The organism is Rheinheimera muenzenbergensis (assembly GCF_036984005.1).
Lineage (GTDB): Bacteria > Pseudomonadota > Gammaproteobacteria > Enterobacterales > Alteromonadaceae > Alishewanella > Alishewanella muenzenbergensis.
The window spans coordinates 288,358-346,028 of record NZ_JALAAR010000001.1; the positions used below are offsets into that span (position 1 = coordinate 288,358).

A 57,671-nucleotide genomic window follows, 5' to 3' on the forward strand; every position below is an offset into this window, starting at 1 on the left:
AGGCTTCATCAAACAATGACATTGTTACAGTATCTTTGGCAACAGGCAGCAATTTATGTTTGCGGCCAACCAAAACCAACAACTCAAATAACTGCACGAAGAACTGATAATAAAAATAGAATTCAACATCGATTTGCCAATAAACGATAAGTGGCACTACCAATAGAAAACGTAAGGTCGCGACGACAGTGGTGAATTTAGCTAACCAGATAATATCTTCATAGCCAAACAATACCGAACGAAAAAATGTGGCTAACCAGCGACAAAAAATTGTCAGAGCACTAATCTGAAGCAGATAGGTGACTAAGTTTAAATCCATTTCATTGACTTCAAGCCATTGGGTAGCCAGAAACAAAGCGGCAAAGAAGATGCTAAACGCCAGCACAATTCCACTACACAGAAACACTCGTAAGATAATAGTCAAAAAAGAATGGAAAAAACGAAGCTCGCTCGCTCCTGCGCGGTATCGGCTGGCCTCTCTTGATAACGATGCCGAAAAACCCACGTCTAATAATGACATCAGCATTTGTAATGTCAGCATAAATGCTATCAGCCCGTATACTTCGGCACCAAAATACTTAATGTAAACCGGTATTACCGCAATTCCGGCAATTGCAATATAAAGCTGGCTAAACCAGTTCCAACCGGCCGATTTAAACATTGATATCACTTATCAGAGTTACTTGAATTGAGGGTATTGACGTAACGATGTTCCATATTCAGCACATTGTTACTGCGTTCCGTGATAAACCTGGCAGGTGCGCCGGCATAGATACCAAAAGATGGGCAACTTTTGGTTACCAAACTAAGCGCACCAACAGCCACGCCTTCATGCAAGGTAACACCAGGTAAAATAACGCTACCACAACCGACAATAACGTGTTTCTCTACTACTACATCTGCATGCGTAACGTTTTTATATTCTTCTGGCACACAAGGGTTTGTCATTGACTCGCCAGAATAATCATCTGAAGAGCTGTAAACCGAAACTCTTGACGATAAATTAGCAAAGTCTCCGATGGTAATTGCGCCTGCGCCGATCAGGCTGGTGTAGACCGCGATGTGAATGTGACTGCCCAGTGTTATGCCACCACTGCCGGCGGAAAGCACAACAAAGTCATCAATACGGACATTGTCACCAATGCTAATATTGCTAGCATTATAAATGCTGGCTTTATCTGAGATACGCACTTTGCGCCCCAGGGCTTTAAAACCCAAGGCCTGCAGTTGCTGTTCAGTTAGCAGAGCCATACAACGCCTGTTTAACTGCATCGGTTATTGTGGTGACGTCTGTAGCAGACAAATCGTAATACAGCGGCAAACACAAAGTACGGCTGGCGAGCGATTCAGATACCGGACATGGATCAGTAAACCGTTGAGTATATTGCGGTAACTGATTTAACGACGGCGAGAAATAGCGTCGAGCGATAATGCCTTGACGAGCCAGGCCATCCAGTACAATGCTGCTTTGCGTCGCATCGTCAAAGGTAACCGGCATATAGGCGCCGTTGGTTGTTGCTTGCTGGTGCCACGCAGGCTGCACTACAACATCTTTTAACTGATGGCAGTATTGCTCAAACAACGCCACTCTGTGCTGCATGATAGCGTCTATATTATCCAATACAGCAAGCCCCATAGCAGCATGCACTTCGCTAAGCTTAGTATTGATACCACTGTCAGTAATCTGTCCGGTTTTGGTATCTATACCAAAATTGGTCATTAGCACGGCGCGTTCGTAATCGTCGCTACTATTAAAAATAACTGCACCGCCCTCAACACTATGAAACACCTTGGTCGCATGAAAACTTAATGTCGCGGCATCACCGAAATTTAGCACGCTTTGCCCGCCAACCTTAATACCAAATGCATGGGCGGCATCATAGATAACTTTTAGTTTGTGTTGCTGTCCAAGCTCCGCAAAAGCATGAACATCACACGGGTTACCATAAACATGCACCGGTACTATAGCCGATGTGCGATCCGATATAGCCCTGGCTGTCGCCAACGGACACAGGTTATAGCTTTGTGTATCAACATCAGCAAACCGAGGCGTAATACCTTCCCAGGCTAAACTGCTGCTGCTGGCAATAAAGGTAAACGGCGTTGTTACTGCTTCGCCTTGCAAGTCAAACACTTTATAGGCCAGCTGCATTGCCAGGGTTCCATTTGCCACCGGCAACAGATTTTTTACGCCCAGATACTCTTCTAAACGCAATTTTAGCTCTTGCACCATAGGGCCATTGTTTGTAAGCCAGGCTTTTGCATAAACCCGTTCAAGATATTGCGTGTATTTGCTAAACGCTGGTAAATAGGGTTTGTTTACTGGGATCATGTCGTTTTAACCAACTCTGCCAGATACTGGCCATAACTGTTTTTCGCCATAGTGCCGGCGATACGTGCGATATCATCTGCCGTTAGCCAGCCATTGAGGTAGGCAATTTCTTCTAACACCGCCACCTTAAATCCTTGCCGATGCTCGATAGTTTGTACAAATGATGATGCTTCAAGCAAGCTGTCGTAGGTACCGGTATCCAGCCAGGCAAAACCCCGGCCGAGCATTTCAACCTGTAATTGGCCACGCTTCAGATACTCGCGATTAACACAGGTGATTTCCAATTCGCCGCGATGCGATGGTTGGATGCTTTTGGCGACATTAATTACGTCATTGTCATAAAAGTAAAGGCCGGTGACAGCATAATTTGATTTTGGCCGGTGCGGTTTCTCTTCAATTGAGATGGCTTTGCGGTTTTCATCAAACTCTACCACGCCAAATCGTTCAGGATCACGCACCTGATAGCCAAATACTGTCGCACCGGTTGTCCTGGCCGCAGCTTGTTTTAGCTTAGGGCTAAAGCCCTGGCCGTAAAATATATTGTCGCCAAGCACCAGACAAACACTGTCTTTACCAATAAATTCTTCACCAATAATAAACGCCTGTGCCAAACCATCCGGGGTGTGCTGGATGGCATAGCTTAGGTGAATACCAAAGTCAGTACCATCGCCGAGCAAACGCTGAAACGCTGGCTGATCTTCCGGTGTGGTAATAATTAAAATATCGCGGATACCGGCCAGCATTAATACCGACAACGGATAGTAAATCATTGGCTTGTCATACACAGGTAACAGTTGCTTAGACACTCCGCGGGTGATCGGATACAAACGGGTACCAGAACCGCCGGCTAATATTATGCCTTTCATTTGTCTGAGCTCCCCTGCCCTAAACGCTCCATGGTGTAACTACCATCCAGTACGGCCTGCCACCAGGCCTTATTTGCTAAAAACCACTGCACCGTTTTACGCAGGCCGCTGTCGAAGTTTTCTTGCGGTTTCCAGCCCAGTTCGCGCTCTATTTTACTGGCGTCTATAGCATAGCGTAAGTCGTGGCCTGGACGGTCTTTGACGTAAGTGATAAGTGCTGAGTGTTTAGTGTTGAGTGGGTAGCCACGCTGATGCATTGGGGTCAGCTCGTCCATCAGCTCACAAATGGCGTGCACCACTTCAATATTTTGTTTTTCGTTATGGCCGCCGATATTGTAGGTCTCGCCTACCTTGCCCTCGGTTACCACCTTGTATAACGCCCGGGCATGATCTTCTACGTAAAGCCAGTCACGGATCTGATTGCCTTTACCATATACCGGCAGGGGTTTACCGGCCAATGCGTTTAGTATCATCAGCGGGATCAGCTTTTCCGGGAAATGATAGGGACCGTAATTATTAGAGCAATTAGTTACCAGCACGGGTAAGCCATAAGTACGGTGCCAGGCCCGCACTAAATGATCTGAACTGGCCTTACTGGCCGAGTAAGGGCTACTGGGTGCATAGGGCGTGGTTTCTGTAAATAAGTCATCAGTGCCATGCAAGTCACCGAATACTTCATCGGTAGAAATATGATGAAAACGAAACGCGGCTTTGCGAGCAGTATCCAAGCCGTTCCAGTAGCTGCGGGCGACTTCTAAAAGGGTATAGGTGCCAACAATATTGGTTTCGATAAAGGCCGCCGGGCCGTCTATTGAGCGATCAACATGGCTTTCTGCCGCCAGGTGCATCACCACATCGGGCTGATGCGTGGCAAAAACCCGCTCTAATTCTATGCGGTTACAAATATCGACCTGTGCAAAACTGTAGCGTGCATTATCCGCTACCGACGCCACAGAGCCCAGATTGCCGGCGTAGGTTAGTTTATCTACATTGACGACACTGGCCTGGGTTTCGCCAATAATATGCCGCACCACTGCTGAGCCGATAAAGCCGGCCCCACCTGTTAGTAACACTTTCATTGTTCTTTCTTCATTACCAGTCTGATCATCAGAAAGCCGACACCGGCGATAAAAATTACCAGTCCTGCAGCTATTACCATAATGGCACGGCCCGGTTTGTACTTTTTCTCAGGTACCACGGCTGCATCTACGGTTTCCAGAATGTATTCCGGTTTCACATTGGCCAGCATCAGGGTTTTGGTTTGCTCTTCAATTAACTGATACAGCACGGTTTTAATTTCAGTGATCTTAGTATCCGCCACTTGCTGCTCCAGATAACTGATGCTGGACTGGGCTTCGCTGATATCACGCTGGCGCATGTCTTCGTTTAGCTCAGCAACGATGGCGCTGACCCACTGTTGCGATACGGCAGGCGAAACGTGCTGATAAGCAATTTTAATCATACCGCTGGTCTTGTCCTGATTAACGGTAAGGTTATCCAGAAACTCTTCGTGAGCTTCAAGCAAACTAGGCTTAGGCTGTTTAGGCCATTTAACCTCACGCACCCATTCACCGGTGTCGGCATTGTATATATCGGCGTCCAGTACCAGCTTATCGTCTTCAGGCTGCCAGCCTTCCACCGCCATCAGCGGCACCAAAATCTGGTACTTTTCGGCAAACTTAAAAAAGAACTCGCGCGACTTTAGCTTTTCCAGCGCAATTGCAGTTTTATTATTATCACCTTTGCCCAGGCTAACGCCTGCCAACGACGCCAGGCCACCTAACTGGCCAGCCAGGCTGCCAAGCTTACCGCCGGCACCCTCTGTAACCGGGGTAACCAGAGCTTCGGCACGGTAAATATTGGGTAACGTAAGGCTATAAAATGCCATGGCGACGGCTACCAAAAACGAGGCGCCAAACAACCAGATTTTATTGCGCCAGATTTCGCCTATCAGTTCGTTCAGGCCGATTTCATCGGCTGCAGTGCTTAACTCGTTATTCATTGCTGTTCCGTCTGCTAGAAGTTGTTCAGCGCTGCTAACGCAACCGCACTCTGATAGAAAATTTGCGTAACCTGCGCCCACAGACTTAAGTTGTCTTTATATTCTGTGTCTAGTGGCGCCACTATGGTATCGCCAGCCTTAAGGTTGTTTTTGCTGACGCTAAACCAGTTGCTCTCGGGCACCATGACTGAACCATCGGCCCGGATCACATAAACCCGATCTTTATCGGCACGTTTACGAAAGCCACCGGCCAGTTTTAAATAGTCATCCAACATCAGACCAGACGCAAAGCGGTGGCTACTCGGATGCTGCACTTCACCAACAATAGCGATAGTGTTATTAACCCGCGGAATATGCAGCACGTCGCCGTCTTCTACAGCTAAATCAGCAGCCGGATCGCCCGCCATCACCAACGGCAGATTAATAACCAAACGGCCAACCGGTTTGACTTTTTCAATTTCGCTTATCATGGCAATGGCGTCTTCCGGCGAAATACGTACTGTTTCACTGGATAACGATTTGGCCGCTATGTCAGAGCGCAGTTGTTCTGTCAGCTTTTTCAGTTGCTGAGTTTCACGTTCGCGAATTTGCTCACGGGTAAATAAAGGGCCATCAACAAAGGCATTACTGGTAACGCCACCGGCGCGTTTTAACACGTCAGACAGCATTTCACCTTGTTGAATAGTGTAAACACCGGGAAAGCGCACTTCGCCGCTAAGTTCGATGGTGCGGTCCAGATCCCACTGTGGTACCGGGAACACGTTCAGCCGGTCACGGCTGGTCAGCACTAAGCTTTGTTCACCGGCTAATATGGCGGCTAAATCTACCGTTGAGTGCTCAACATGCAGGCCGCGGCTCAGATCGCTGCGGGCCTGAGCGCGTGATAACTCGGCGCGGCGTAAAAATGCCGAGTCTTTCAGGCCACCGGCTGCGTCAATTAAGTCACGTACATCACCGTTTTTAGCCAGCGGGTATTCGCCTTCTACTAATACTTCACCACTGACACTGACCAGCAGGGGTTCAGCACCATTGCGGGCCTGTAAACGCAGTTTTTCTAACACCGGATGCAATAATTCGGTACGGGTAAGGTGTGGTGTTAGTTTTATCAGCTCAGGATCATCCAGTACATTTTGCAACAGGTAACTGAAATTTTCCTTCAACGCTTTTTGCTGATCTGGTTTGGCGATATCTTCCGGGAACAGATGCGAGCCGGTATTTTTTAATGCTTTAATATCTTCAGCTAAGCGCTCTTCCGTCAGCTCATCTTTTTCAGACATTAAACGAAAGCCTTCTTCGGCTAAATCCAGCTGATTTAACCAGCGCAGCTCGACAGCAATATCAAAGCGTTTTTCCAGCGCATCATGTAAGTACTTATTCAGCGCGGAGCGCTGATAGGTTTGCAGCGCCTGATGAAAAACAATTACCGTATCACGCGCTTGCAGCGCTATGTTCTCAGTGCCTTGCGGCGTGTTTATCGCATCTGCCAGACGGAACTGCAGCACCTCCAGCTCGCCAAGGGCATTGACTTCGCGCAGCACTATGCCGTAGTTCAGATCGGCAGTGCGCTGTAAGTCAGACCAGCGTGAACCGAGTAAATCGGTAATGCGCAAGCCCTGGCGCCAGGCGTGAATGCCCGGCCTTGCCACTGCACCGGCCAGCGTGACCGAATTTTTAACCTGCGGAGAAGTCGCGCCCACACGCAATACATCGCCGGCACGGGCCAACTGCTGTTGCTGGGCTTTATCAGTTAAATCAACACTTTGAAAGTCGCGCAGGTTTTGCGCATTAAAGCGCTGTAACACCGCCTGTTGCGGATAAGCCCCCGGTTTAGCACCGCCGGCCATATTAAGTAAATCAAGTAAGGTATCTTGCGCTGTTACTTCGTACAACGCCGGCCGGTGCACTTCACCGGCGACTTCAGCAATGGCACTTACCGGCGCAACAAAAACCACATCACCGTCTTTTAAGTGCAGATTGACTCTGGCATCACCTTTTAACAGCAAGGCATATAAGTCAAAATTAGCAGCATTTTGCCCGCCACGTTGCACCGAGATGTTGCGCAAACTACCTATATCGCTAACACCGCCGGCAGCATAGAGCGCATGGGTAACCGAACTTAACGCTGGCAGGTTATAAGAGCCCGGATACTTCGCCTCACCGGCAATTAACACGTTGATACTGCGCAGCTTGCCCATACTGACAGCTACATCGGTGCCCAGTAACTGCTGGCGAACGCGCTGGATAATAAGTTCACGGGCATCAGCATAGCGCAGACCGGACACGGCTACCGAGCCCATTTCAACGATATTGACATTACCATCGCGGTTTACTTCGGCTTTCAACTCACGGTTGAGTTTGCCAAACAGTTGCAGCAATAAGGTGTCGCCAGGGCCAAGGATATAGTTGTCAGGCACCGGCAAATTTTTCACCGGCGCAAAAACCGAACTGGCTTCGTCAAACATATTCAAACCAAAGCGTTTGGGTTTACCGTCATCTTCTGGTTTTTTCTTGTCTTGTTGCTGCTTTCTGCGCTGTGCGCGGTTGCTCTGCCCGGCGTCAGTATCATCCGTATCAGATTGCGAAGCGCCGTCCAAACCCAGTTCGCTCAGATCAATACCGTATTGCTTTGCCAATTGCTCTTGTTGCGCTTTAGGCAACTGTTTAAATTGTTCCATCATGGCGGGGGTGACGGTTTGCGCAGCCGAATACAGCGGCAAGGCAAAAAACAAGAAAAATGTTAAATATTTAACGATATTAACCACTCGTCGCTCCGGTTCTTATAAATTTATAGTGCTGTGCAATGGGCCTGAAACAGAAAATTTATCCTTATTTCTGTACGCGCTATCAGGCTGGGCCAAGATGTGAATTCTATCGGCTTTGTTGCTGATTATCGAACTTTTTTTACCGGCAATAGTGTCAAGAATTGTTTATTCTGCCAATTTTTTTACAACTGCTGCCAACTCAGCCTGCCAGGGTGGCGCCTTAAAGCTGAATTGCTGCTGAAACAGGCTCATATCCAGGCAGGAATATGCCGGACGCCGGGCTAAGGCTCCCGGAAACGGACTGGCTATTCCCTGCAATTTGTGCAGATGCTGCGGTGCCACCAGCTGGTATATCGCAATGGCAAACTGATACCAGCTACAACAGGGGTAGCCTGCAAAATGATACAGGCCATATCGTAGTTGGCCGTCTTGCACATATTGGTGCGCCAGCTGGCCAATAGCCTGTGCCAGAGCCCGTGCCGGTGTCGGGTTGCCGTATTGATCCTGCACCACCCGGGTTACATCGCCGCTTTGTGCCTGCTGGCAGATCCTGCTGACAAAGTTTGCCCCCAGTTCGCTAAACAGCCAACTGGTGCGCAGCGTAATGTATTTTATCGCCTGCTCTGCTGCCCGTTCGGCCTGTTGTTTTGCTAAACCATATTGATTGAGCGGCGCGGTAAGGTCACGCTCGATGTAAGGACGCCGGCCTGAGCCGTCAAATACATAGTCGGTAGAAATACTGATAAATAAGCTGTCGAAGCGGCGGCACAGTTGCGCCAGTTGCGCAACGGCACTGGCATTAACACTGTGACACTGCAGGCTGTTACGCTCAGCCTGATCTACTGCGGTGTAAGCGGCACAATTAATCACGATGGCCGGCTGGAAAGCGGTAAACAGTTGGCTAACGGCAGCAGTGTTGGTAATGTCCAGCGCCGCCCTGTTACAGGCAAGCAGGTTAAACTGCGGCATAGTGGCAAATTGCTGCTGTACCAGTTGGCCCAACTGGCCGTCGCTGCCGCTAAGCAGCACCTTGATCATGGGAAAACCGTCGAAAAATCAGGCGCGCCGGCATCTTTTGCCGAGCGTATAACGTCTGTGACAGGCCAATCAATATTCAGCGCGGCAGAAAAGCAGCAAAAACTGCCTTCATCGTCAGCCTGATAATACGCCGAGGTTTTATAAATCACATCTGCCACATCCGACAACACCAAAAAACCATGCGCAAAACCGGGCGGCAACCACAGCTGATGGCCATTGTGCTCACTTAGCACTAAGCCCTGCCACTGACCAAAGCTGGCCGAGCCGGGGCGGATATCTACCGCAACATCGTAAATTTCACCACGCAGCACACTCACCATCTTGCCCTGAGGTGCCAGGCGCTGAAAATGCATCCCCCGTAATACCCCTTTTACCGAGCGGGACCAGTTATCCTGTACCAGGGGTTCGCTGATCCCGGCTTTGGCGTAGTCAGCAGCACGAAAGGTTTCCTGAAAAAAACCGCGGTTGTCCTGATAGCGTTGCGGCTGCAGTATCAGACAATCTGGCAATCTGGCTGGGAATATTCTCATTTGTCCGCGTGTCAGGATAAATTGTTTCTGACTAGGCCCCTGTTACCAGGGGCCTCAACACTTTATAAGCGTAAATCGGTATCGGCTTTGTCCAGTACGTATTTTAAATCGTACAGCACGCTGTCTGGTTTACCAAAAGCCCGCACACCCGCTGCGCCAAGCTGGCGGAATTGCTGATGCCCTACCGCCAGAATAATCGCATCGTAACTTGCCAGCTCTGGCTTAGCCGTAAGATTGATGCCGTATTCATGCTGGGCTTCGGTAGCATCGACCCAGGGGTCAAATACGTCGGCGCTGATGCCGTACTCGGTAAATTCGTTGAGGATATCAACGACCTTAGTGTTACGGATATCCGGGCAGTTTTCTTTAAAGGTTAAGCCCATCACCAGCACTTTGGCACCGCTTACCTGAATGCGACGCTTTATCATGGCTTTAACCAGCTCGCTAACCACATAACGGCCCATGCTGTCGTTTATGCGACGGCCTGCCAGAATAACCTCGGGGTTATAACCAATAGACTGGGCTTTATGAGTTAAATAGTAAGGGTCAACACCTATGCAGTGGCCACCGACCAACCCTGGGCGAAAGGGTAAAAAGTTCCACTTGGTGCCGGCAGCCAGCAGCACTTCTTCGGTATCGATACCCAGCTTATTGAATATCACCGCCAGCTCGTTAATCAGCGCGATATTTAAATCGCGCTGGGTGTTTTCGATCACTTTGGCTGCTTCTGCTACGCGAATTGAGCTGGCTTTGTAAGTGCCTGCGGTAATGATACTGGCGTACAGGTTGTCTACCACTTCAGCAATGTCCGGCGTTGAGCCTGAGGTCACCTTCTTAATGGTGGTAACCCGGTGCTCTTTATCGCCCGGATTAATGCGCTCCGGGCTGTAACCGGCATAAAAATCAACATTGTATCTAAGCCCACTGATCCGCTCGATCACCGGAATACAATCATCTTCAGTCGCGCCCGGGTACACGGTCGATTCGTAAATAACGATATCACCTCGTTTAATAACCTTGCCCAGCGTTTCAGAGGCTTTAATTAATGGGGTTAAATCAGGCTGGCGGTGCTGATCGATTGGTGTCGGCACGGTAACAATGTACACATTGGCCTGGCGTAAATCGTCCAGATTGCTGCTGTAGCGCAGTTGTTCGGCTTGTTGCAGCTCTTCTTTACTCACTTCCAGCGTATGGTCCTGGCCTTGCTTTAATTCGCTGATCCGCGCCTGATTAATATCAAAACCCAGCGTTGGATAATGCTTACCAAATTCTACTGCCAGCGGCAGGCCCACATAGCCCAGGCCAATAATGGCGATTTTTGTATCGGTTAACTGTGACATGCTAAATATCCTGTGTAAGTCCTTTTACCCTGATTATTGTTCAATTTTTTGGTGGCCTGAAAGCGCAACTTATTGCTGTTGCAAATACCAAGGCATAGCCAGTACCAACCCATCGCGCAGACGATATTGCGGCGCATAGCCCAAAATCTGCTGCGCTTTGCTGATGTCTGCCTGCGAATGGCGCACATCGCCCTGGCGAAATGGCCCGTACAGCGGCGTTTTGCTGTACTGTACGCCATTGTCACGCAATGACGTGGCAATAGCAGCAAACAGCTCGTTTAATGTTGTGCGATCGCCCAGCGCCACGTTAAATACTTCACTCTGCTTAATATCGGCCAGTGCAGCTTTAATATTGGCTTCGACCGCGTTGGCAACAAAGCAAAAATCACGGCTGGTTTCACCATCACCGTTTATCTGCACATCCTGATTAGCAATCATGGCGGCAGTCCATTTCGGGATCACCGCGGCATAAGCGCCGTTAGGGTCCTGACGTGGGCCAAACACATTAAAATAACGCAAACCTATACTGTGAAAGCCATAGCTGCGGGAAAATACATCAGCATACAGCTCGTTAACGTATTTGGTAATGGCATAAGGTGACAAAGGCTTACCTATAACATCTTCTACTTTAGGTAAGGCCGGGTGGTCACCATAGGTTGAGCTGGACGCTGCATAAACAAAGCGCTTAACACCGGCATCGCGCGCGGCCAGCAGCATATTTAAAAAACCACTGATGTTAGTGGCATTGCTGGTTACCGGGTCGGCGATGGAGCGTGGTACTGAGCCAAGTGCGGCCTGGTGAAGCACAAAATCAACCCCGCTGCAGGCTTGCTGGCATGCGTCAAGGTCACGGATATCAGCATTTATAAAGCGGAAATTGGCCCACTGTTGCGGGCTAACCAGAGCTTTTACTTCGTCCAGATTACGTTGATAGCCGGTAGCAAAGTTATCCAGCCCAACTACCAGTTGGTCGGCCTTTAACAGCGCCTCAACCAGATTAGAACCGATAAAACCGGCACAGCCGGTCACTAACCAGCGTTGCTGAGTTGTCAGTAAAGTTTGTATACTATTCAATTTGTTAAATCTTTTTTATCAGAAACGATGGCAGCGGATTTTATCACGTCAATTATGCGCTGACACGCTTTTCCATCGCCATAAGGGTTATGTGCAAAGCTCATGCTGTCATAATAGTCTTGATCGGTAAGCAGCCGGCTGACTTGTGCCACTATTTTATGCTGATCGGTGCCAACCAGTTTTACTGTACCGGCGGTTACGGCTTCGGGCCGCTCGGTAGTGTCACGCATTACCAATACCGGCTTACCTAAAGACGGTGCTTCTTCCTGAATACCACCAGAGTCCGTTAGCACTAAGGTTGCGCGGCTCATCAAATAAACAAAGGGCAGGTATTCTTGCGGCTCGATAAGATGCACATTAGGGGCGTCGGATAATAAGCGGAACACCGGCTCGCGCACATTCGGATTTAAATGCACCGGATAAACAATATCGCAATCGGCAAATTGCTGCGCAATTTGTTTTAGCGCTGCGCAGATATTCTCAAAACCCCCGCCAAAGCTTTCGCGTCTGTGGCCTGTAACCAAAATTAACCGACGGCCTTGTTGGCCATAGGGAAATTTAGCGGCAAAGCTGTCGCGTAAAGCAGTGTCAGTGTCGATTTTTTCCACCACTTGCAGCAGCGCATCAATAACGGTATTGCCGGTTACAAAAATATGGCTGGCGGGTACCTGCTCCTGCAGTAAATTTTGCTGCGATGTTGTTGTCGGGGCAAAATGGTAGCGGGTTATAGCGCCGGTTAACTTACGGTTAGCTTCTTCCGGCCAGGGACTGTAGATATTGCCGGTACGCAGGCCGGCTTCAACATGGCCAACGGCAATTTTTTCATAATAGCAGGCCAGCGCGGCAGCAAAGGTGGTGCTGGTATCGCCATGCACCAGTACTACGTCGGGTTTAAACTCACGTAGTACCGTTTTGATATTCAGTAAAATACTGGTAGTGACGTCATATAAATCCTGGCCGGCTTTCATAATGGCCAGATCATATTCGGCTTTGATATCGAACAATGTTAACACCTGGTCCAGCATTTCCCTGTGCTGGCCGGTGACGCAAACCCGGCTGTCAATGTCGTTGTGCTGCTTTAGCAGATTAACCAGCGGTGCCATCTTGATGGCCTCCGGCCGGGTACCAAAAACGCTGAGAACTTTAATCATCACAGATCCTTATTGTGCTGTTGCCGTAAAGCTTACCAAAAGCCCTTTTAAAGCGATAGTGACAACCGTTAAACTAGCGCGCTGAAAAGAAGGAAACTACCATGTTATATCTAAACAGCCAGAATATCCCGGAACTTGCCGGGCTAAATTTTGCCCAACGCATGCAAGTAATACGTCAGGCAGCCGACAAGCTGCCGGTACCGACTAAAATTACACTTAACATTATTAAGTTGCTGATCCTGTTTCCGCTGTTTTTATTGCTTGCACGTGCATTTTTAAACGACGACGGCTGGGTTATAGCAGGTTATAGCTTGTTGCTTATTATTGGTTATCCACTGATCACCCGGCCACTTACCTTTGCTTTATGCCGCAAACAGTTGCTGCAGATACGCCAGCAATTGTTCCCGCAGTAAAGTCTGTGCCGGTTATTCTAACCGGCTTTTTGCGCTTTTTAGCGGCTATTACCAGCAAGGCTGATGACAAGGTAGCCGTACATCTGCATAATCGCCTGAGCTTTGCCGGTAAAAAAGGTAAAGCAGATAATTCTAATAATACTGGGGATCCCATGACTGTATCTAGCTCTGTCGCCGCTGCGCCGGCCAATCAGCCACAGTTTCTCGGCCATCCGGTCGGGCTTTATGTGTGCTTTCTCACTGAAATGTGGGAACGCTTTTCCTTCTACGGCATGAAATATCTGCTGTTATTATATTTAACAAAGTACCACTTATTCAGCGATGCCGGTGGTTTGGACGTACTAGGCAGCTATGCCGGTTTAGTGTACGCCATGCCGGTTATCGGCGGCATGTTAGCCGACCGCTATCTGGGTATGCGTAAAGCGGTAACCTTTGGTGCTATTTTACTCTGTATGGGCCACCTGGGTTTAGCCTACGAGGGCTTTCAGGCCTATGTACAGGATGGTGTGGTAGTGCAGGATACCGGCGCTATTCAGGTCTTCTATTTCTCCCTGGCGTTGATCATTATGGGTGTGGGCTTTTTAAAGCCGAACATTTCTACCATAGTCGGTCAGTTATACGGCAAAGAAGATGCACGGCGCGACTCAGGCTTTACCATCTTTTACATGGGAATTAACCTGGGTTCTTTTATTGCTACCATAACCGTAACTTACCTGGGCGAAACCTATGGTTGGGGCTATGGTTTTGGCCTGGCGGGTATTGGCATGGTGCTGGGTTTAATCGTGTTTTTAACCGGCCAAAAATACCTGTTCGGCTATGCTGAACCGGCTGATCCGGCAAAGTTAAAAGAAAAAGTTTTCGCCGGTATTAACCGCGAATGGTTAATTTACCTGGCTACCCTGCCTGCGCTGGCGATAGTCTGGCAGTTAGTGCAATACAACCCTGTGGTACACAGCACCTTACTGGGTATGTCCTTTATTGTACTGGTAGGAATAATTTGGTTTATTACCACCCAGTGTACCCGCGAAGAACGCGATCGGATGATCGTGCTTATTGTACTGACAATGTCTACAGTGGTGTTTTGGGCACTGTTTGAGCAGTCTGCATCATCAATGACCTTATATGCTGACCGGGTAATGGATCGTACAGTATTGGGCTATGAAGCCACTGCCGGTCAGTTTGGCTCGCTGAATGCGTTTTTTATCATAACGCTGGCGCCACTGTTTGCCTGGTTATGGATAGCACTGGCTAAACGCAACCTGGAACCCAGTACGCCGGTTAAATTTGCCCTGGGTATTATTCAGGCCGGTTTAGGTTTTGGCGCTTTAGTTGTCGGTGCCATGTTTCCCAATGAAGCCGGTTATGTTGCCGCCTGGTGGATGATACTGGCCTATGCCCTGCATACTATGGGCGAGTTATGTTTATCCCCGGTAGGTTTGTCAGCGGTTACTAAACTGGCAGTGCCTAAAGTGGTGGGTGTTATGATGGGAGCCTGGTTCCTGGCTACAGCTTACTCAGAGTTATTAGCGACCCAACTGGCTAAACTGGCGGCGATAGATGTGCCTGCCGGCGAAGTGGTTGAAGTAAGTACGGCTTTAGCCGGTTATACCGAGCTGTTTACCTTTTTATGTTATGTCGGTGTCGGTGTGGGTGTGTTTATGCTGTTAATCAGCCCCTGGCTGAAAAAACGCATGCACGGCGTGCACTAGCAGAGTTTAGCGGGGCGCATATTTTGCGCCCCGTTTTTTATTTGCCAGCCTATTTATTGACCCCGCCACTGGGCATGGCACAGTGATTCGTATTTTTCGCGGCTGAGTAAAATCCGCGCCAGCACCATGTCGGCTTCGCCATTTCCACCCGTTAAGCCAATTTGTGCTTCAAAGTGCAGCTCGGGTTCAAGATCCTGCATCATAATCTCTACCCAATCTTCACCCGGCGGCGTTAAGTCAACATAACCACGGTTTTCATAGTGCTGCTGATACAGGGTATAGTCGGCGGCGGACAGGTTTTCAGCTGCCAGTTCTTCAAAAATATCAAAGGCATGGTCACATAGCTCGTCCAGTGTCCACAGTTCTAAATCTTGCATTGGTGCTCCGTAAAATTTTCTGTAAGTAACCGCCGGTTCAGCTGGCCGGTTAGAACCTGCTGCGCACAGCCAGAGATTGTCTGAGCAATCGCATGCGCGAGTGCGTTGCTCCGGCGAGCACAGCAGCGTTGTAACGCAAGGCCAGCGTTCAAGCTGCAGTTAAACTCTGCTTAACCATATTGCCCGCCAGTATAGCAAGCTTTGGCGAAAACACTGCTGTGCTGCTACACTAAGCGCCTTTTTTCCAGCCACAACCCGGCCTTTACTGACTATGTACCTTTGCCCGCTGTGCCAGAAACCGCTAAACCTTAGCGACAGACAATATCAGTGCACTAACCGCCACAGTTTTGATGTCGCCCGCGAAGGCTACGTCAACCTGCTACCAGTGCAACAGAAAAACTCCAAAGACCCCGGCGACAACAAAGACATGATGCAAGCACGGCGTGATTTTTTGCACGCCGGCTGGTACGCCCCTCTGGCGCAAGCAGTCGCAGATACACTAATACCACTGGCACCGGCTAGTTTACTCGATCTGGGCTGCGGCGAAGGCTACTACAGCGGTAAGCTTAAACAGGCCCTGCCTCAGGCACAGTTTTATGGCGTCGATATTTCCAAAGCGGCCATTAAATTTGCCGCTAAAGCCAATCATAATATTAATTTTAGTGTTGCCAGTGCTTACCAGTTGCCGTTTGCTGATAACAGCTTTGATGCCATAGTGCGCATTTATGCGCCGTCTAAAGCGGAAGAGCTTGCAAGATTAGTTAAGGCTGGCGGTCATTTAGTTACCGTCACACCCGGCCCGGCACATTTACTGGAAATAAAACAAGCCATTTATGAGCAGGTACGCTTACACGATGATGCCATAGCCAGTATTACAGGCTTTGTGCATCAGTACCGGCAGCGGCTGCAGTTTAGCCTGCAATTTACCCAACCGGCACAACTGCTGGCACTGGTGCAGATGGTGCCTTTGGCGTGGAAGTTCAGCGCGGCAGAAAAACAGCAGTTTGCTGAGCGCCTGCCGGCCATCAGCATCGATTTTATGCTGGATGTATTTCGTCGATGCTAAAGCGCTCCGCCAACCGTGACTGATTATTCGGCTTGCGGCAACTCCTGCTGTTGCTGGCGGATAGCAGTTAAAAAACTGGACCAAAAATACGTGCCCAGTTCATTAATCAGGTTTGATTCCGCGTTCATCAGCATCACCAGCCCCAGCTGATGCTCACGCGAATAGGCAATCTCAGCACGGTAGCCCTGCACCCAGCCGCCGTGGTACAACAAGGTGTCCTGGCCAAACTGATACACGCGCCAGCCCAGTGCATAATGCGCATCGGTCAGATAGCGACGCCATTCTTTGCGGCGCAGATCACGCCGGGTTTTGACATTTTTATCAGTGATGCGCAGCAGCACTTCGTCTGATAATACCTGCGGCTGATGCCCCAGCTGAGCAATGAGCCAGTAGCCCAAATCTATTGCGCTGGCATTAACGCCGGCGGCCGGACCGAAATGATAGTAGCTTTCAGCAACTTTAACCGGATGCCAGTTGCCGCGCGCCCGCACGTGCGGCATAGCGCGGTTTTCTGTACTAAAAAAGCCATCCAGCCCCACTGAGGCCGTCGGTAACTGTAACGGGGTAAAAATACGCTCTTGCAACTGCTCGGCATAACTTTTACCGGTGCGCTTTTGTATTACCGGTTCAATCAGGCTAAACAGTACATTTTGATAACCGTAGCATTGTCCCGGTGGGCATAAGGGGTCTATTTTACCAAATTGCGGCAAAATGCGTTGTAAAGGTACATTAGCTTCAATCAGGTTATCATAGGCATTTGGCATTACGCCGGTACTTTGCGATAGCAAGTGTTTTAATTTCAGCTGCTTATTGTACTTTTTACTTTTAAAAGAAAACTCGGGTAAATAATCGACCAGTGCATCATCCAGGCTAAAATGGCCTTCGGCCGCCAGCATACCCGCCAGACTGCCGGCAAAGGTTTTGGAGACTGAGGCAATGCGAAATACGGTATAAGGATCAACCGGCGCATCGCTACCCCGTTGGCGTACACCAAAACCGGCGGTGGCGATGATGCGGTTACCCTGCACTATGGCATAAGCGGCACCGGGAATGTCGTGTTCGGCCAACTGACGGGCATAGTGCTGATCAAAATCAATAATGAGCGGAGCCAGTTCTGGCTCGGCAGCAAAGCTGCAAGTTGCTGTCAGGCAGGCAAACGCTAAAATATACTGCTTCAAAATAAACCTTTTACTGTTATAACGGCGCTGATGCCGAAGCCCGGCGCCATTCTATTGGCTTTACATCCGCTTGCCAAGCCGGCGCGTCCACAACAGCAACAAGCCGCACAATGCCACTATCCCTATAGTACCGCCGCCACTTTCACCGCCGGCATTGTTGCCCGGGCCGCCGCTGTTAGCTAAAGGCTGTACTGTTATTTCTACCTCCGCACTGCTGCTGCTTATACCGTCGTTGGCGGTAAAACGAAAACGCAACACAGTGTTGCTGCTTACTGCTGGTGCAGTAAAACGCGGATTTAGCTCATCCTGGCTAGTTAACGTTACCGTAGTGCCGGCAATTTGCTGCCATTGGTAACTCAGTGCATTAAATTCAGCATCGCTGGCGCTGGCCTGCAACTGTACCACTGTACCACTGTTTACGGTTTGGTTGCTGCCGGCTGCCACTGTCGGCGGCGTATTCGGGCAACTGGTGTTAATGTGCAAAGTAGTAAGACCGGCCAGCCAGTTGCCAAAGTCCTGATTGGCTGGCGCACACAGACTGGTATCATTAAAACGAAAATCCTGCATTTGGCTTAAGCCAGTCAGGCTTTGCGGCAAGGTACCGGTTAAATTATTATCAAACAGCCACAGCACCTGCAACTGCGACAACTGACCGAACGTCTGCGGCATTGCGCCTTCAAAAAGATTGTCTTCCAGATAGAGTTGTTGCAGGTTACTCAGGTTGCCAAGCCCTGAGGGCAACGCAGCGCTAAAACGGTTTTCTGACAGATCCAGCAGCTGCAAACTGGTTAGATTACCCAGCGCAGGTGGCAAGACCCCACTAAAGGCGTTTTGCCATAAAACCAGCCGTTGCAACTGGGTTAGTTGCAACAACGCAGCCGGGAAACTGCCGTGTAAATTATTGTCACTGACATCAAATACGGCTAAGGCAGGTAACTGATTTAATGCCGCTGGCAATTGGCCATTAAGATTGTTAGACAGCAGATTAATTTCGCTGACCTGACCATTGTTGCAGGTCACGCCAAACCAGCTACATGGCGTGGCGGTTAACAACCAGTTTTCGTTGTTAAGCCAGTGCTGGCCCAGGGTGTCATAATAAAGCTCAACTAAGGCATCACACTCTGCCAGCGGGATTTCAGTGACAGCATTAACGGCACAAAAGTTATTGTTGCGTAAGCGCAGTTGCACCTGGCCATCAGGAAAATTCAACGTAGTGGCGTTGCCATCAAACTGGAAACGCCCGCTGTAAATGCCGTCAGCAGCCTGCTGATCTTGCTGTTGGCCGTCATCATTTATTGCCACAGCCTGTTGCATAGCCCCGGCACTGACGCTAGCCGGTAAGCTATCGCCAAAACAACTCAGGCTCAGCACTTGTATATCGACCGTATCACCGGCTTCCAGATAAAGTACGTCAGTTAACGGGGTAACCCTACGTTGCAGGGTGCCGCCGTTACAGCCTAAAGCCCCCAGGGTGTCGCCACCGGCAGCCAGCAGCAGCTGACCGGTCATGGTTTGCGTTGCAATATCGCTATCATCAGCGGGTGCCCCCGCGATTAAAATACGGTTGCGCAGTGCTGTCATGCCCAGCGCCGGCTCATAAGCCGCGACCAACGCAGCCACACCGCTAACTACCGGCGCCGCCATAGAGGTACCGCTAGCCGTAGCATAACCTCCGCCGGTCTGCGCCGCAGCAATAGCAACACCGGGTGCCGACAGGTGTACCCAGTCCCGGCCATAGTTAGAAAAACCGGCGATAGCGCCTTGCTGATCATGCGCCGCCACGCTAATGATGTTAGACAGGTTGTAGCCGGCCGGATAAAAGCGGGCAGAATTGCCGTCATTGCCGGCACCGGCAATAAACAAAATACCCGCATCGCGCTGCGCCACTATGGCGTTATACAGCGCCTGCGAAAAGTTGCTGCTACCCCAGGAATTATTGGTAGCGATGATATTTACGCCCTGATTATTTTTTAAATCCAGTACATAGTTCAAACAGGCGATGGCATCACTGACGAAACCCTCGCCATTTTTGTCCATAAAACGACAGGGTAAAATCTTTGTCTGCCAGCTTACACCGGCGATACCCACCGCATTGTCGGTCACGGCAGCCATGATGCTGGCTACCTGAGTGCCGTGGCCATCTTCATCCATAGGGTCGCTGTTACCATCGGCCGGATTAATGCCATAGATGTCATCAACATAGCCATTGTTGTCGTTGTCGATGGCATCGCCGGCGATTTCCTGTGGGTTTTGCCAGATATTGGCAGCCAGATCAGCGTGGTTATAATCAACACCGGTGTCGATAACCGCTATTACCTGTTCGCTGTCGCCAGTACTAAGATCCCAGGCCGCTGCGGCGTTAATGCCAAAACTGCCGTTAAGATGCCATTGCTGGCTCAACTGCGGATCATTAGGTGTGGCTATTTTACGCAGCCGCAAGTCAGGCTCAACGGTTAATACGCCGGGCAATTGGCGCAAACGCTGCATTTCCTGACGCAAATCTGCACCTTGCGCCAGCTCAGCAACCACTATGTCTGGTAGCTGAGAAAAGCGCTGCCAGCCAGTGTGCTGGCCGGTACTGGCGCTGTGTACCCGGTGCAATTGTTCAGCTTGCTCGGGCGCAACGGTAATAAGCAGGCGCTGCTGCGCCGCCAGCGGCGCGTTGCACAGCAGCAACGTAGTTAATATGCTAAGTAGCGGTATAAAGCGCGATTTCATAGTCATGGCTCTTACGCAGATCTTAATACTGTTAATAGTACGGTATTACCTGACAAAAAGAGCAATCTTTTTTAGCTATGCGGGCACAGCAAAGCCTGTGTCGCCGGTTGTATTGCCACCAGTTGCCCGCGCGAATTACTGATAAATTCAACCCATTGCGGTGGCTGTGGCTGACGCACGGCTTTTGGCACCGCCAGCTGAGCCAGCAATTGCGTGTCGATAGTTAGCAGTAAGTCATTACAGACGCTGATTTGCCATTCTTGCTGCTGCTGGCGTAACAGGCCTACCTGGCGATGAAACTGCTCTGTGTGCTGTGTTGAGGCTATATACTGCTGATACTCCGTTGCATTGGTATCGGCTGCCGTCTGAGTACTGACGCTATGTTGCTGCACCTGGCGATACTGCTCATTATGACTTAGCAGCACTTGATAATACTGCGTGGTGGCCGGCTGCGGCAGCTGCAACAAGTAAGCCATTACTAACAACAAGGCACTGCAGACGGCCAGCTGTGCGCTACGCCAGCTAAAGCGCCAATTACGGACTTTGCCGGCTGCACGCTGGCGTGCTGTGGCCTGACGTATTGCCCGGTGTACCTGCTGCGGCAGCGGATGCAGCGCTTGATCATGCTGATACTGCTGGCGCAGTTCGCGGTCAAATTGTTCAGGTGTTGACATAGCTTACTCCTGCCCAGACACAGCATTATGCTGTTGCATAAACTGCCGGGCGTAGCGCAGACGACTTTTAACTGTCTCTGGCGGCTGCGCAGTTATCTGGCTAATTTCTGTTAATGAAAATCCCTCCAGCTGCAGCATTAAGGCTTCACGCTGGGCAAAAGGCAGCGCCGAGATCAGCGTAGCAAATTGCTGATTTTGCCGGCATTGCTGTAATTGCTCGGCCAGACAAGATTGCTGCAGCGCGATATCATCGGCCATCTGCTCGCTTTGCCAGCGTTTTAACCGGCGCAGCTCATCTATCAGACAATGCCGCGCCATGCTAAACAGCCAGGTCTTAAAACTGCTTTGACCGGCAAAAACAGCTTTATGATCGACCAATTTTAACCAACATTGCTGGCTGATATCTTCAGCCAGCGCCCGATCAGACTGGCGCTGCAAAAAATGATACAGCGCATCACCGTACAAGCTAACCAGCTGCTCCAGTGCGCTGACGTCAGCATGATGAACATAACGGCTATACAGTTGCTCTGCGCTCAGATCTGGCGCAATACTGCCCTGCCAAAAAAAGGATAATGCCATACAAAGCTCCTTTTACTGCCGTTGTTACTGATCAGACTAGTTGTTGTCCAGATTAAAATCGAGCTGAACCTGTAAACCAGTTTGTTTTATTGCTACGCCATCCTGGCGTTTTGGCTGGTATTTCCAGCGCTTTAATGCCGCCACAGCTTCTTTGTTGAAGGTCCTGGCCGGTTCTGCCGCCAGTACCTCTATATCGGTAACAGCACCGGTTTCATCGATACTAAAGCCCAGTTTCACCCAGCCGGTAATACCGTCACGTGCGGCAGCAACCGGATACCGCGGTTCAATACGCACCAGTGGCGCTGCGCCGCGCTCTGCCTGTACCATAGTACCCGGCCCGGAGTTTCTGGGCAGCGGTGGAGCCGTAAAGTTAAAACCATTCGGCTCAAGCTGCACCGAGGTGACAGGATCTGGCGTTACAACAGGTAAATCACGCGGTTTAAGCTCTGGCTGCTTTGGCAGCGGCTGCTTTACCAGCGTCTCACTGTCTTTTACCGGCTCATATAACCCCACTACCGGCAAGGTTGCAACCGGCCTTGGCCCGCTGGCTTTTACAGCTATCAGCTGTTGCATCGCTGCAAATAACGCCAGTGTCATCGTCAAAGCACCGGCACCGGCCATCAGCAGAGCGGTACTGCGCTTAGTGTTAGTGTTGTATTGTGGTATTGCTAGCATAGTGTGGCTCCCGTACTTTTTGTTGTTATCAATTCAGACGTCCGGGCTGGATAAAAGGGGTTAATTTTTTTCAGTATTTTTGCCAACTGTTGCCGTGAGGTTATTGCAGCAAATTTTATGGCTGAATATTGGTGGCTGACGGTCAAATTACAGGCTACGACTTTAGTCTCGGGCTGTGATTAACCCATTGACAGTCTTACTGAAAGTTTGAACACTGCTAAATTGGTCATTACTTTTTGCTGTAACCGGAGTTGCTATGTCTCTGCCCTCACCCAGATTTGCCGTGGTTTTACTGGTGTTTATAGCGGCACAATTAGGCCTCTACCTGTTATTCAATTCTGCTATTGCCGCTTTGCTGGCTGGCTGCTTAGTATTTACTGCCTATGCCAGCCGGGTGCGACCGCCGGTGGCGGATCACAGCGCCGAGCAGGATGACAGCCTGGCAAACACTGCGGATAACATTACTGCCGCAACATCAAGCATGGCGATTGGCGCAGCAGAGGTATCGTTTTACATAGATGGTTTAATTAAAGATATTCAGTTAAGCAGTAACGACAGCCGCAATATCAGCGATGTCAGCCAGCAACTTGCCGCAACCGGAGGCCAGTTGACGGCGTCTTTGCAGCATATAAACGCCAACTTACAGCACACAGCCGATGCATCGGGCCAGGCAGATCAGCGCTTGGATAACGCCATGCAAAATATCAGCGCTTTGGTGGCCGATGTGCGCAGTAATGCCGCCGCACTGGAGCAGCTGCGCAGCAGCAGCGACGATATTCAGCGCATTACCGATGTTATCAATACGGTGGCAGAGCAAACAAACTTACTGGCATTGAACGCGGCTATTGAAGCTGCCCGCGCCGGCGAGCAAGGCCGTGGTTTTGCTGTGGTGGCTGAGGAAGTCAGAGCACTGGCCGGCAAAACCGCTACCGCGACTAAGGACATTGCCGGCATGCTTGGCAGTATACGCGCACAAAGCCAGCATACCGCCGAGCGTATGGCGCTGTTACAACAGGCCGGTGAACAGGTGCAACAGGAACTTAGCCAGGTTACAGCAGGCTTTACCGATATAAATCAGCAGATTGGCAGCTCGTCCAGCACGCTAAATCAGCTACAGAGTGTAAGCGCCGACTTACAGCATACCAGTGCGCAATTGGCACAATCGGCTACCAGCATTGGCAGTGCCTTGCAGAATATCAGCCAAAAGGGCCATAGCGTGGCAGAGCAGGCGGTGGCGTTGTCAGAGCAAACTGAAAGCATCTACCGCGAACTTAACAGCTTAAGTCAACACAGCTTTTACCAAGCCATACTGCAAGAAGCCATGGCTGCAGCCGACGCCATCGGCAACTTACTGGCACAGGCGATCAGCAGCGGTAAACTCAGTGCTGAGGCGGTATTTGCTGAAAAGTACCAGCAAATCAGCGGTACTAACCCGGCTAAATATCACACCGGCTATGACAGTTTTTCCGATCAGCAGTTTCCGGCGGTGCAGGAGCCAATATTAAGCCGTCACAGCAAGGTGCTGTATGCCGGAGCTGTCGATCGCCAAGGTTATTTCCCCACCCACAACAAAAAGTTCAGCCAGCCACTGACGGGTAATTACGCCAAAGACTTATTACAAAACCGAACCAAGCGTATTTTTAATGACCGCACCGGCAGCCGCTGCGGCAGCCACACCGAATCAATGCTGCTGCAAACCTACAAACGCGACACGGGTGAAATTTTGCATGACTTGTCCGTGCCAATTTATGTTAATGGCCGGCACTGGGGAGGTTTTCGTATAGGCTTTACCCGCTAAACCGGGCCTGGCCGACACCGGTTGCAGCGGGTTTACATCAGCTGGCGCTTAGTCCAGCTCATCGAATAAGTCTTCCAGTAAGTCTTCATCAACTTCCGGCTCTTGTTGCTGTGGCGGATTGCCGTCATGAATTTTGAACAATTCACGCTGAAAGTAAGACTCTTTAACAAAGGCATAAGGGTCTAGTGACTCATCCAGCATTTGCTCCAGCGACATTAACTGCTCGCGCGCGTCCAAAGCACCGATAGCTGCCCGGGTCAGCGACAACGGGGTATTGAGCAGTCCCAGCGGAAAATACAGATTATCCACGACACCGCCCGCTGTGCCACGCACTGTGCTTGGACCAAGCGCCGGCAACATCAAAAAGGCACCGTGTCCCAGGCCCCATACCGCCATTGTCTGATTAAAGTCTTCCTGCTGCTCGGCTAGGCCAATTTTGCTGGCCACGTCAAACAAGCCGAAAATACCCAGGGTGCTGTTTACCAGAAAGCGGCCGGCACTCACTGCGGCTGAAGATGGTTTAGCTTGCAGGCTGGCATTAACAAAACTGGCTGGCTCGCCCAGGTTATTTACCGCATTAACCAAACCTTTGCGTGCTGGTTTGGGTACTACAGTCATGTATCCTACTGTTGCCGGGCGCAGCAGGTATTTATCCAGAATATCGTAGTTAAAATCCCACAATGGCCGGTTAAGGGTTTCCAGCGGGTCGCGCACATCCTGATACACTGGCGCTGCAGCTTGCTGCTGCGGCGCAGCTTTGTTGGCACAACCCGATAGCAAAGCCAGCGCAGCTACAGGTAACATCAAGGAAAAATAAAAACGCATATCAGGGTTCCAGTTGCAATGATACCGATAACACCGGCTGATTAAACTGCAGGATCTCAGACTCCACCTGCACATCTCCGGCCCGTTGTTCTACCGTACCGGCTAAAGACATTCGCGCTACAACCTGTACCTGCTCAGCATTGGCCAGACTCCAGCCACTTTGCATAGCCATTTGCTCGGTTAGCAGCAATTCAACCTGGCCTTGCGGCAGCGCAATACGCTGCACTGCCAGCGGCAAGGCAGCCCCATCAACGGCACGGGCAAACAAAAACAGCGTGGCATCAGGATGTGCCTGACGCAGCGCCGGTGACACCGTTAAGCTGACTTTAATTTGCCGCCCGCTGGCGGCTACGTCAGCCCCCAGCTGTTGCAGGCGTTGCTGCACGGCTGCGTAACGGGGGTCTTCTGCCGGTAGCTGTTTTAACAACAATTGCCAGGCAGTGGTTGCTTCGGCAAAATCACCACGTTCGTAGGCTATCAGCGCCATCAGTGATAATGCATCAGAGTTGTCCGGTTCGGCGGTCAACACCCGTGCTACAGCGCGGGCTGCCGTTGCAAGACTATTTTCATCACCCAGTACTATCAGCGCCTGGCTGTAACTTAGCAGCAAAGGTGTGCGATTAGGTGTCATGCTTAGTGCACGCTCAAAGGCCGCCACCGCCTCCTGCATTGCGCCCTGCGACATACGAATACGCCCCAGCAGCATCCAGGCAACTGCATCATCGCCTTCGCGGGCTAACTTGGTACGCAGTGCCAGCGCAAACAATTCTATTTGCTGCTCCGACAACGGTTCGCCTTGACCGAGTAAGGCGCGCTCACCAAAGCTTTGCAGGTTTTGCCGGGCATATTGCCAGTCTGCCAGTTGACGGTAATGACCGTTAACAGCATAAATTGCCACAACTATCAGCAAGGTTGCCGCCAGCAAACTAACTGGCAAACGCCAGTTCAGTCGCCCCGTTATCGCCTGAGGCTGCGGTTTATGTAAAAACTGACTTTTTAACTCGGCGGCAGCGTTGTCAAAATCCTGCTCGGCCAGCTCGCCACTGTCGCGCGCTAACGCCAGCAATTGCAAGCGCTCTTCAAATAGCTGCACGGCCGTTTGACCCGCCTGTGGCGTTACCCGGCGTGGCCAGAACAAACACAGTGCCGTCAGTATCAACAACAGCAATATACAAATAACTATCTCGCCGATCATGGTTTTTTACTCCGGTAACGCGCTATCAGCTTATCCAGCTCAGCGCTGTCGGTACCGTCATCTGCAGCTGTATTGGCATTGGCCTGCTGGCTGGCACGCCGATAAACGCCAATACCCAGCAATAACAGCAGCAGCAAAACCGGCGTTAACCAAAGCCAGACAGTGTAACGATTCAGCGGTGGCTGATAATGCACAAAATCACCGTAGCGGTTTATCATATAATCCAGTACTTGTTGCCGGTCCTGGCCCTGGCGCACCAGTTCATAGGTTTTTTGCCGCATATCCACTGCCACTATGGCATTAGAGTCAGCAATATTCTGATTTTGACACTGCGGACAACGCAGCTCTGCCGTCAACTGATGAAACAATTGCCGCTCAGCGTCAGAACGAAATTGCAGCATCTCTTCAGCTGACAGCGCGGCACAAAACAGCATTAATGCAGTTGTGATGGCTTTCATGGCTTACTCCATTGCTGGTATACCGCTGCCAGTTTGCCACGCCAGACCATGGGGTTAATATCGCCAATATGGTGGGCCCGCACTATGCCGTTAGCGTCGACAATAAAGGTTTCCGGCGCGCCGCTGACACCAAGGTCCAGCGACAAGGTACGCTGCAAATCGAGGATATTAAACTGATAAGGATCCCCCTGCTGCGCCAGTTTTTGTGTTACGTCCTGCTGCAGCGTTGCCAGATCAAAAGGCGCATCAAACGCCGGATCGCGCGGTAACTCGTAATACAGGCCAACAATTTTTACTCCCTGGGCGCGAAGCTCTGCCAGATAAGCCAGCTCGGCATTGCAGGTGGGACACCAGGTGCCCCAGACATTAAGTAAAAACACTTCGCCGGCTAATTTTTCAGGTGTCCAGATGTGCTCTGGCTGCATTAAATCGGCCAGCGCAAAAGCAGGTAAAGGCTTGTTAATAACGGCAGAATCGCGCTCTCGGGGATCAGAAAACAAGCCACTGAGTAAAAATAACGTTAGCAGTAAAAACAGGCTTAGCGGAATATAAAACAATACCTTACGCATATTGCTCTCCTGCCTGCGCGGCCCCTGCTAGCTGTTTGCGCCGGTAGCGTTTATCCAGTAACGATAACAAAGCACCTGCTGTCATCAGTAAGCCACCAAGCCAAATCCAGCGTACAAATGGCTTAACCTGAATACGCAAAGCCCAGGCATTGCCGGGTAACTCTTCACCCAGCGATACGTATAAATCACGGCTTAAACGGGCATGCACTGCCGCTTCCGTCATAATAGTGCGCTGAATTCGGTAAAAGCGTTTTTCGGCATGCAGGTGAGTAACGTAGCGGCCATCCTTGCTGACATCCAGCTCAGCCGCCTGGCCACCATAATTGGCACCGTTTAGCGGATAAACTTCAGTTAGCGTAAACTGATAGCCAGCCAACTGCACGCTGTCGCCTGCCTGCATCCGCACATCACGTTCTTCGGTGTAGGTTTTCGTCATCGCAACACCAATAATCAGTACGGCAAAACCGATATGCGCCAGTGTCATACCGTAGTGGCTGGCATTTAGCTTGCTCAGCCCTTGTTTAACTGAACCCAGTTGACGTGCGCGCTGCATCACTTCGGCCAGCGCCGACATGCCTACCCAGGCACCCAGCAATAAGCCCATTAATGCCAGGTTGGCCTGTACGCTTTGCAGCGTGGCCATCACGCCCAGGGCCAACACCAAAGCCGCCACCGCCACCAATGCCAGCGGCGACAACAGTGGGCTTAGCTGTTGCTGTTTCCAGCGCACCCAGGGCCCCAGCCCCAGCAACAGCGCAAAAGGTATGCTCAGGTAGTAAAACATCTGATCAAAAAATGGCGCACCGATAGATACCGAACCCAGGCCTAATTCTTTATGAAACAGCGGAAACAGGGTGCCGAGAAACACAATAAAGCAGGCTGTCAGCAGAAATATATTATTGCCCCACAGCAACATTTCGCGCGAAAACAGTTTGTAGCGTGCCTGAGAGCGGACCGCATGCATACGACTGCCATACAGCAGCAGTGAACCGCCAATAACAAGCAGCAAAAACACCAGCAAATACAAGCCGCGGCCAGGATCTGTGGCAAAAGAATGCACTGACACCAGCACGCCGGAGCGGACTAAAAAAGCACCGACTAAGCTAAGTGCAAAAGCCGCTAAGGCCAGCAACACGGTCCAGGATTTAAACGTGCCGCGCTTTTCCGTCACCGCCAGGCTGTGAATTAGCGCTGTGCCAGCCAGCCAGGGCATAAAAGAAGCGTTTTCGACCGGATCCCAGAACCACCAACCGCCCCAACCCAGTTCGTTGTATGCCCACCAGCTACCAAGCATGATGCCCAGTGTTAAAAACAACCAGGCCGCTAGTGCCCAGGGTCTTACCCAACGCGCCCAGACGCTGTCAAAACGTCCGCCCATTAACGCTGCGATAGCAAAAGCAAAAGCCACCGCAAAACCGACATAGCCCATATACAAGGTTGGCGGGTGTAAAATCATGCCGAAATCCTGCAACAGCGGATTAAGGTCACGCCCTTCTACCGGAAAAAACGGCAAACTACGGGCAAACGGATTAGACATAAATAACGAAAAGGCGATAAAACCGGCATTAATCAACCCCAAAATAGCCAGAATGCGGCCCTGCAACAGCAGCGGTAAAGCTTTAGAGAATATCGCCACCAGTGCAGTCCAGCCAGCCAGCATCAGTACCCATAGCAGCATCGAGCCCTCATGCGAGCCAAAGCTGGCGGTGATCTGATAATACCAGGGTAAAGTTGAACTGGAGTTTTGCGCCACATTGATCACAGTAAAGTCACTGCTGCGAAAGGCATAAATCAGCGCCAGCATTGCCAGCAGACAGCTAATAAACTGGGCAATTGCCAGCGGCTTGGCCATCAGTAGCAGCGGCTGACTGGCACGATAACTACCGTACAACGGCACCAGCGCCAACAGCACCGATAACGCAAAGGCGAAAGTCAGCGCCAGCTGACCAGCTTCAACTATCATCAGTAGCCTCCGTCAGCTTTTTGTTGCTGCGACGGGGGTACATGACGGATGCCCTTTAACGCTTCAGCCACTTCCGGCGGCATATATTCTTCATCATGCTTAGCCAGTACTTCAGAGGCGGCTATGGTGACCGGATCCAGTAACACCCCCTGAGCAACTATGCCCTGCCCCTCGCGGAACAGGTCCGGCAGGATACCATTATAGGTAACAGTGACTATGGGGCCGGTATCGATAAGATCAAAACTGACCTTTAGTGAATTAGGATCACGGCGCACAGAGCCTTCAACTACCATGCCGCCAATCCGTAAACGCTGGCCCACCACTGGCTTTATTTTATCTTTGCCCAGGCCCTCGACCAGTTGTGACGGCGTATAAAATAAATCAATATTTTGCTGCAGCGCATATAACATCGCCGCTACGGCTCCGCCAAGTAAGGTCAGCACCAGTACTACAGCGGATAAACGCTTCTGTCGTCTTGATAGCATTACTCTGACTGCTCCTGATACTGCTTAATACGCTGCTCACGGGCCAGACGCTCGGCCAGTTGGCGGCTAAAGGCGCGTTGCTGATAGTGGCTGTAGCCGATTAAACCGGCAAGCAACAAATACGTTAAACCAAATGACAACCAGACGAATAAGCCATAACCGCCCATCGCCCAGAAATCGCTCCAGGACTGAAAATACATTTAGCGCTCTCCTGCCAGTGCTTTAACCCAGGGCCTGTGCTGCTCGTTAACCAGAATTGCCGTGCGCAGGCGCAAACATAACAGTGCCAGCATCAACACTTTAAAAGCCAGTATGCTGATTAACAATGGCCACAACATACTGGCATCGATAGACGGCCTGGCAAACTTGGTTATAGACGCGCCCTGATGCAAAGTGTTCCACCACTCAACCGAAAAATGAATAATCGGCAGGTTAATAACGCCTACTACCGCCAGTAAACTGGCTGCTTTAGCACCGGTTTGCCGGTCAGAAAAAGCACCACTTAAGGCAATCACACCTAAATATAAAAACAATAAAATAAGTTCAGACGTTAACCGCGCATCCCAAACCCACCAGGTGCCCCACATCGGTTTGCCCCAGGCCATGCCGGTTAGCAACGCTATAGCGGTATACACAGCACCAATTGGCGCCAACGCTAACGCCGCCCACTGCGCCGTTTTGACCTGCCAGACTAAAGCGGTAAAAGCGGCTATTGCCATAGCAGAATAGGTGCCCATCGACATAATGGCTGATGGCACATGCAAATGAATAATGCGGTAGCTGTCGCCCTGCTGATAATCCGGCGGCGTAAAGGCCAGCCCCCAAATGTTTCCCAGCGCCAATAACAATAACGCGGCCGCCATCAACCAGGGATAACACAGCCGGCAAAAATGATATAAGGTTTCAGGTTTAGCTAATGGATGTAACCACTTAAACATATCAGCTCACATTCAGTTTTAATGCACTTTGCACCGCCATAGGCACCAGTGCTAACGCAAATAACAACATAGCCAGCATAATTGCCAACTGTCCCTGATAAGGCATTGCCATACTGGCGGCTTCAACTGCGGCACTGGCAAAAATTAGTAGCGGAATATACAGCGGCAGGATCAGCAACGCCAGCAAAATACCGCCCTTATCAGCCGATACGGTAAGCGCCGCGCCAAGCACACTCAGCAAACTTAACAGCGGCGTACCAAGTAATAATGTCAGAGCTAAGGCAGCAAAGGCAGCACTGTCTACATTTAGCAACAACGCCACCAAAGGTGACAATAGTACCAGGGGTAAACCGGTACTTAGCCAGTTTGTAATAAGCTTGGCCAGCACAAAACTAAGCAATGGCTGGCGTGCTGCTACCAGTTGCTCTATCACGCCATTGCGATAATCATCTTTAAATAAGCGCTCAGCCGCTAATAAAACACTAAGTAAGGCGGCAATCCATACTACGCCTGGTGCCATTAAACGCAATAAGTTAGGCTCTGGCCCAACACCAAGCGGAAACAGGGTTAACACTATGACAAAAAACAGTACCGGATTTAACCAGTCAGCTTTTTGTCGCGCCAGCAGGCGCAGTTCGCGCTGAATAAAACAGCCTAAGGTTACCATCGGTACGCTAACTCCAGACTAATCAGTTGCTCGAACACCAGGGTTAGCCGCTGATGTGTGGTCAGCACTATGGCTCCACCTTGTTGCAAATGCAGCAAAAAATGTTGCTGTAGCATAGTTATCGCCGCTTGATCCAAGGCGGTAAAAGGTTCATCCAGGATCCACAGCTGACGTCTGGTAAACCACAGTCTGGCCAAAGATACACGCCGTTGTTGCCCGGCCGACAACATACGACAGGGTATATCCTCTAACCCGGCTAAACCGAGCTGCCCTAATAAGGCATAATCATCAATCGCTTGTGGCTCGGCGGTTGCTGCATGCCAAAAGCGGATGTTTTCCCGCGCAGTAAGCTGCTCGTGCACGCCACTTTGATGGCCGATATAGCATAAATTGGCAGCAAATTCGGGCATAACCTGACGCAGCGGGGTCGTGCCAAAATACAATTGCCCCTGTTCAGGTTGAGCAAGTCCGGCCAAAATACGCAACAAAGAGCTCTTTCCGGCACCATTCTTGCCTGCTATTTGCAGCAGCTGTCCGGCGGCAACGCTAAGATCTAATTGCTCAAACAGCACCCTATCCTGGCGGATACAGCTGAGTTGACGGGCGCTTAATACAGTCTCACCACCAGGTACGGGAAATAATGCAGCTTTTATCGCAGACCTCGGTTAATAACAGTAAAAATTGCGCGCATATTAGCATAATGCCGTCATAATACGAATGCAGCCAGACTTCAGACCAGCAGAAAACAGGTAAAAACATGAACCAGATCAATCTGGAAAAACTGTTAATCCAAAGCCAAACCGGCAAAGTTGATGCCGGAAGTTTAAAATTGCTGGTGGCGCAGGTGTATCAGGCACAGGTGCAACAACTGTCAGATGGTAGTGTGCGCTTACAGCTGCCACAACCTGGCGGGCCTTTGCAGATAACGCTGGCAGCAGAAGCCGCCGCGCAAATTCAGCCATTATTGGCTTTAGCACAGCCGGCACAATCCGCCAAGGCGACAACAGCCGTATTACTACAGTTTCAGCCGCTGGCTGACGGACGTATACAACTGACTTTACACAACAATAATGCCAGTGTGAGCGTGCCGTTAAACAGCTTGTCTTTGCGTCAGTTACTGCTGGCAGCTTTACCGCAGTTACTGACAGCGCCTGCTGCAGGAGCGGATCTCGCTGGCTCGCCCCTTAGCATAGCGGCCACACTGCAAAAACAACCTGCCGGGCTAACATTGCATATTGCCAATTTACCGAGCCTGACACCAACGAGCCCCGAGCAACAACAATTAACGCGCTTATTAAGCCATGGCCAGAATAAAACTGCAGTGCAGCTATTATTACAGCTGCCTGGCAGTGGCGATAAACTCAGCCTGCAAGTGACGTTACCATCGCACAGTGCAGCACCCGCAACCATGCCGGTACTGTTAAAGCCGGCAAGCCAGCAGGTTATAGTGCAGCAGCTGGTACGGCTGGTTAATCAGCAACAGTTATCGGCTCAGGTTGTAGCGCCTTTACTCAGCGGCGACGCCAAATTAACTACAGTTGCACCCGGCCACACAGTGCAACTGCACTGGCCTGCAACAAGCAGCGCATCGGCGCAGCTTCAGCTTATCAGGCCAAACATAATGGCCGAGTTTGTAGTGAGCCCGCAGCAGTTTAACCGGCCGGTGCAACTTAGCCTGCCTGTGGCGGCGAGCAACCTGGTAGCACCGGAGGCACCACCAACAACCAGCCCTGGCCTGCAGCTGCCCGCCGCACCGCAAGCCGCGCTGCAACAAGCCTGGCGTCAACTACTGCCTTTATTGCCGGTGTCGCCCTCGCCGTTGGACAACCAGCCTGAGCTGCCAGCACCGCTGCAGCAAATTTTTGCCCTGGTACGTCAAAGTCAGGTTAATGGCAGCAAAGTATGGCCGGCGCCTCAGCTACAAAGTCAGTTAGCGGCAGCCCTGGCCTTTCAGCCCATGCAAACTAACGTCAGCCCAACCAGCAGCAGCGGCAGCCTTGCGGTTGCAATTCAGTTGCTGTTAGGTCAGCTACTGCAAAAACCAGTTGCCGCGCCGCAAACCGCACCACAAATGGCGCGTTTTGTCAGCCAGCTTGACCCGGCTCAGGCCGGTACGGCCCTGCGGCAACTGGCCAGCCACAGCAGTACCTTGCAGCAGAGCCAGTTGGCAACACTGGACAGCGGCAATAGCCAGCAACTTATTTTGCAATTACCGCTGCAGCTGGGGCAGCAAACACAAATTTGCCAACTGACATTGGAGCAGCGCGAAGCCGATGGTAAACAACAGGGCGAAAAACGTAGTTTGTGGCAACTGACAATGAGGTTTGATTTACAACAATACGGTAGCATGTTGGTGGTAGCCAGGCTGGCAGAGCAGCAATTACAATTGCAGTTTTATACCGAACAACTTGCCGCCAAACAGCAAGCTGAACGTTTTTTACCTATTTTAAAAGATCGTTGCAACATGCAGGGTATCAAAGTTGAACAGGCCGAATGCGTGCTGGGTAAGATCCCCGACACCCTGATCCCCCGGGCCAATAGCCTGTTAGCAATCAAGGCCTGAAACATGAGCAAAAAAACCTATCACAGCGCTACAGCTCTGCAATATGAAGGCAAAAAAGCACCCACGGTAACGGCCAAAGGCCATGGCGAGCTGGCCGATGAAATAGTGGCACTGGCAAAAGAGCACGGGGTGCTAATTCATCAGGATGAAGAATTAAGTAAGTTGTTAAGTCAATTGCAACTTGGCGAGCAAATCCCGCAGCAGCTGTATATTGTTATCGCTGAGCTGATTGCCTTTTCCTATGTGTTGCAGGGTAAGTTTCCGGAAAATTGGCATAATATTCATCAGCGTATCGACATCAAAACCTAGACAGGTTTCAAAGGGGCAACACAATTGAACGTGTCGGTTATTGTTTGGCTTGATGTAAATTATACAGTAGCTCGGCTTCTGCCCGCGGCAGTTCGCATTCACGCATGATCTCTTCCAGATCAGCTCCCAGCTGTACCATTTTCATCGCACGGCTGTATATTTTAGATTCCGGATCCGTCAACGCTATAGCCTGTTGCTGCTCTGTCAGGCTGCTGAGTTGCTGCTCAGTCTGGCTGCTAAATTGCTGTAATGCAGTTTCAAGTTGTAATACGCGTTGACCGACACCAATAATGCCGGCTCTTAGCTCTTCAACCTCAAGCTGGCTTTGTTGCCACTGCCGGCTGGTATAGTCCAGACGGCGCTCAAGCTCAGTATATTGATTATCCTGGCTCTGATGCCGTTTAAACCACCACCACAGCACGACCATGCTCAGCGCCAATAAACCTGCCTGTATTAACACAGTCAACCATAGTGTCATATCAGATAGACCGGATCTCTTCCCACTCTTCGTCACTGAGCAATTTGTTTAAATCAACCAGGATCAGTAACTCGCCATCGCGGTTAGATACGCCCTGAATAAAGCGGGCGCTCTCATCGGTACCGACGTTTGGCGCGGTATCAATTTCAGAGCCTTTCAGGTAAACCACTTCAGCGACACTATCAACCATAATGCCGAGTACTTGTTTTTCGGCTTCAATGATCACAATCCGGCTGTTGTCGGTAACATCGCCCGGCGCCAGGCCAAAGCGCGAACGGGTGTCAATAACGGTAACAACGTTACCGCGAAGGTTAATAATACCCGTTACATAATCAGGTGAGCCGGGAACCGGAGCGATTTCGGTGTAGCGTAATACTTCCTGCACCTGCATTACGTTAATACCATAGGTTTCTTCCTGCAGCTTAAAGGTTACCCATTGCAGGACAACATCAGCTGCTTCGTTTTTATTGGCAGACTGCTTGGTTAAATTGCTCATGCACAGCTCCTGTTACAATACCTTGTCTGATCAGGCAGTAATATCCAGACCACGGTTTAATAAATCTATCATAGCGTCTACATCTACCAGTACACACATATGTTTTTTAATCAGGCCTGCCATCCAGGGCCGCTTGCCTTCAGCTTCGCGCCACTTAACGTCATCCTGTTCCAGCATGTAAGTGTTAATCAGTGACTCACAGCATAAACCCCAATTGCTGTTTCCCAACATAATAACATATTGATAGTTTAGCTTTTGCTGTAAAGATTGATCATATTTTTCCGGCATTACCCAGCGTGCAGTGTCCACCGTATTAATTTTCTGCTCTCGGTACAGCATAACACCTTTAAACCAGTCGGGTTTGCCAAACAGGCTGTTAACCGCTGCCATCTGATGAATGCCACCGAGCTCTTTCAGCGGCACCGCTACCTTCAAGCCGGCCACATCGAAAAACAATGCCTGAAACCTGCCCTGGCGGTAGTCTTTTACCGGCGCTGCTGCTACGGCTGCTGGCTCAGCAACCGGCGCCGGCGTTTCTACAGCCAACCGCTGCGCTACCGGCACTTCACGCTGTGTCAGTTGCATGGCCTGTTCAGCCTGGACAAATTTTTGTTTCAGCCCGGCCAAAGCTTGTTCAGTCTGAGTTGTACTGGCCTGCTTACTGCTGGCTTTGCTAACTGTTTGTGTACTGACAGCCGGCTCGGTGGTCGTTACAACCGCCTGCGCCAGCAATTCGTTCAGCTGCTGCTTCTGTTGCTGCAGTGCGACCTGCTGCTGCGGTTCCTCTTCTGTCAGCAGGGCAGCGAGATAATGCTGCATAACCTTCTGACTGGCAATCAGATTACTCATAACTTACTCCGGTGCCAGTTGCAGTAAATAGGTCAGCAGCGTGTTGTAAGCAAAAACCCCACGCGAAGCCGAGGCAAACTCACTAGGTGGTGTTTGCGCCAGGCTGGCATCACGAAACTTGGTATCAACCGGGATCACCGCTGACCAGACTTTGTCCTGGTATTTGGCTTTTAGCTCTTTATAGGCCTCCAACGAAGCCCGGGTGCGTTTATCATACATAGTTGGGATAATAGTGAACGCATAGTCTTTTTGCTGCGAGGTGCGCATTAATGCCATGGTCGCTATCATCCGCTCCAGGCCTTTTAATGCCAGAAACTCGGTTTGCACCGGGATCAGAATGCGATCACAGGCCGCAATAGCGTTAACCATTAACACCCCCATTACCGGAGGACAGTCAATCAGCACATAATCATATTCATTTTTGATTTTAAGCAGGGCTTTTTTTAGCATTAGCCCCATGCCGCCTTTAGTTCCCAGTGACCTGTCCAGTGTTGCCAGCGCCATTGATGAAGGCAAAATATCCAGGTTTTTCATACCGCTTGGACATAACGACTGCAGGATCTCTTCACTGCTGATATCTTTACCACGGATAAAAATATCATACACACTGACTTCCAGCTCTTCAGCGTCAATACCAAAATAGTAAGTCAGTGACGCGTGCGGATCGGTATCAACCAACAAGACTTTATAGCCCCGCTGCGTCAATAAGCCGCCCAGCGTCACTGTAGTGGTGGTTTTACCTACGCCACCTTTTTGATTTGCCACTGTCCAAATAACCACTTAGCGATCCTGTTGTTGCGATGTTTCAGCATCCGGATTGTCTTCACGGGTGGTAATACGGATACCACCTCCGGGTAAGGCAATTACTCTGATAGTACCATCTTGCTGTGAGACCTGCTCTAACTGTTGCTGCAGTGCCTCTGTTTGCTCTATATCTGCAGCACTGGGTTCTGCCGTTGCACCCGCTTCCTGCTGATAGCCATAACGGGAAATGGCGATCACCACTTTGCGATTTTCAGCACGGCCGCGGACAGTGTCATTAGCGGCAAAAGGATAATATTGCCCATAGCCTTCAATAGCCAGGCGCGCTGGCGCTACATTTAGCTGCTCTAATAAGCGTAATACTGAAGTCGCCCGGCTAACCGACAACTCCCAGTTTGAAGCAAACAGCTCGTTATTAATCGGTTGATTATCCGTATAACCTCGCACCCGGATAAAATTGCTGATGGGTGCAATAATACGGCTTATCTCTGCCAGTAAAACGCTGGCTGACGGCGTTGTTGTTGCGCTGCCGCTGGCAAACAATAAACCACTGTTTAATTCTATTGTTAGCCAGTTTTCATCCTGTTGCAGCTTTGCCACGCCTTGCTGTAACAAATTGGCTAATGCCTGAGTAAGTTGTTGCTCTATTGATTGCAGGGGACTGCCCAGCTTTTTTGCAGCAATTTCAGATAACTGACGGGCATCGGCAACCAGCTCAGGGCCTTTAGCCTGCTCTAACGAGCTGCCGTGTAAATCAAATTCACTTTGTACTGTAGCTTCAACCAGCACAGACTGGCCCGACACACCGCTGTCTGCTTCTGCAGGTTTATCGAAAATTTTGGTCAGGCTGTTAGCCAGAACGCTGTATTGTTCTTCTTTAATCATTGCCATGGCATACAACACCACAAACAAGGCAAACATTAGCGTCATGTAGTCAGCATAAGATACCAACCAGCGGTCCAGCTGCTCGTGTTCTACATGCTTATGTCGCTGCTTATGCCGGTACATTGGCTACCCCGAATGGTAAGCTGCCAGCTTACGTTCAATATTGCGCGGGTTTTCACCATGCGCTATTGATACCAAACCTTCGACTATTAACTCATGATACAAAGTGCGTTGATGTACCAGGCTTTGCAGCTTGTTACCAACTGGAATAAATAGCAGATTTGCAAAGCCTACGCCGTAAATAGTAGCGACAAAAGCCGTCGCTATACCCAGCCCGAGTAATTCCGGTTCAGAAATATTTGCCATGGCCTGTATAAGGCCCAAAACTGCGCCGACGATACCAATAGTTGGGCTATAGCCGCCCATCGCTTCAAAAATCCGCGCACCGCGCAATAAACGTTCACGCTCCAGTGTCAACTCGGCGTCCAGTGTGTCCTGCAAAACTTTAGGTTCTACACCATCGACCAATAAATTTAGCCCGCGATGTAAAAAAGGATCCTGCTCAGCCAGCGCATCGTTTTCCAGTGCTAAAAAACCAGTGCTGCGCGCTGCACTACCCCAGTGCACTATACGCTCTACTGTATGTTGCAAGGGCAACTGCGCCGGCCGTACTACCCAGGGCAGCATTTTCATACCTAATACAAATTGATTAAACGGTGTTTGCAGCATAACGGCACCGACAGTGCCGCCGGCAACAATTAAAAAAGCCGGAAAATGCAACAAGGTAGACAGCGCACCGCCTTCCATCATAAAACCACCGGCGACAGCAACAACTGCCAGCACGAAGCCACTGATGGCGAGTTTATCCATGTGTCACTTCCGCAACGAGTTTAGTGGCAACATCGTTAAGGCTAACTTCCACATCCATTAAACCGGCCGCAGCTATTGCCTGCGGCATGCCGTACACTACGCAGCTTGCTTCGTCCTGCGCCCAAATACGTGCGCCCAGTTGTTTTAGCAGCCGCGCACCTTCCCGGCCGTCAGCACCCATGCCGGTTAACACTATTGCCAGCACTTTGTCAGCATAGACTTTGGCCGCGGTAGCAAAGGTTATATCGACACTGGGTTTAAAAGTGATGCGGGCAGAATCATCTTCTTTTATCCGCAGCCTGGCCTCACGCTCGCTGCCTTCGATCAACATTTGCTTACCGCCAGGTGCCAGATAAGCCACGCCAGGGCGCAGTACATCATTATCCTGAGCTTCACGCACTTCTACTTTTGCCAGCGAATTCAGCCGTTGGGCAAAGGCCCCGGTAAAAGCAGCCGGCATGTGTTGGATCAAAACAATCGGCAGCGGGAAATTGGCGGGTAAGGCGGTAATAATGCGTTGCAGTGCCACCGGGCCGCCAGTGGATGTACCTATGGCAACCAGTTTGTACTGCTTGCCGCTGGGCTGAAAACGGCTGGTGCCAGGTGCGACCCGCTCACTTAATTTGGGCCGCTCAAAACTGCTGCGGGTTAGCGCAGGCCGCTCAGCCAGTTTAGCAGTAAGGCTTTCGGTACGATTGCCAAGTGTACTGCTAAAGGTAGGCCGGCCGAGCTGGCGTTTACGCGCCACGGCCCTAACCCGGTCACGTAACAACTGTCCGGCTTCATCTTTATCGCGGGCGATATCTTCGAATTTTTTCGGCAAAAAGTCGACAGCGCCAGCTTCCAACGCATCAAGTGTAGCTTTGGCACCTTCATGCGTCAGCGATGAAAACATCAGAATGGGGATGCGCTGCTGCTGCATGATTTGCCGCACAGCTGAGATGCCATCTAACACCGGCATCTCAACGTCCATGGTAATCACATCCGGCTTTAACGCCAAGGCTTTGTCGACAGCTTCCTGACCATTTACCGCGGTATCGACTAACTCAATATCGCCATCTTTAGTCAGAATTTCTGTCAGGCGGCGACGAAAAAAACTCGAATCATCAACCACTAACACCTTAATCGCCATATAATTCTCTCTTTAGGCGTTTATTTTGTTGAAGCGATCAAATTTAATTTTTGATTTCTTCGCGTAGTGTTTCAGCAGGTTTGGTACATCAAGGATTAGTGCAATGCCACCATCAGAGGTAATCGTTGCGCCGGCCATACCCGGAGTGCCTTGCAGTAACGCATCCAGGGGTTTTATTACGACTTCTTCCTGACCGATTAGTGAATCAACTACAAAACCAACCTGCTGGGTACCAATTTGCACAATAACAACATGGCCCTGACCACGACGACGCTGTTTATCCGACCCTTTAACCAGCCAGTGCTCCAGGAAAAACAGTGGTATGGCTTTTTCGCGCACTATTACCGTTAGCTGACCGTCTACGACATTGGTTTTATCTAAGTCCAGATGGAAGATTTCACTGACTCCGGCAAGCGGTAAAGCGAAGGTTTGCTGACCAACCACCACCATTAAGGTTGGCAGTATGGCTAAGGTCAACGGCACTTTAATTTCCAGCAAGGTGCCTTCACCCATTTTTGAGTGAATATGCACAGTACCATTTAACTGAGTGATCTTGGTTTTTACCACATCCATGCCGACACCACGGCCTGAAATATCCGAAATTTGCTCCTTGGTAGAAAAACCCGGCGCAAAAATCAGGTTAAATGCTTCAGTGTCTGACATTCTGGCGGCTGCATCGGTATCCAAAATGCCACGTTTGATGGCAATGCCTTTTAGCTTTTCCGGATCCATACCGGCACCATCATCATGGATAGTCAGCAAAATATGATCGCCGGCCTGAGCAGCGGCCAGCTTTACCGTACCGGTGCGCTTTTTACCTGCTTTTTGCCTGATGTCAGGCATTTCGATACCGTGGTCAACCGAGTTGCGCACCAAATGCACCAAAGGATCAGCCAAGGCTTCAACCAGGTTTTTATCTAAATCGGTTTCTTCGCCTTCCAGCACCAGATCAATATCTTTTTGCAGCGAACGCGCCAGATCGCGTACCACGCGAGGGAAACGACCGAAAACCTTTTTAATAGGCTGCATGCGGGTTTTCATAACCGCGCCCTGAATGTCCGCCGTCACCACATCCAGATTAGATATGGCTTTGCTCATTTCTTCGCTTTGAACTGTACCGGATAAGCTGACCAACCGGTTACGCACTAATACCAGCTCACCCACCATGTTCATAATTTGATCAAGCCGTTTAGTATCAACCCGTACCGTGGTTTCAGCTTGCGCAGCTTGTTGGGCAGCCGCCGCTTTATCGGCTGTAGCTGCGGGTGCCGCAGCCGGTGCAGGTGCTGCTTTAGGTTCGGCCGGTGCTGATGCTGCCGGCTTCGGCGCCGGTGCTGGCGCAGCCGGTGCGGCTTTGGCAACCTCTACCGGCGCCTTGCCTTTACCATGCAATTGATCCAGCAAGGCTTCAAATTCTGCATCATCAATTTCGTCGTCGGCCTTCGCGCTTGCTGGCGCGGCTGCTTTGGCCGGCGCTGCCGTACTGGGGGCATTAACCTGTTCCGGTACAAAGGAGCCTTTGCCGTGCAATTGATCTAAAATGGCTTCAAATTCATCATCAGTAATATCGTCACCACCAGCACTGGCAGCAGGTGCGACGGCGGCTGGCGCAGCTGAAGCAGTGGGGCCGCCTTTTTTACCGTGGAGTTCATCCATTAACTGATCGAACTCGTCATCAGTTATTTCATCTATACCACCCGAACCAGCTGCCGGTTCAGGCGTCGCCGCTACAGGCGCCGCTACAGGTGCTGGCTCTGGCGCAGGCGCCGCCTTGGCTGCAGATGGGGGCGCTTCACCGGTATCCGGCTCGCTATAGTGATGTAAGGCGTCTAATAATTCAGCCGCAGCAGGCGTTAATGGCTGACGGTTTTGCACTTCGACAAACATGGCGTTGATACTGTCCAACGACTGCAAAATTACGTCCATCAACTCTGGTGTAACCCGGCGCTTACCAGTACGCAGAATGTCGAACACGTTTTCAGCACCGTGGCAGGCGTCTACCAGCTCACCCAGTGACAAAAAGCCGGCACCGCCTTTGACGGTATGAAAGCCGCGGAAAATGGCATTAAGCAAATTTGCATCGTCCGGATTATTTTCCAGCTCTACCAGCTGTTCCTGCAGTAACTCCAGAATTTCACCGGCTTCAACCAGGAAGTCCTGCAGTATATCCTCATCCATATCAAAGCTCATGCAAAGACACCTCTGTTAAAAACCTAAACTGGACAATAAATCATCAACGTCGTCCTGACCGCTAACCACATCGTCCCGCTCAGCTGCATCAATAATCGGGCCTTCAGCTTCATGTGCTTTGGGCTTACTTTTGGCTGGTTTAGCTGGCTTGGCCTCAGCGGCCATCATAATGCTCGACTGGCCAAAAGCTGTAAGCAGACCAATCAAGCTTTCTTCTACTTCCCGTACCAGCTCAATAACCCGACGTAAGATCTGGCCAGTTAAATCCTGATAATCCTGCGCCATTAATACGTCAGTCAGCAGTGAATTAAGCGTAGCAGTATCTGTACCAGCCTGATTTAAAAAGCCATCAAGGTTGTGACACAGGGCTTTAAATTCAGTGAGTTGCAACTGACGTTGCATTAATTTTTGCCATTGTGGTGCAATACCATTTAGGCCCTGGGTTAACTGATCGGCAATAGGTAAACAAGATTCGACAGCATCCATGGTGCGGTTGGCGGCTTGCTCAGTCATGTCAATTACATGATTAAGCCGCTTTTTAGCATCAGGAATATCTTCTTCCAGCAAGTTATTCAGTGAAGGGTCAATCTGGAAATTTTTCAGCGAATCGTGCAGCTGCCGGGTCAGTTTGCCAACCTCAGCAAATAATTCAGAAGAGCCTGGCACAGCAAGTTGCTGTACCAGTTGATTAGCGGCATCATGCTGCTCCATCTCCAGCAACTGCACCAGCTCCCGGGCTTGCTCCAGTGAAATCAACGGCGCCGTAATTGCAGACATAGCAACGCTCCTTTGTCAGTTACGGTTAGCCGATGCGTTCAAATACTTTAGCTAACTTCTCTTGCAGGGTGGCTGCGGTAAAAGGTTTAACAATATAGCCATTTACACCGGCCTGAGCCGCGGCAATGATTTGTTCTTTTTTCGCTTCAGCGGTCACCATCAATACCGGAATGTGCTTTAGCTTGGCATCAGCACGAATCGCACGCAGCAAGTCGATACCCTGCATTCCTGGCATGTTCCAGTCAGTAACGACAAAATCGAAGTCACCGTTCTGCAGCATAGGTAAAGCAGTACTGCCGTCATCTGCTTCAGATACATTAGTAAAGCCAAGATCACGTAACAGATTCTTTATTATCCGTCTCATGGTCGAAAAATCATCAACCACAAGAATTTTCATGTTTTTATCCAAAATCCCCTCCGACGAGATATAACTTTTTATCTCAGAATAGGTTACAACCAATCCTGCATTCTGGCTTTCAATCTGACCAAGGCCTGACTATGAATCTGACTGATGCGGGATTCACTGACATTCAGCACTGCCCCTATCTCTTTCAAATTCAGTTCGTCATTATAATACAGCGAGAGCACTAATGCTTCACGCTCTGGTAAATTACTGATAGTTGTGACAAGAGCCTGCTGAAACGCCTCATTTGCCTGACTTTCATATAAGTGATCGGCATCAGTATCATCAGACGTCACCAACACATCCTGTGACACCCCCAGATCTTCGATACCAATTATACGACCACTGCTGATATCACTTAACATATGATGGTATTCATCCAGAGATATATCAAGTTTTTCAGCAACTTCTGTATCTTTTACATCACGGCCCAGTATCCCCTCAAGCTCGGCGATGGTTTCAGCTATCAATCTGGCGTTGCGGTGCACCGAGCGCGGCGTCCAGTCGCCACGGCGCATTTCGTCCAGCATTGCACCACGGATGCGGATACCGGCAAAGGTTTCAAAACTGGCGCCTTTGCTGCCGTCGAAATTTTTCGCAGCTTCAATTAACCCAATCATACCAGATTGAATAAGATCATCGGCCTGCACACTGGCTGGTAATCTGGCCAGCAGGTGATAAGCAATGCGTTTAACCAAAGGCGCGTGCCGCTCGACCATTTGCTGCATATGGTCGACCCCACCATAAGCTGCAATCCGGCTGTTCACGCAATACCTCTGTCAGTTTGCGGCAGTACCAGTTGTTCTAGGAAAAATTCCAGATGACCGGACGCAGTAGCTGGTAACGGCCATTTAACCGCTTTTAAAGCTAACGACTTTATTGCCATACTGGCAGCAGTACGCGGAAAAGCATCAATAAAGGCTTTTTGCTTACGCGCTGCTTTGCGTACATTTTCGTCATAAGGAATGGTTGCCACCAGTTCGAGGCTGACATCTAAAAACCGATCTGTCACCCGCGTCAGCTTACTAAACAGCTCCTGGCCCTCTTTCAGGCTACGCACCATATTGGCGACAATTTTAAATTTTTCTACGCCATGGTCACGACTGAGAATTTTCATCAGGGCATAGGCATCTGTGATAGAAGAAGGCTCGTCACAAACAACTACCATCACGTCCTGCGACGCACGGGAAAAACTCAGTACCATATCGGAGATACCTGCCGCTGTATCAACCAGCATCACGTCTACCGGCGTTTTCAGCTCACTGAATGCTCTTATTAGCCCGGCATGCTCTGCCGGGGTAAGCTCGGTCATGTTTTGCGAACCGGAAGTGGCAGGAATAATTTTAATGCCCAAAGGGCCGTCAATGATGATGTCATCCAATTCAGCTTCGCCGGACAACACATGGGATAAATTTTTCTCGACCCTCAGGCCTAACATTACATCGCAATTGGCCAGTCCCAGATCAGCATCCAGTACCAGCACCCGTTTTCCTAATTGCGACAGCGCCATGGCAAAGTTTAGCGTAACGTTGGTTTTACCCACGCCGCCTTTACCTCCGGTAACTGATATTACTTTTACCATCTGCTTATTCATTTTTCTCAGGCCATTGGCTTGATCGTCAATATTGTCATGACTATGCATAGGTTCCGTCCGCCCGGCTCTCGTCATATTGATACCATTGATGAGCCGTACTACTTTGTGCGATTCGTAATTGTTCTGCTTGCTGCACCAGACTTTGAGCCTCTGCAACTGCTATATCTTCAGGTACGCGCTGGCCATTAGTCAAGTAACTGAGCGGCAACGCGTTCTGCACTGCAACGTTTATAACTTCACCTAAGCTTAAGCATTCGTCAAGTTTGGTGAAAATACAACCAGACAACGGAATGCGTTTAAAATGTGCCACGCTTTCCTGCATAACTCTTGCCTGCGCAGTCGCAGACAATACCAGATAACTTTTTATTTTGACACGACTATTATGAACCAGCGTAGCAAGTTTTTCTGCCAGGCGCACATCTCGTTGGCTCATACCAGCCGTATCTATCAGGATTAATTTGCGTTGCTGCATTTGCGTCAGGATAACAGACAACTCAGTGCTGTCTTTTGCCTGCTTAACCGGACAGCCGATAATACGGCCAAAGGTGGCCAGTTGTTCAAAAGCACCGATACGAAAACTGTCGGTGGTGATAAGTGCTACCTGATCCGCACCATGACGCCGGGCAAACTCTGCCGCCAGCTTTGCTACTGTAGTGGTTTTACCGACTCCGGTTGGCCCCACCAGCGCAATAATGCCGCCACGACGCAGTATATCATCGTTAGTGGTACTAAGTTGTCCAGCCAGTAGCTCCAAGGCGGCCTGCCAGGCATCACTGCTGTTCAGATCTTCCGGCATAAAACAGGCCAGCTGGTCCGCCATTTGTTCAGACAAGCCTAACTGACGCAGGTTATCAATCACCAGCGCCCTTACCGGCTCACGTCTTGCCAAATCCTGCCACATCAAACCTGACACCTGATGCTGTAATAGCTGACGCATTGACAGCATTTCGTTACGCATTGCATCCATTTGTTGCTGCAGCAACTTAGCCTGTTGTTCCTGCTGCCGGCTGATTTCAGTCAGCTGTACAGAGCTAACCGCTGAAGGCACGCCAGAAGTTTGACGCTGAAATTGCAACGCACTTGCTTCAGGCTCTGGCTGACGCGCTTTGGCTGGTGCGGCGTGCTGCTTTTGTGGATTGGCAACCTGCTGCTTGATCATTTGCCGGGCCAGCAACGCTTTTAACGAATCGGCCGGCGCATCAGCGTTGTCGCTATCATCGACCCTGGCGCTGAACTTTGCCGCTGCCGGTTGCGCTGGCACTGGCGCAGCAACTTTATCTGCCGTTACGACGTCCTGATCGATAGCGGCGACAATTTCCACACCTTCTGCAACTTTCTTATTTGACAAAATAATGGCGTCAGGCCCAAGAAACTCTTTAACTTCCTGCAGTGCAGTCCGCATATCTTTTGCTACAAAGCGTTTGATTTTCATAATTTAATTCCTATCCTGCCTGACCGATTACGCTGACAATGCGAATTTGTTTGTCATCCGGAATTTCCTGATAAGACAATACACGCAGCCCTGGAATGGTGTATTTCACAAATCGTGCCATAACTGAGCGTAATATTCCTGACGTTAACAGAATAGCGCTGTCGCCATTAAGCTCCTGCTCCTGATGCGCCTGTTGCAGAGATTGCTGAATACGATCTGCCAGCCCCGGTTCAATGCCGGCACCATCATTGCCGGCAGCCTGCATCGACTGGTGTAGCATTTGCTCAAGTTCCGGCGCAAAAGTAATCACCGGGATCTCCTGCCGGCTGCCGCCGACTTCCTGCACAATCAAACGCCGCAGCGCGATACGGCAAGCCGCTGTAAGTACATCTACGTCCTGGCTCTTAGCGCCATATTCCACCAGCGTTTGCACTATGGTACGCATATCGCGGATTGGCACACCTTCGTTTAGCAGGTTTTGCAATACTTTAACGACAGCTGTCAGCGGCAAGGTGTCAGGCACCAGGCCTTCTACCAGCTTGGGCGAATGCTTAGCCAGCATATCCAGCAGGTTTTGCACTTCTTCATGCCCCAGCAAGCTGGCAGCATGGTTGGTAAGGATCTGACTTAAATGGGTGGCGACCACAGTTGCAGCATCCACCACGGTATAACCTAGGGTTTGCGCATGTTCGCGCTGATCTTTGTTAATCCATACCGCATCCAGACCAAATGCCGGATCTTTAGTAGCGATGCCTTTGACAGTGCCAAATACCTGGCCAGGGTTAATGGCGAGCTCATTATCATGGCGTAGCTCGCCTTCACCTGAGGTTACGCCCATCAATGTCATGCGGTAGCTGTTCGGTTCTAAATCCAGATTGTCACGGATATGAACTGCCGGGATCAGAAAGCCAAGCTCTTGCGATAGTTTTTTCCGTACACCTTTAATCCGGCTCAGCAGCTCACCGCCCTGGGTTTTATCTACCAGTGGAATAAGGCGGTAACCCACTTCCAGCCCTATGGTGTCAACACCCTGCACATCGTCCCAGCCGATTTCCTTCACGGCATTATTCTCAACCGGCGCCACGTCTTTAGTATTACGGCTTACCAGCTCAGCCGCCGTTTGTTGGGCGCGTTTATTCAGTAAATAGGCTGCCCCACCTACCAAAGCCGCCAGCGACAAGAAGGCAAAATGTGGCATACCTGGCACTATGCCCATCAGCGTCAGAACCGCTGCAGCAACAAATAACACCCGGGTGTTGCCCAGCTGAGCACTCATCTGCTCGCCCATATTTTCTGATTTGTTTTGCCGGGTAACGATAATAGCAGTGCCAATAGACAGTAACAGCCCCGGTATTTGCGCCACCAGGCCATCACCGATAGTCAGCAACGTGTAAACTTCAATGGCAGCAGAGAAGCTCAAGTCATGCTGCATCATACCGATAAAGATACCGCCAACCAGGTTAATCACTAAAATCACGATACCGGCAATGGCGTCGCCTTTAACAAACTTACTGGCACCGTCCATCGAGCCGTAAAAATCGGCTTCACTGGTTACTTCCTCACGGCGCACCCGCGCCTCTTCCTGCGTGATAAGGCCAGAGTTTAAATCAGCATCTATCGCCATTTGCTTGCCAGGCATGGCATCGAGTGTAAAACGGGCTGTTACTTCGGCAATCCGGCCGGCACCTTTGGTAACCACCACAAAGTTGATAATGATCAGGATTAAAAATACTACTATACCAACGGCATAGTTACCGCCGATCACCACTGAGCCAAAAGCCTCGATAACCTTACCCGCCGCATCGGGGCCATTATGGCCCTCCAGCAACACCACCCTGGTACTGGCTACGTTTAGCGCCAACCGCATAATAGTTGCTACCAGCAACACTGCCGGAAAAATGCCAAAATCCAGCGGCCGCTGGGTGTAAATCGTAACCAGCAGCACCACCAACGCCAGTGCAATATTAAAAGAAAACAGAATATCTAACAGCGTCGGCGGCAGCGGCAATACCACCATCGCCAACGCAGCAAGAATAAGAATAGGTGTGCCCAGGCCTTTGACATGAGCTAATTTTGAACGGTCAAACTTAGTAAGATAACTGGCTAACTGCATAACAACCCTGACAGTAATTTGGCGCTATATAGCTGCTCAGCAAAAAACGTTCCAACACACTTACAACGCAGGAAAGTCTTAGTGGCGGTAGTCTTCCGGGATAGGTAACTCTTTGGCCAGGGCTTTCGGCCGGCTGCCTTTACCTTTCTTGTACATGTTTAGCTGGTAAACGTAAGCCAGTACCTGCGCGACGGCAGCAAACAGCTGCTCAGGGATAGGGTGATCCAGCTCTGTCGTGTGGTACACCGAGCGCGCCAGCATAGGTGACTCGATAATGGGTATTTTATGCTCAGCAGCAATTTTACGGATGTGCAACGCTACCTCATCCAGCCCTTTTGCCACCACTAAAGGAGCACGGAATTTACCCTGATCATACTTTAAAGCCACCGCATAATGCGTCGGGTTGGTTACGATGACATCGGCTTTGGGTACTTCCTGCATCATGCGCTTCATTGACATTTGCATTTGGGTACGGCGAATGCGGGCTTTGATATGCGGATCACCTTCGCTGTTTTTATATTCGTCTTTAATTTCCTGCAGGCTCATTTTTAGCTGACGAATGTGGTTCCATTTTTGGTAGGGCGCATCCACTATCGCAATCACTGACACACTGGCACAAAGGCCTAAAAACAGCCAGGCCAGAAAATACATGGCCGATTCTATGTTGTTCGGCTCGCTCATCAGTGACAGCGCCATAATATCGTCAAAAAACAACTTCAACAGTAAGTAGGCAATACCCACTACTACTATTACTTTCAGAATACTTTTTAATAGTTCGACCGCCGCCTGCATGCCAAACATGCGTTTAAAGCCTTTTAACGGGCTCATTTTACTCAGTTTAGGGCCGGCAGCCTGCCAGCTAAAGTTAAAACCACCCAGCAGAGTGTTGCCAATAAAGGCTGCCAGCAGCACTATGGCAAACACGCCGCCCATAGGTATAGCCAACCGCTCGATGACAGCGCCCCAGGCGGTAAACATAGAGTTTGGCTCAAAAATATCTTTAGGCGTCAGGCGCATCATGCGCTGGCCAATATCCAGAATGGCAATAGCCAGCATCTTGCCAAATATCAGTAGTGCGGTGGCTGTGCCTATCAGAACAAAGGCAGTACCTAAATCTTTGGAACGGGCTATTTGGCCCTTTTCGGCTGCGTCTTGCAGCTTTTTCGGCGTGGGCTGTTCGGTCTTTTCGGCGCTTTCATCTGCCATTGCAGAGCCCTCCGTTTAACAACCAATCAGCCGGCAGCTGTAATCAATTGCGTGCTGCCACTGTTTGTCGTAATGAAATAAAAAGGTGTCCAGCGTTAACCACAGAATGATTAAGCCGGCCAGCATCGTAATAGGAAAACCAATCGAGAAGATATTAAGCTGTGGTGCAGCCCGGGTCATAATGCCAAAGGATAAATTCACCACCAGCATCGACACCACCGGTGCCAGTGCTATTGCCAGCGCAGTAGCAAACATCCAGCCGGCAAACTCAACCACAGTCCAGTAACTGCTGACGTCCCACCAATGGCCATTAATCGGTAGTGCGTTAAAGCTGAATACCAGCATCTGGATCATAATCAGGTGGCCATCCAGGATCCAAAACAATAAGGTTGCCAAAATAAGATAAAACTGGCCTATCGCCGGCACACTTACACCACTGGCCGGATCAACCATCGACGCAAACCCCAGACCGGTTTGGGTGGCAAGCAACTGACCTGCCAGCACAAAGGTATTAATAAACATTAGCGAAATAAAGCCCAGCGCAAAGCCAATCAGCAGCTGCAGCAATACTTCGAGCATCATATGACCAGACATTAAATCCGGGTTGGTTACCGGCGGCAGGGTCGGCATAATAATCAGGCTGATAAACACCACCAGGCCGGTTTTAATCCGCGTTGGCACATTGCGCACGCCAATACCGGCCATAATTAAAAACATACCTGTTACACGACACATTGGCAGTAAATAATCTGCCAGCGCCTGCATTAAAACCGACAGCGGAAACTCCATCTGTTTAGCCCACCACTGTTGGTATGCTCAGGAACAACTCATGGGTGTATTCCATAATAACCTGGGTAAACCAGTGGCCCCCAAACATCAGTGCCAGTAAGGTGACGATTAAGCGCGGTAAAAAGCTTAGTGTTTGTTCGTTAATTGAGGTCGCAGCCTGAAATACCGCCACGATTAAGCCGACAAACAGCGACGGCAAAATAATGGCGCTAACCAGCAAAATCACGATAAACAACGCATCGCGCAGTACATCAACAAACATTTCCGGGCTCATGTGCCAACTCCGTAGCTGGTGGCCAGCGTGCCCATTACCAAAATCCAGCCATCTACCAGCACAAACATCATCAGTTTAAACGGCAGTGAAATAATCATTGGCGACAGCATCATCATACCCATTGCCATCAGCACGCTGGCAACAACTAAATCTATGATTAAAAACGGAATAAACAACATAAAGCCAATTTGAAACGCAGTTTTAAGCTCACTGGTAATAAAGGCCGGTATCACCACAGTTATCGGATAATCCTGCGGCTGGGCAGCAATTTCCAGCCCGGCTATCTGAGCGAAGGTATCAAGATCTTTAGTACGGGTTTGATGCAGCATAAAGGCTTTGATTGGCGTTATTGCCGCATCCAACGCCTGCACCGGCGTAATTTGCTCGGCCAAATAGGGCTGAATAGCCGTGTCATTTATGTTGTTAAATACCGGCGCCATAATAAAAAAGGTTAAAAACAGCGTAATGCCAATTAATACCTGATTTGACGGGGATTGTTGTAAACCAATGGCCTGGCGCAAAATAGCCAGCACCACAATAATGCGGGTAAAACTGGTCATCATTATGACCATGGCGGGTATAAAACTTAGCGCCGTCATTAGCGCCAGCACTTGCAGCGTTACGCTATATTGCTGGCTCCCATCTGCACCTGTGGTGACAGTAACAGCTGACAAGGCTCCGTTATCGGCAAAAACATCGGGGCTTAGCACGGCTAACAGCACCACGAACAACAATCGCAACATAGCTCACACTATTTTTTTAGTAAAGATTGCAACTGTGTATGAAAGTCTGATGCCAACTTTTCTTCAGGTAGTGAATTCTCTAACTCAAACAACAAATTTATGTTGTGTGCCGTGACACCCAAAACCCGCTGTTTTCCTTGCATTTCAATAACTAACAAGCGCTCTTTCGGCCCAAGCGGCATAGTAGAAATAATTTTGATATGCCGGCTACCGGGTAGGCGCAGCGTCAATTTTTTGAATGCCCAGCCCAGCGCAATCACTATGGCTACCACGATTAACAGCGATAGTGCCATTTTACCCAGGCCCACCCCCGTCGCCGGCCGCTCAGCCGGGCTTTGCAGCGCCAGGGGTTTTACCGGCGCAGTATCGGCTGTCTGTGCCGTACTGGCCGCAGCAGGTAACAGCGAGGGCACCGTTACAGGCGCTGACGCCGTTGCAGGCCCGGCAACGGCCAGCTCAGCCTCAGTTGCCGGTGTTTGCTGCACCGCTTCTGTTTTGGCTTGGTCAGTTTGCTGTGCAACCACACTAGCCGGCAGGCAGAACAAGCACCCTATAATAATTGCAATAAAGCGCATTAACGCAGCTTCTTAATCCGCTCTATCTGACTAATAACATCAGTTAAGCGAATACCAAATTTATCATTCACCACAACCACTTCGCCATGGGCAATCAGAGTGCCATTGACCAGGACGTCCAGCGGTTCACCGGCCACCCGCTCCAGTTCCACAACTGAACCCTGGTTCAGTTGTAACAGGTTACGGATACTTATTTTCGCCCGGCCGACTTCCATTGAAATGGTAACCGGAATATCAAGAATGGTGTCCAGTTTGCGTTTTTCATCTACGGTAATGTCAGCTTTTTCATCACGTAGCTCTTCCAGTTCAACCGCTTCAGCGCCATCTCCAGCGCCTTCGGCCTCTGCCATCGCAGCGGCCCATTCGTCCATGGTGTCTTTATCATCAGCCATTTTAATTACCTTCTATCACGATCTGACAGATTCAGATCGGCTTCTAATTCAGAAATATCAGCGTCGCTGTCCAGCCGGCGCCCACCTTTGGTAAATACATGCATTTCAGATTTTACCGACTCAGGCCGTTTTATTTTCTCAATGATTTTCAGCGCGACACTTTCGCGTGAACGGCCCAGCTTGGCACGATAGGACGGCAAATCTTCAATCAGCACAGTAATATGTTCCGGTATTTCTATCGGAATAATATCGCCAGCTTTCAGTTCCATTATTTCCCGCAGCGTCAGATCCACATCCATCATCTTGGTGGTCAGATCAACTTTAACGTCCATAATTTCATCGCGCAGCGCCTTACTCCAACGCAAATCGGTGTCTTCTTTATCGCTTTGTACACCGGCATCGAGCAATTCGCGGATCGGTTCCAGCATGGAGTAAGGTAGGGCAACGTGGAAATCACCACCACCGCCATCCAATTCAATATGGAATGAACTGATGACCACCACTTCAGTCGGACTGACAATATTGGCCATTGCCGGGTTAACTTCAGAGTCGAGATATTCAAACGACACATCCATCACCGGTGCCCAGGCTTCTTTGTAGTCTTCAAAAATCAGTTTTAACAACATCTGGATAATACGCCGTTCGGTTGGCGTAAATTCACGGCCTTCAATTTTGGCATGGTAGCGGCCATCACCGCCGAAGAAGTTATCTACCAAAATAAAAACTAACCGCGCTTCCATTGTGATAAGGCCAGTGCCTTTCAGCGGTCTGAACCGCACCATATTTAAACTGGTAGGTACGAACAGGGTATGCACATATTCGCCAAACTTAATCATTTGCACACCGTTAATCGACACTTCTGCGGTGCGGCGCATCATGTTAAATAAACTGATGCGCATATGACGGGCAAAACGCTCGTTAACCATTTCCAGAGTGGGCATACGGCCGCGCACAATACGATCCTGTGAGGAGAAATCGTATTCCATCGCGGAACGGCCCCGGCCTTCGCCGGACTCGTCTATTTCTTCTTCTTCGACGTCATCAACACCATGTAACAGCGCATCAATTTCGTCTTGTGACAGTAAATCGGTCACGGCTGCTCACTCTTATTGCATCACAAAACCGGTGAACAACACCTCGTCCACCACCACTGAACCTACTACTTCTATCATCGCCTGTTGCAAATCGCTTAAGGCTTTATTTTTTAGTGCATCACGGCCGGCCACAGTCACCAGTTCATCCGCATTGGACGAGCTGAAAGTTTCCAACAGCGCCCCTTCTATCAAAGGTATATGCCGCATCGCCAGTGTATGGTTATTGTCGCCTCTAACCAGTAACTGCACCTTAATCTGTACCATTCTGTCACGCGATGCACCCGGCACGTTAAACACAAAGGGCTTGGGCAACGGCACATAGAGCGCACTGCCTTTGGCTTCAACAGCTCCTGCCGCCTGATCTGAGCCGGCGCTCGTTTGACTTGCGCCGTCTGCCTCTGCTGTACTGCTACCGCCAGAAAACATAAAAAAGCCCGCAACAGCCAGTACCACAACCAATACCGCGGCACCAATAATTATCCACTTTTTCTTGCCGCCACCTTCGGCGATCACTAAATCTTTTTCTGCTGCCATACCCTGCCCCTTAATTGCACCGTTAACCATTATGCTCAGAGCCTGATGCTAAAGTAAATCAAGCCTGCTCTGATTGCTGCAGTAACATACTGCTATGCATAATAATCAACCAGCCTGTCGGATGGCGCAACCTTTAGCTGAGTTTGTATGCTGTCGTCGCCTAAGCCATCGTCAGCTGTACCCTGTTGCCGCCCCTGGCTATTGTGCTGCTGCCGCTCAGATAATTGGCGTTCCTGCTGCGACTGCTGCTGCACACTGCCTTCGCCCAGGACAATACCTTGCTGCTGCAACAATTCGCGTAAGCGCGGCAATTGTTGTTCCAGTAACTCTTTAGCCTGAGGTTGTTGCACGACAAACTGCACATTGGTTTGCTCTTGTTGCACATCAATTTTTATCTGCATCTGGCCCAGGCCGGCCGGATCAAGCCGGATTTCCGCTACCTGAATATTTTGCCGCAGCATAATGCTTACCCGCTGCTGTAACTGGCCGGCGGCATCATGTTGCTGCAAATTAAGGCTTTGCTTTAACTGCTCAGTCGCCGATTTAGTGACGACTTTGCTGCTGTGTGTTTGCTGACGGCTTTCAGCACTGTGCAAACTGCTGACAAAACTGGTTTCACCCCGCGCCGGCTCTGCAACTGGTTTTGTGCTGCTGTTGTGGCTTGCCAGCGCTGCAAACTGGCGCTCAGATTGCGCCTGACCTTGCTGTTGCTGCTGAGTACCCTGTTCAGCGGCAGCGCTTTTACTTAAATTAGCCGAATCAGCTTTAGGGCTGAGTTTTTCACTGCCGGAGTTGCTAAGCGCTGACTTGTCGTCCGCTTTGCCATCGTTTTTTGCTTTGATCTGGCTGCTCACTGTAGATACCGGTTCTGCCGTTAACACCGGGCTGGCTTGGGTTACGGCTTCTGTTAGCGTTTCAGTTGGCTTAGTGATGCTGGCAGTGGCTGACGCAGTGCGGTTTTTAACCGGTTCAGCCTTATCCGGGCCTGTACTGGCAGCCCCAGGGCTTAGTTTGGCAGCATCTCCATGTTGATTTTGCTGCTGCGCCAGCTCAGCATCAGGTGATACAGCACTGTCTGGCGCGGCCTCTCCCACAGTAAGAGCTGTCTGGCTTTGCCCCGCAGTTGGTTGTGCATCAGACGACACACCGGCTGCAAGACTATCTGCGGTTTGAGCAACAGTTGGTGTTGCAGCTTTTGCAGCGTCATTAGCCAGCTGTTTTGTCTGGCTACTATCAGAATTGGCTGTTGCGGCATCTTCTGCCATGCCGGTATCAGCGGCCGGCTTAGTGTCTACTGTGATTGATTTACTATCGGCAGCCAGCGCAGGTTGCTGTTTTCCTGACAGGCTGCTGTCAGCTTCCGCATCAGTGTCGCTATCAGTTTCAGTTTGAGTTTCAGTTTGGTCAAGGGCTAGCTCAACTGTCGCTTCGCCTTCGGCAGTCGCAACCTCGCTGTCAGCCTCAGCTTTATCAGCAGGTTGGTTTTTTAGCGCAATTTGCAGCAACAAGCTGTTCGCTAAGGCTGGATCATCGCTACTTGCGGCATCGGGGTTTGTTGCCTGCAACATCGCCGCACTAAGCGCCGACAATTCACTGCCAGCGGCAGAGAACTGCCGCTGGCCTAAGCCTGCCTTGCCGCTGTTTGCCGGTTGCACCATCCCTTGCAACAACGCACTAAAACCACTGCCCTGCTCTACATCACCCTCATCAGTCTGTGGCAGCTGATTATCGGCTGTCTGGGCATTGGCCGCTTTAGTATCTGAAGTTAGCGTAATATCTGCGCCTAACATCAGCATTGAAATCGATAACGCTTGCGTCATGTGTTACCCCACTTTGGCCGGCGTCCAGCGCTGCCATAATTCCGCTTTCGTCTGCTTTACCATTTACTTATTCAAACTTATTCAAGTTTCGGGCCAGTATTTACCAAAACTGCGCTAAAGCTGTACAGCCTGGGCGCGGCTATACAACTGGCTGGCATATTCATCGGCATTTTTTTGCTCTTCTCTTAACTGACGCAGTAACTCAGCCTGCTCACCACGTTGTACCAATAACTCCAGTGCTTTACGCTTTTTTTGCATCGCCAGCCAGCTTTGTTTACGTTGCTCGGCTGCGGCTCTGGCTTGATGCACGGCACGGCCCTGCTGCAATATTGCCTGGTCCAGTTTGGCGATAAAATTAACAAACTGACTGTACTGCCGGCTTTGTAAACCTGCAGCGCCCTGTTGTTGGCTTTGCCGAATATAGTCGGTACGATAATTCGCCAGCCCCTGATATTTTTGCTCCGCCTGCTGATAAAACTGCTGCGCGGCAACAAATTGCGCCTGCAACTTCTCTTCACGTTGCTGTTGTATAGTAATGAGCATGCTAAAGCGGTGGTTAATCATAGGCCGTTTCCTTTCGCTTGCGGCTGCAACTGATACAGCCCTTGCAGGCTGTCATCGTAGGCTACAACATCATGCATGCCCTGCTGCAAAAAAGCGTTAATTCTTGGCATCATCGCGATGGCTTTATCCAGTTGCGGATCGCTGCCGCGCACATAAGCGCCGATAGCGATCAGATCTTTACTTTGCTGGTAACTGGAATACAGCTGTTTAATGCCACGCGCCATGTGCTGATGTTCAAGGCTGGTCACCGCCGGCATCACCCGGCTGATAGATTTTTCGACATCTACTGCCGGAAAATGCCCGGCATCGGCCAGGGCGCGCGACAACACTATATGGCCATCTAAAATGGCCCGCGATGCATCGGCAATAGGGTCCTGTAAGTCATCACCTTCAGACAACACGGTGTAAAAAGCCGTGATGGACCCCTGGTTGCCACTGCCATTACCGGCCCGCTCTACCAGAGCCGGCAACTTGGCAAATACCGACGGCGGGTAACCTTTGGTCGCCGGCGGCTCACCAACGGCCAGTGCTATTTCACGTTGCGCCTGGGCATAGCGGGTAATAGAGTCAATCAGCAACAATACGTCCAGTCCCTGATCCCGAAAGTACTCAGCCACCTGCACTGCGGTCTCACAGCCTTTAAGCCGCATCAGCGGTGATACATCAGCCGGCGCGGCAATGACCACCGAACGTTGCTTACCTTCATCGCCGAGTATTTCATCAATAAATTCTTTAACTTCCCGGCCGCGCTCCCCCACCAGCCCGACGACAATTACATCTGCCGAGGTACCGCGGGTCATCATACCCAGTAACACACTTTTACCAACGCCAGAGCCGGCAAACAAGCCCATACGCTGGCCTTTGCCGACAGTAAGTATGCTGTTGATGGCCCTGACACCGACATCCAGCGGTTGTTTAATGGGCCGACGGTTTAGCGGGTTTATCGGCTTAGCCTTAATACCGCCGAACTGTTTAGCCGCTATCGGCCCTTTGCCGTCCAGCGGGCTACCGACACCGTCTATCACCCGCCCCAGCAGGTTCATGCTCAGTGGTACACCTTTATAATTCAGCATCGGCGTGACTTTAGCACCAGGCACCACACCAGAAACATCGTCTTTGGGCATCAAAAAAATACGGTCATTGGCAAAGCCAACCACTTCGGCCATGATATCGCCGCGCGCGGTCTCGACGCTGCAGGGCTGACCAATGGCCGCGCTGCAGCCGGTGGCTTCCAGCGTCAGGCCGACAACCCGTACCAGATGACCCGCGACAGCTGGCCTGGACGGATGCACATACTGCTGTTGCAATTGCAAAAAGCGGCTAAGTGTTTCACTGCTGGCCATCGTCCACCTCTTGCCCGTCAGTGGCTGCAGTTGGCACAGCACTGTTTTGCTCTGCTGACTCAGTACTGTCTTGCAATTGAATAAAATGTTCCAGACTGCTTT

The 57,671-nt window shown here is 50.4% G+C and carries 60 protein-coding genes (2 of these 60 only partly in view); 6 read left to right on the forward strand and 54 right to left on the reverse strand.

All coding sequences use genetic code 11. The annotated features are described in order from the left end of the window. From MN202_RS01260 to wecB, 12 genes are all read right to left on the reverse strand, one after another. A protein-coding gene (locus tag MN202_RS01260) for a lipopolysaccharide biosynthesis protein (protein ID WP_335734268.1) crosses the window boundary here: on the reverse strand, positions 1–661 show its 5' end (the start). Its footprint begins 860 nt before the window's first position; 661 of the gene's 1,521 nt are visible here — the first part of the coding sequence; the start codon lies at positions 659–661; the stop codon falls past the left edge of the window. A gap of 5 nt (positions 662–666) precedes the next feature. Next, on the reverse strand, positions 667–1,251 hold the full coding sequence (locus tag MN202_RS01265; protein WP_335734269.1) for an acyltransferase: 585 nt from the start codon (positions 1,249–1,251) through the stop codon (positions 667–669). After that, positions 1,235–2,332, reverse strand: coding sequence for a DegT/DnrJ/EryC1/StrS family aminotransferase (locus tag MN202_RS01270; RefSeq protein WP_335734270.1), 1,098 nt, complete (start codon positions 2,330–2,332; stop codon positions 1,235–1,237). The genes MN202_RS01265 and MN202_RS01270 overlap by 17 nt, the downstream gene beginning before the upstream one ends. Continuing rightward, a complete protein-coding gene (rfbA, locus tag MN202_RS01275; RefSeq protein WP_335734271.1) occupies positions 2,329–3,198 on the reverse strand; it encodes a glucose-1-phosphate thymidylyltransferase RfbA in 870 nt (289 codons plus the stop codon). Before rfbA ends, MN202_RS01270 begins: the two co-directional genes overlap by 4 nt. Beyond that, a complete protein-coding gene (gene rfbB, locus MN202_RS01280) occupies positions 3,195–4,277 on the reverse strand; it encodes a dTDP-glucose 4,6-dehydratase (protein ID WP_335734272.1) in 1,083 nt (360 codons plus the stop codon). Before rfbB ends, rfbA begins: the two co-directional genes overlap by 4 nt. Further along, positions 4,274–5,200: a Wzz/FepE/Etk N-terminal domain-containing protein gene (locus MN202_RS01285; protein WP_335734273.1), complete on the reverse strand. Its 927-nt coding sequence runs from the start codon at positions 5,198–5,200 to the stop codon at positions 4,274–4,276. The genes rfbB and MN202_RS01285 overlap by 4 nt, the downstream gene beginning before the upstream one ends. A 14-nt stretch (positions 5,201–5,214) precedes the next feature. Beyond that, positions 5,215–7,962: an SLBB domain-containing protein gene (locus MN202_RS01290; RefSeq protein WP_335734274.1), complete on the reverse strand. Its 2,748-nt coding sequence runs from the start codon at positions 7,960–7,962 to the stop codon at positions 5,215–5,217. A gap of 165 nt (positions 7,963–8,127) precedes the next feature. Further along, positions 8,128–9,000 (reverse strand): dTDP-4-dehydrorhamnose reductase, encoded by an 873-nt coding sequence (gene rfbD, locus MN202_RS01295; protein ID WP_335734275.1) that lies wholly within the window; start codon positions 8,998–9,000, stop codon positions 8,128–8,130. Next, a complete protein-coding gene (gene rfbC, locus MN202_RS01300; protein WP_335734276.1) occupies positions 8,997–9,530 on the reverse strand; it encodes a dTDP-4-dehydrorhamnose 3,5-epimerase in 534 nt (177 codons plus the stop codon). Before rfbC ends, rfbD begins: the two co-directional genes overlap by 4 nt. Positions 9,531–9,592: 62 nt before the next feature. Beyond that, positions 9,593–10,870 (reverse strand): Vi polysaccharide biosynthesis UDP-N-acetylglucosamine C-6 dehydrogenase TviB, encoded by a 1,278-nt coding sequence (tviB, locus tag MN202_RS01305; RefSeq protein WP_335734277.1) that lies wholly within the window; start codon positions 10,868–10,870, stop codon positions 9,593–9,595. Between the two features lie 69 nt (positions 10,871–10,939). Further along, positions 10,940–11,944 (reverse strand): SDR family oxidoreductase, encoded by a 1,005-nt coding sequence (locus MN202_RS01310; RefSeq protein WP_335734278.1) that lies wholly within the window; start codon positions 11,942–11,944, stop codon positions 10,940–10,942. After that, positions 11,941–13,095 carry a non-hydrolyzing UDP-N-acetylglucosamine 2-epimerase gene (gene wecB, locus MN202_RS01315; RefSeq protein WP_335734279.1) on the reverse strand — a complete coding sequence of 385 codons (1,155 nt, stop codon included), beginning with the start codon at positions 13,093–13,095 and terminating at the stop codon, positions 11,941–11,943. Before wecB ends, MN202_RS01310 begins: the two co-directional genes overlap by 4 nt. Before the next feature lie 101 nt (positions 13,096–13,196). Here wecB and MN202_RS01320 point away from each other — a divergent pair, with 101 nt between their 5' ends. After that, entirely contained in the window at positions 13,197–13,508 is a 312-nt protein-coding gene (locus MN202_RS01320) for a DUF6170 family protein (protein WP_335734280.1), read from the forward strand. 5 nt (positions 13,509–13,513) lie between these two features. After that, positions 13,514–15,217: a peptide MFS transporter gene (locus tag MN202_RS01325; RefSeq protein ID WP_335734281.1), complete on the forward strand. Its 1,704-nt coding sequence runs from the start codon at positions 13,514–13,516 to the stop codon at positions 15,215–15,217. A gap of 53 nt (positions 15,218–15,270) precedes the next feature. On the opposite strand, the gene MN202_RS01330 is transcribed toward MN202_RS01325, so the two are convergent. Further along, the gene (locus MN202_RS01330) at positions 15,271–15,594 is read right to left on the reverse strand and encodes a DUF440 family protein (RefSeq protein ID WP_335734282.1); all 324 of its coding nucleotides are present in this window, start codon (positions 15,592–15,594) and stop codon (positions 15,271–15,273) included. A 271-nt stretch (positions 15,595–15,865) separates the two neighbouring features. On the opposite strand from MN202_RS01330, the gene rlmA reads away from it, so the two are divergent. Continuing rightward, complete coding sequence (gene rlmA, locus MN202_RS01335) at positions 15,866–16,660, forward strand: 23S rRNA (guanine(745)-N(1))-methyltransferase (RefSeq protein ID WP_335734283.1); 795 nt, start codon at positions 15,866–15,868, stop codon at positions 16,658–16,660. 23 nt (positions 16,661–16,683) lie between these two features. Here rlmA and MN202_RS01340 read toward each other — a convergent pair whose 3' ends face one another. From MN202_RS01340 to MN202_RS01360, 5 genes are all read right to left on the reverse strand, one after another. Continuing rightward, complete coding sequence (locus MN202_RS01340; RefSeq protein ID WP_335734284.1) at positions 16,684–17,838, reverse strand: serine hydrolase domain-containing protein; 1,155 nt, start codon at positions 17,836–17,838, stop codon at positions 16,684–16,686. Positions 17,839–17,898: 60 nt separating this feature from the next. After that, positions 17,899–20,556, reverse strand: a complete 2,658-nt coding sequence (locus MN202_RS01345) for a S8 family serine peptidase (RefSeq protein ID WP_335734285.1) — start codon at positions 20,554–20,556, stop codon at positions 17,899–17,901. Between the two features lie 71 nt (positions 20,557–20,627). After that, the gene (locus tag MN202_RS01350; protein ID WP_335734286.1) at positions 20,628–21,230 is read right to left on the reverse strand and encodes a hypothetical protein; all 603 of its coding nucleotides are present in this window, start codon (positions 21,228–21,230) and stop codon (positions 20,628–20,630) included. 3 nt (positions 21,231–21,233) lie between these two features. Continuing rightward, complete coding sequence (locus MN202_RS01355; RefSeq protein ID WP_335734287.1) at positions 21,234–21,809, reverse strand: RNA polymerase sigma factor; 576 nt, start codon at positions 21,807–21,809, stop codon at positions 21,234–21,236. Between the two features lie 36 nt (positions 21,810–21,845). Beyond that, positions 21,846–22,484 (reverse strand): energy transducer TonB, encoded by a 639-nt coding sequence (locus MN202_RS01360; protein ID WP_335734288.1) that lies wholly within the window; start codon positions 22,482–22,484, stop codon positions 21,846–21,848. Positions 22,485–22,740: 256 nt separating this feature from the next. On the opposite strand from MN202_RS01360, the gene MN202_RS01365 reads away from it, so the two are divergent. Then, positions 22,741–24,282, forward strand: a complete 1,542-nt coding sequence (locus MN202_RS01365) for a methyl-accepting chemotaxis protein (RefSeq protein WP_335734289.1) — start codon at positions 22,741–22,743, stop codon at positions 24,280–24,282. Positions 24,283–24,330: 48 nt separating this feature from the next. On the opposite strand, the gene MN202_RS01370 is transcribed toward MN202_RS01365, so the two are convergent. From MN202_RS01370 to ccmA, 10 genes are read right to left on the reverse strand one after another with little or no spacing between them, the layout of a single operon-like run. Continuing rightward, positions 24,331–25,107 (reverse strand): MlaA family lipoprotein, encoded by a 777-nt coding sequence (locus MN202_RS01370; protein WP_335734290.1) that lies wholly within the window; start codon positions 25,105–25,107, stop codon positions 24,331–24,333. Position 25,108: 1 nt separating this feature from the next. Beyond that, the gene (gene ccmI, locus MN202_RS01375) at positions 25,109–26,302 is read right to left on the reverse strand and encodes a c-type cytochrome biogenesis protein CcmI (protein ID WP_335734291.1); all 1,194 of its coding nucleotides are present in this window, start codon (positions 26,300–26,302) and stop codon (positions 25,109–25,111) included. Continuing rightward, positions 26,299–26,760 (reverse strand): cytochrome c-type biogenesis protein, encoded by a 462-nt coding sequence (locus MN202_RS01380; RefSeq protein WP_335734292.1) that lies wholly within the window; start codon positions 26,758–26,760, stop codon positions 26,299–26,301. Before MN202_RS01380 ends, ccmI begins: the two co-directional genes overlap by 4 nt. Beyond that, on the reverse strand, positions 26,757–27,329 hold the full coding sequence (locus tag MN202_RS01385) for a DsbE family thiol:disulfide interchange protein (RefSeq protein WP_335734293.1): 573 nt from the start codon (positions 27,327–27,329) through the stop codon (positions 26,757–26,759). The genes MN202_RS01380 and MN202_RS01385 overlap by 4 nt, the downstream gene beginning before the upstream one ends. Further along, a complete protein-coding gene (locus MN202_RS01390) occupies positions 27,322–29,292 on the reverse strand; it encodes a heme lyase CcmF/NrfE family subunit (RefSeq protein ID WP_335734294.1) in 1,971 nt (656 codons plus the stop codon). The genes MN202_RS01385 and MN202_RS01390 overlap by 8 nt, the downstream gene beginning before the upstream one ends. Next, positions 29,292–29,777 carry a cytochrome c maturation protein CcmE gene (gene ccmE / locus MN202_RS01395; RefSeq protein WP_335734295.1) on the reverse strand — a complete coding sequence of 162 codons (486 nt, stop codon included), beginning with the start codon at positions 29,775–29,777 and terminating at the stop codon, positions 29,292–29,294. Before ccmE ends, MN202_RS01390 begins: the two co-directional genes overlap by 1 nt. Next, a complete protein-coding gene (gene ccmD / locus MN202_RS01400; protein ID WP_335734296.1) occupies positions 29,777–29,977 on the reverse strand; it encodes a heme exporter protein CcmD in 201 nt (66 codons plus the stop codon). The genes ccmE and ccmD overlap by 1 nt, the downstream gene beginning before the upstream one ends. Beyond that, complete coding sequence (locus MN202_RS01405; protein WP_335734297.1) at positions 29,978–30,715, reverse strand: heme ABC transporter permease; 738 nt, start codon at positions 30,713–30,715, stop codon at positions 29,978–29,980. A gap of 1 nt (position 30,716) precedes the next feature. Further along, positions 30,717–31,382 (reverse strand): heme exporter protein CcmB, encoded by a 666-nt coding sequence (ccmB, locus tag MN202_RS01410; protein WP_335734298.1) that lies wholly within the window; start codon positions 31,380–31,382, stop codon positions 30,717–30,719. Beyond that, positions 31,376–32,035, reverse strand: coding sequence for a cytochrome c biogenesis heme-transporting ATPase CcmA (gene ccmA, locus MN202_RS01415; RefSeq protein WP_335734439.1), 660 nt, complete (start codon positions 32,033–32,035; stop codon positions 31,376–31,378). The genes ccmB and ccmA overlap by 7 nt, the downstream gene beginning before the upstream one ends. A 104-nt stretch (positions 32,036–32,139) precedes the next feature. On the opposite strand from ccmA, the gene fliK reads away from it, so the two are divergent. Together fliK and MN202_RS01425 are read left to right on the forward strand one after the other, a co-directional pair. After that, the gene (gene fliK, locus MN202_RS01420; RefSeq protein WP_335734299.1) at positions 32,140–33,945 is read left to right on the forward strand and encodes a flagellar hook-length control protein FliK; all 1,806 of its coding nucleotides are present in this window, start codon (positions 32,140–32,142) and stop codon (positions 33,943–33,945) included. Positions 33,946–33,948: 3 nt separating this feature from the next. Next, positions 33,949–34,254, forward strand: coding sequence for an EscU/YscU/HrcU family type III secretion system export apparatus switch protein (locus MN202_RS01425; RefSeq protein WP_335734300.1), 306 nt, complete (start codon positions 33,949–33,951; stop codon positions 34,252–34,254). A 37-nt stretch (positions 34,255–34,291) separates the two neighbouring features. Here MN202_RS01425 and MN202_RS01430 read toward each other — a convergent pair whose 3' ends face one another. From MN202_RS01430 to fliH, 26 genes are all read right to left on the reverse strand, one after another. After that, positions 34,292–34,732 carry a DUF2802 domain-containing protein gene (locus tag MN202_RS01430; protein ID WP_335734301.1) on the reverse strand — a complete coding sequence of 147 codons (441 nt, stop codon included), beginning with the start codon at positions 34,730–34,732 and terminating at the stop codon, positions 34,292–34,294. 1 nt (position 34,733) lies between these two features. Next, positions 34,734–35,228: a chemotaxis protein CheW gene (locus tag MN202_RS01435; RefSeq protein ID WP_335734302.1), complete on the reverse strand. Its 495-nt coding sequence runs from the start codon at positions 35,226–35,228 to the stop codon at positions 34,734–34,736. Between the two features lie 30 nt (positions 35,229–35,258). Beyond that, entirely contained in the window at positions 35,259–36,077 is an 819-nt protein-coding gene (locus MN202_RS01440) for a chemotaxis protein CheW (RefSeq protein ID WP_335734303.1), read from the reverse strand. A 3-nt stretch (positions 36,078–36,080) separates the two neighbouring features. Continuing rightward, the gene (locus tag MN202_RS01445; protein ID WP_335734304.1) at positions 36,081–36,857 is read right to left on the reverse strand and encodes a ParA family protein; all 777 of its coding nucleotides are present in this window, start codon (positions 36,855–36,857) and stop codon (positions 36,081–36,083) included. Then, positions 36,858–37,847, reverse strand: a complete 990-nt coding sequence (locus MN202_RS01450; protein ID WP_335734305.1) for a flagellar motor protein MotB — start codon at positions 37,845–37,847, stop codon at positions 36,858–36,860. Positions 37,848–37,850: 3 nt separating this feature from the next. Next, a complete protein-coding gene (locus MN202_RS01455) occupies positions 37,851–38,594 on the reverse strand; it encodes a flagellar motor protein (protein ID WP_335734306.1) in 744 nt (247 codons plus the stop codon). Next, the gene (locus MN202_RS01460) at positions 38,587–39,726 is read right to left on the reverse strand and encodes a protein-glutamate methylesterase/protein-glutamine glutaminase (RefSeq protein ID WP_335734307.1); all 1,140 of its coding nucleotides are present in this window, start codon (positions 39,724–39,726) and stop codon (positions 38,587–38,589) included. The genes MN202_RS01455 and MN202_RS01460 overlap by 8 nt, the downstream gene beginning before the upstream one ends. A 12-nt stretch (positions 39,727–39,738) precedes the next feature. Next, complete coding sequence (locus tag MN202_RS01465) at positions 39,739–41,916, reverse strand: chemotaxis protein CheA (RefSeq protein ID WP_335734308.1); 2,178 nt, start codon at positions 41,914–41,916, stop codon at positions 39,739–39,741. A gap of 15 nt (positions 41,917–41,931) precedes the next feature. Continuing rightward, positions 41,932–42,693 carry a protein phosphatase CheZ gene (locus MN202_RS01470; RefSeq protein ID WP_335734309.1) on the reverse strand — a complete coding sequence of 254 codons (762 nt, stop codon included), beginning with the start codon at positions 42,691–42,693 and terminating at the stop codon, positions 41,932–41,934. A gap of 25 nt (positions 42,694–42,718) precedes the next feature. Then, the gene (gene cheY, locus MN202_RS01475; protein WP_206109480.1) at positions 42,719–43,090 is read right to left on the reverse strand and encodes a chemotaxis response regulator CheY; all 372 of its coding nucleotides are present in this window, start codon (positions 43,088–43,090) and stop codon (positions 42,719–42,721) included. Between the two features lie 53 nt (positions 43,091–43,143). Next, a complete protein-coding gene (locus MN202_RS01480) occupies positions 43,144–43,863 on the reverse strand; it encodes an RNA polymerase sigma factor FliA (RefSeq protein ID WP_472511559.1) in 720 nt (239 codons plus the stop codon). Then, positions 43,860–44,738 carry a MinD/ParA family protein gene (locus MN202_RS01485; RefSeq protein WP_472511560.1) on the reverse strand — a complete coding sequence of 293 codons (879 nt, stop codon included), beginning with the start codon at positions 44,736–44,738 and terminating at the stop codon, positions 43,860–43,862. The genes MN202_RS01480 and MN202_RS01485 overlap by 4 nt, the downstream gene beginning before the upstream one ends. Continuing rightward, a complete protein-coding gene (flhF, locus tag MN202_RS01490) occupies positions 44,731–46,122 on the reverse strand; it encodes a flagellar biosynthesis protein FlhF (RefSeq protein WP_335734310.1) in 1,392 nt (463 codons plus the stop codon). The genes MN202_RS01485 and flhF overlap by 8 nt, the downstream gene beginning before the upstream one ends. A 10-nt stretch (positions 46,123–46,132) precedes the next feature. After that, a complete protein-coding gene (gene flhA, locus MN202_RS01495) occupies positions 46,133–48,235 on the reverse strand; it encodes a flagellar biosynthesis protein FlhA (protein WP_335734311.1) in 2,103 nt (700 codons plus the stop codon). 78 nt (positions 48,236–48,313) lie between these two features. Continuing rightward, a complete protein-coding gene (flhB, locus tag MN202_RS01500; RefSeq protein ID WP_335734312.1) occupies positions 48,314–49,441 on the reverse strand; it encodes a flagellar biosynthesis protein FlhB in 1,128 nt (375 codons plus the stop codon). Between the two features lie 15 nt (positions 49,442–49,456). Then, positions 49,457–50,230: a flagellar biosynthetic protein FliR gene (gene fliR / locus MN202_RS01505; RefSeq protein ID WP_335734313.1), complete on the reverse strand. Its 774-nt coding sequence runs from the start codon at positions 50,228–50,230 to the stop codon at positions 49,457–49,459. A gap of 4 nt (positions 50,231–50,234) precedes the next feature. Then, positions 50,235–50,504, reverse strand: a complete 270-nt coding sequence (gene fliQ, locus MN202_RS01510) for a flagellar biosynthesis protein FliQ (RefSeq protein ID WP_335734314.1) — start codon at positions 50,502–50,504, stop codon at positions 50,235–50,237. Then, positions 50,501–51,247, reverse strand: a complete 747-nt coding sequence (gene fliP, locus MN202_RS01515; protein WP_335734315.1) for a flagellar type III secretion system pore protein FliP — start codon at positions 51,245–51,247, stop codon at positions 50,501–50,503. The genes fliQ and fliP overlap by 4 nt, the downstream gene beginning before the upstream one ends. Before the next feature lie 8 nt (positions 51,248–51,255). Next, complete coding sequence (gene fliO / locus MN202_RS01520; RefSeq protein ID WP_335734316.1) at positions 51,256–51,822, reverse strand: flagellar biosynthetic protein FliO; 567 nt, start codon at positions 51,820–51,822, stop codon at positions 51,256–51,258. Beyond that, positions 51,822–52,214: a flagellar motor switch protein FliN gene (fliN, locus tag MN202_RS01525; protein WP_335734317.1), complete on the reverse strand. Its 393-nt coding sequence runs from the start codon at positions 52,212–52,214 to the stop codon at positions 51,822–51,824. Before fliN ends, fliO begins: the two co-directional genes overlap by 1 nt. A 5-nt stretch (positions 52,215–52,219) precedes the next feature. Beyond that, on the reverse strand, positions 52,220–53,308 hold the full coding sequence (fliM, locus tag MN202_RS01530; RefSeq protein WP_335734318.1) for a flagellar motor switch protein FliM: 1,089 nt from the start codon (positions 53,306–53,308) through the stop codon (positions 52,220–52,222). A 12-nt stretch (positions 53,309–53,320) separates the two neighbouring features. Continuing rightward, positions 53,321–53,842 (reverse strand): flagellar basal body-associated protein FliL, encoded by a 522-nt coding sequence (fliL, locus tag MN202_RS01535; protein WP_335734319.1) that lies wholly within the window; start codon positions 53,840–53,842, stop codon positions 53,321–53,323. A gap of 92 nt (positions 53,843–53,934) precedes the next feature. Further along, the gene (locus MN202_RS01540; RefSeq protein WP_335734320.1) at positions 53,935–55,662 is read right to left on the reverse strand and encodes a flagellar hook-length control protein FliK; all 1,728 of its coding nucleotides are present in this window, start codon (positions 55,660–55,662) and stop codon (positions 53,935–53,937) included. Positions 55,663–55,776: 114 nt separating this feature from the next. Beyond that, entirely contained in the window at positions 55,777–56,226 is a 450-nt protein-coding gene (gene fliJ / locus MN202_RS01545; protein WP_335734321.1) for a flagellar export protein FliJ, read from the reverse strand. Further along, complete coding sequence (gene fliI, locus MN202_RS01550) at positions 56,223–57,569, reverse strand: flagellar protein export ATPase FliI (protein WP_335734322.1); 1,347 nt, start codon at positions 57,567–57,569, stop codon at positions 56,223–56,225. Before fliI ends, fliJ begins: the two co-directional genes overlap by 4 nt. Further along, a protein-coding gene (fliH, locus tag MN202_RS01555; RefSeq protein WP_335734323.1) for a flagellar assembly protein FliH crosses the window boundary here: on the reverse strand, positions 57,556–57,671 show its end. The gene runs 760 nt beyond the window's last position; only the last 116 of its 876 coding nucleotides appear in the window; its start codon lies beyond the right edge, outside the window; its stop codon occupies positions 57,556–57,558. The genes fliI and fliH overlap by 14 nt, the downstream gene beginning before the upstream one ends.

Bases quoted from the DNA above. Each gene is read 5' to 3' on its own strand.
- MN202_RS01390 (WP_335734294.1), bottom strand. From the start codon at position 29,292: ATGATAGTTGAAGCTGGTCAGCTGGCGCTGACTTTCGCCTTTGCGTTA.
- MN202_RS01350 (WP_335734286.1), bottom strand. From the start codon at position 21,230: ATGTCAACACCTGAACAATTTGACCGCGAACTGCGCCAGCAGTATCAG.
- MN202_RS01470 (WP_335734309.1), bottom strand. From the start codon at position 42,693: ATGTCTGCAATTACGGCGCCGTTGATTTCACTGGAGCAAGCCCGGGAG.
- MN202_RS01460 (WP_335734307.1), bottom strand. From the start codon at position 39,726: ATGGCGATTAAGGTGTTAGTGGTTGATGATTCGAGTTTTTTTCGTCGC.
- fliR (WP_335734313.1), bottom strand. From the start codon at position 50,230: ATGGAGTTTCCGCTGTCGGTTTTAATGCAGGCGCTGGCAGATTATTTA.
- MN202_RS01450 (WP_335734305.1), bottom strand. From the start codon at position 37,847: ATGTACCGGCATAAGCAGCGACATAAGCATGTAGAACACGAGCAGCTG.
- flhA (WP_335734311.1), bottom strand. From the start codon at position 48,235: ATGCAGTTAGCCAGTTATCTTACTAAGTTTGACCGTTCAAAATTAGCT.
- fliJ (WP_335734321.1), bottom strand. From the start codon at position 56,226: ATGATTAACCACCGCTTTAGCATGCTCATTACTATACAACAGCAACGT.
- ccmE (WP_335734295.1), bottom strand. From the start codon at position 29,777: ATGCTATCAAGACGACAGAAGCGTTTATCCGCTGTAGTACTGGTGCTG.
- fliL (WP_335734319.1), bottom strand. From the start codon at position 53,842: ATGGCAGCAGAAAAAGATTTAGTGATCGCCGAAGGTGGCGGCAAGAAA.
- wecB (WP_335734279.1), bottom strand. From the start codon at position 13,095: ATGATTAAAGTTCTCAGCGTTTTTGGTACCCGGCCGGAGGCCATCAAG.
- MN202_RS01455 (WP_335734306.1), bottom strand. From the start codon at position 38,594: ATGGATAAACTCGCCATCAGTGGCTTCGTGCTGGCAGTTGTTGCTGTC.
- MN202_RS01465 (WP_335734308.1), bottom strand. From the start codon at position 41,916: ATGAGCTTTGATATGGATGAGGATATACTGCAGGACTTCCTGGTTGAA.
- MN202_RS01345 (WP_335734285.1), bottom strand. From the start codon at position 20,556: ATGAAATCGCGCTTTATACCGCTACTTAGCATATTAACTACGTTGCTG.
- rfbC (WP_335734276.1), bottom strand. From the start codon at position 9,530: ATGAGAATATTCCCAGCCAGATTGCCAGATTGTCTGATACTGCAGCCG.
- ccmI (WP_335734291.1), bottom strand. From the start codon at position 26,302: ATGATCGGCGAGATAGTTATTTGTATATTGCTGTTGTTGATACTGACG.
- MN202_RS01285 (WP_335734273.1), bottom strand. From the start codon at position 5,200: ATGAATAACGAGTTAAGCACTGCAGCCGATGAAATCGGCCTGAACGAA.
- MN202_RS01370 (WP_335734290.1), bottom strand. From the start codon at position 25,107: ATGCGTTTTTATTTTTCCTTGATGTTACCTGTAGCTGCGCTGGCTTTG.
- MN202_RS01355 (WP_335734287.1), bottom strand. From the start codon at position 21,809: ATGGCATTATCCTTTTTTTGGCAGGGCAGTATTGCGCCAGATCTGAGC.
- MN202_RS01405 (WP_335734297.1), bottom strand. From the start codon at position 30,715: ATGTTTAAGTGGTTACATCCATTAGCTAAACCTGAAACCTTATATCAT.
- fliQ (WP_335734314.1), bottom strand. From the start codon at position 50,504: ATGAGCCCGGAAATGTTTGTTGATGTACTGCGCGATGCGTTGTTTATC.
- MN202_RS01380 (WP_335734292.1), bottom strand. From the start codon at position 26,760: ATGAAAGCCATCACAACTGCATTAATGCTGTTTTGTGCCGCGCTGTCA.
- flhF (WP_335734310.1), bottom strand. From the start codon at position 46,122: ATGAAAATCAAACGCTTTGTAGCAAAAGATATGCGGACTGCACTGCAG.
- fliI (WP_335734322.1), bottom strand. From the start codon at position 57,569: ATGGCCAGCAGTGAAACACTTAGCCGCTTTTTGCAATTGCAACAGCAG.
- MN202_RS01365 (WP_335734289.1), top strand. From the start codon at position 22,741: ATGTCTCTGCCCTCACCCAGATTTGCCGTGGTTTTACTGGTGTTTATA.
- fliN (WP_335734317.1), bottom strand. From the start codon at position 52,214: ATGGCTGATGATAAAGACACCATGGACGAATGGGCCGCTGCGATGGCA.
- fliK (WP_335734299.1), top strand. From the start codon at position 32,140: ATGAACCAGATCAATCTGGAAAAACTGTTAATCCAAAGCCAAACCGGC.
- tviB (WP_335734277.1), bottom strand. From the start codon at position 10,870: ATGTCACAGTTAACCGATACAAAAATCGCCATTATTGGCCTGGGCTAT.
- MN202_RS01430 (WP_335734301.1), bottom strand. From the start codon at position 34,732: ATGACACTATGGTTGACTGTGTTAATACAGGCAGGTTTATTGGCGCTG.
- fliO (WP_335734316.1), bottom strand. From the start codon at position 51,822: ATGCGCTTTATTGCAATTATTATAGGGTGCTTGTTCTGCCTGCCGGCT.
- rfbD (WP_335734275.1), bottom strand. From the start codon at position 9,000: ATGATCAAGGTGCTGCTTAGCGGCAGCGACGGCCAGTTGGGCCAACTG.
- fliP (WP_335734315.1), bottom strand. From the start codon at position 51,247: ATGTTGCGATTGTTGTTCGTGGTGCTGTTAGCCGTGCTAAGCCCCGAT.
- rlmA (WP_335734283.1), top strand. From the start codon at position 15,866: ATGTACCTTTGCCCGCTGTGCCAGAAACCGCTAAACCTTAGCGACAGA.
- rfbB (WP_335734272.1), bottom strand. From the start codon at position 4,277: ATGAAAGTGTTACTAACAGGTGGGGCCGGCTTTATCGGCTCAGCAGTG.
- flhB (WP_335734312.1), bottom strand. From the start codon at position 49,441: ATGGCAGATGAAAGCGCCGAAAAGACCGAACAGCCCACGCCGAAAAAG.
- MN202_RS01265 (WP_335734269.1), bottom strand. From the start codon at position 1,251: ATGGCTCTGCTAACTGAACAGCAACTGCAGGCCTTGGGTTTTAAAGCC.
- MN202_RS01485 (WP_472511560.1), bottom strand. From the start codon at position 44,738: ATGCATAGTCATGACAATATTGACGATCAAGCCAATGGCCTGAGAAAA.
- MN202_RS01330 (WP_335734282.1), bottom strand. From the start codon at position 15,594: ATGCAAGATTTAGAACTGTGGACACTGGACGAGCTATGTGACCATGCC.
- ccmD (WP_335734296.1), bottom strand. From the start codon at position 29,977: ATGTATTTTCAGTCCTGGAGCGATTTCTGGGCGATGGGCGGTTATGGC.
- MN202_RS01385 (WP_335734293.1), bottom strand. From the start codon at position 27,329: ATGCGTAAGGTATTGTTTTATATTCCGCTAAGCCTGTTTTTACTGCTA.
- MN202_RS01540 (WP_335734320.1), bottom strand. From the start codon at position 55,662: ATGACGCAAGCGTTATCGATTTCAATGCTGATGTTAGGCGCAGATATT.
- MN202_RS01435 (WP_335734302.1), bottom strand. From the start codon at position 35,228: ATGAGCAATTTAACCAAGCAGTCTGCCAATAAAAACGAAGCAGCTGAT.
- rfbA (WP_335734271.1), bottom strand. From the start codon at position 3,198: ATGAAAGGCATAATATTAGCCGGCGGTTCTGGTACCCGTTTGTATCCG.
- MN202_RS01320 (WP_335734280.1), top strand. From the start codon at position 13,197: ATGTTATATCTAAACAGCCAGAATATCCCGGAACTTGCCGGGCTAAAT.
- cheY (WP_206109480.1), bottom strand. From the start codon at position 43,090: ATGAAAATTCTTGTGGTTGATGATTTTTCGACCATGAGACGGATAATA.
- MN202_RS01360 (WP_335734288.1), bottom strand. From the start codon at position 22,484: ATGCTAGCAATACCACAATACAACACTAACACTAAGCGCAGTACCGCT.
- ccmB (WP_335734298.1), bottom strand. From the start codon at position 31,382: ATGGTAACCTTAGGCTGTTTTATTCAGCGCGAACTGCGCCTGCTGGCG.
- MN202_RS01425 (WP_335734300.1), top strand. From the start codon at position 33,949: ATGAGCAAAAAAACCTATCACAGCGCTACAGCTCTGCAATATGAAGGC.
- MN202_RS01270 (WP_335734270.1), bottom strand. From the start codon at position 2,332: ATGATCCCAGTAAACAAACCCTATTTACCAGCGTTTAGCAAATACACG.
- MN202_RS01440 (WP_335734303.1), bottom strand. From the start codon at position 36,077: ATGAGTAATCTGATTGCCAGTCAGAAGGTTATGCAGCATTATCTCGCT.